Genomic DNA, 57,277 nt, shown 5'->3' on the forward strand with positions numbered 1-57,277 from the left:
ACGAGAGCTCACACCTGACGGAAGCGCCGCCGTCCCGTTCGGGCTTGTGACTGCGGTTGCAAGGTCAGTTCCCTGCTCCGACGGCTTCCCCGCGTTCCTCCTCAAACTGTCGAGCGGTGACTCTCACGGACGAGCATGGGGAACTCGAGAAAGCATTCTGTGAGACTTGTGCCCCGCATTTAGCACGGCTCTAAACCCGTCACCGTTCGAGGAGTTCACAAGGCGTCTAAACGAACGGTAGCGCAACCCCTTTTCGGTGCAACACCGTAGGTATCGTATGGATCGTTCTGACTCCTATCGGCGCGAGGTCACTGCGATGGTCGAATCCGGATGGAAGATCGAGGAGGAGACCCAGGACCGAGTCACGCTCGTTCGACGAGAGTTCGGTAATCCGGGTATCCACCTCATCATTGCTATCTTGACGATCTGGTGGGCGATGGGCGTGCCGAACCTGCTGTACGCCGCATACCGGTACTTCACCGGCAGCGAGCGCACCATCGTCTGGAAGGACCGAACCGAAGCCGGCGTGGACGGACTCGCGACGGACACGGAGTAATACGGTACCGAGCTACCGGAACTCGCGTTCTAGGCAGCGAAGTAGTACCGGTTGGCGTTCCTCCATCTCGTCGCTGCAGACGCGCCTCGTATCTCGTAGACGCAACGAACGCCGTCTGACTCTGGTAGGAATCGGTCGGTCGGCCAGGTCGATGGGGTTCCGAACCGCGTCGCCGTCGGTCACTTGACGGCGGCCGCCAGTTCCGGCGGAAGGTCCGGGACCTCCGCCTTCCGTTCTTCGGAGAGGTACATCGTCCACTCGACCGTCCGCAGCAAGTCCGCTCTGGAGAACTCGTCGGATTCCCGATCGTAATCGTCGAGCAGTAGATGCGCGTTGTTTCCGAATCGTATTCTGGCGACGTCGCTCGCTACGTCGGCAACGTAAAACGCGAATTTGGCGGTCCCCGAGGCGGGGATGGTCGGCTGTTTGACCTGCCAGTCCCCCGGGAAATAGCCGTTCCGCGAGAACCGCATCGCTTGGGTGTACGACCGGCCGCGGTCGTCGTATACGGTGAAGTCCTCCCACGGGTGCAGGGAGAGATCGTATTCGACGAGGTTCGTGAATTCGAACGCGAAGAACGGACCGTCGAATTCGGTCGGCTTTTCGACGGCCGGATCCGACGACGTGACCCACTCGTATCCGACGAGGTCCGCCCTGAAAAGTTCACATTCGGCGGTGATAGTCGTCCGAGACGGCGCTTCGAATGCGGTAATGCTCTCGGTGTACGGACTATTCTGGATTTCGGTCCCGTCCGCATAGGTCGCGACCAGATCCTCGGCGGACATCTCGCCGACTAATCGCCGTAGCGTTTGCCCGTCTATCAGTTTGATGTTAAAGTCGTCGGCGATGACTTCGGCCTGGTTCGTAAATCCGCTCGTCGTGATGACGACGACTTCGTCGACGTTCTCCCGCTGCTTCAGCGAGGCGTACGTCTGCAACTCGGGGCCGGAGACGGTGTTCGTATCGCGGTATCGCTTCGTCTGGATGAGCACCTTCTTCGGATACGGGAACGCTTTCGTGGCGACCACGTCGATTCCTTTGTCGCTCGATTTGGACGTAACGTCGGTGTTCCACCCGCGACGATCCCAGAGGTCGGCGATGAAGTGCTCGAACTCGTGGCCGTCTAACTGCTGGAGAAGGTGACGGATAGAAGCCGCCGGTCCTCCCGTATCCATGACGCTGTGAGCATCGTCGCCACGGTGGCAAAAGATTTCGTATCCCGGCTTCGAGACCGGCGGTCATCGAACCAAGCGTTTGACCGTCCTAATCGCGTCTCCCGTTCCGTTGGGGATCGGAAGACCTCCGCCGTCCTCGAGGCGCTCAATCGTCGCTCGGACGCGGCATTTCTTCGACCGCCCTGATCTCGGCTGTTGGCACCGCGCTCGAGTCCATCGTTACGCCGTTTTCATCTTCGCCCCTCGACGGACGGCGTTCACCGCCGCCCCGAGCAGCAGTACGATGCCGGCAAAGTACAGCCACGTGACGAACAGCAGGATGGCACCGATCAGGCCGTACGCCGCGTATCGGCTCGCGTTGGACGCGTAAATTCGGAATCCGATCTGCAGCACGACCCAGCCGACCGCGGCGACGACCGTCCCTGGCACCACCTCCCGCAGCGAGACGTCCACCGGCGGGAGCACGTAGTATATCGGGAGAAACGCGACCGCGAGTACGACGATCAGCGCCAGCGTTCCGAAAACGTTGGCGAACGGCAGTTGCAACGGAAAGACCGACAGGACGACGCCGACGGCGACGACGAGCGCGACGGCCAGCGCGATTCCGACGACCACGACGAGGGCGTCACGGATCTGCTCGAGCAGCGAGGCGTCGACCTCGTCCGCGTACACCTCGTCGAACGCCTGATCGAGGCCGCGAAAGAGCTTCAGGGCGCTCCACGTCAGCGCGAGAAACCCGATCACGGACGCGGCCGCCCGGCCGGTGGTGTTCGTGAGCGCCTGCGTCACGATCCGCTGCCCGGACGACGACAACTGCTGACTGAGCATGTTCGTCACGCGATCGGCCAGCGCCTGTCCTCCGACGAAGGACGCGACCGCCACGGCGAGCAGTACCAGCGGAATCAGCGACACGAACCCATAGTACGCGATACTCGCCGCCAGGAACGTGATATTGCGATCCTTCGCTAGGGTGAGTACGGACCGAACGTTCACGGAGGGTCGGTACGACGGCCATCGTGTTGAACCGGCGGGTGGCAGTAGAATGGCTCCGTCGGTCGAGCGGCACTGATCGCCGCAGTCTGTACGGAACGGGGAACCGGACACCAGTCTTGAGATATTTGCACAATTGAACGAAGCGATGGTTGCGCGTACAGCGGGGCATTCCGACACGTCGGCTAGTGGTAAGTATCCTTCCAGTGGATCGGTGAACCGGTCGACTCGAGCGGATCCGAGTTCCGTGGAGTTCCGCAGGCTGAGCGTCAGGTAAGAGAGGGAGCAGGCCCGGAAACACCCCGCGCCAACCATCACCGAATTCCGCGTTGGTCCTCGCGAAGCGACGGTGACAGGGAACTCGTCGAACCGCACGACATCGCTGGACGCGTCGGTGCCGTGACGCACGAGTTCGTCCGCAGTAGCATCCTTACAGACATCGTCCACCCCTCTAGAGCGGAACTCACCGCTTCCATTCAATCGCGAATGAATTGTGCCACCGATAAACAACCCTTATGCGCACCGAGTGAGTTCCCTGAGACAGGATGGTACGCGAAAGTTGGGCGAGTCGGACAGGATTCATCCTGGCCGCGGTCGGAAGCGCCGTCGGCCTGGGGAACATCTGGCGATTCCCGTGGATGACCGCGGAGAACGGCGGAAGCGCCTTTCTATTATTGTACTTACTCATCGTCCTCGGCGTCGGGGTGCCGGGACTGCTGGCGACGTTCGTGATCGGGCGACGGTCGAACCGGAACCCGGTCGGGGCGTTCAAATCGCTCGGCGGATCGCGTTTCTGGACGGTGCTGGGCGCGCTCTGTGTCGCCACCTCGATCATCCTGATGTCGTTCTACAGCGTCGTCGGCGGGTGGATCCTTCGGTACTTCCTCGAGAGCGCGACGGGCGCCTATTTCGCGGCTCCCGAGACCCACTTTGCGGCGATCAGCTACGGTGCCGAAGCGTTCGGGTTCCAGCTCGCCGTCCTCGCGATCACGTCCCTGATCGTCGCGACGGGGATCCGACGCGGCATCGAGGCGACGACGAAGGTGATGATGCCCGGCGTCGTCGTGTTACTCATCGGACTCGCGATCTGGGCGGCCCGCCAGCCCGGCGCCGTGCAGGGGTACGAGTTCTACCTCAGATTCGACGGCGCCTACCTCGCGGAGAACTTCCTGTCGATACTCGGGTCCGCCGCCGGCCAGGCGCTGTTCACCCTCTCGATCGGCAGCGGAACGATGATCACCTACGCCTCCTACATTAACGACGACCGCTCGCTGCCCCTCGACGCCTCGGCCATCGCCGTGTTCAATCTCAGCATCGGTATCCTGGCCGGACTCGTCGTATTTCCGTTGCTGTTCTCGTTCGCCTCGGGACCGACCGAGGGTGGCCCCGGCGCCCTGTTCGTCGGGATCGCCAGCGCGTTCGCGAGCCTGCCTGGCGGCCGACTCCTCGGCGCGGTCTTCTTCCTCGTCGTGCTGCTCGCCGCCCTCACGAGTCTGGTCAGCATGCTCGAGATTCCGGTCTCGTTCCTCGTCGACGAGTTCGACCTCGAGCGGTCGACGGCGACGTGGGGACTATTTGCGCTGATCACGCTTACCGGCGGCGTGAACGCGTTCAGCCCCGCCGTGTTTACGCTGTTCGCCGACCAGCTCGTCAATCTACTGTTGGTGCTGGGCCTGACAGGGTTCATGGTGTACACGGCCTGGGTGCTCGGTCCGGCAGCGATTGCGGAGTACCTCAAAGGCGCGGGACCGGTTTCGCGCCCGCTGGTCGTCCCGTGGCGATACGCGATCGGGACCCTCTTCCCGGCGTTCCTCCTCTTTACGTTCTACGCCGACGTCGCGACCCTCGTCGGGTTCTCCGCAGGACGGGGGCTGTTGGTGGGGGCGGCGCTGCTGACGTTGCTGCTGCTCGTCGGAGTGGCCCGCCGCTCCGTCTCCGAAACTCGGCCGCAGGCGAATGAGAGCGCGGACTGACCAGTAGCAGTCGCTCGGACCACCCCGAATATTGCGCTCTCGTTCGGAAGACGGTATGCGGCTCCCGTGACCGAGCGAATCCCTGCTTCTCGAAACCATTGAAATCGCAGAATTCGCACGATGGCAAGAGACGCGACGCGTGTTCCGAATGTATGCGCAACAGCGTCGGAGCTTCGAAAACTCTCGAGACGAAGCGTCTCGCTCGACGGTTGCGACTGCCGAGAGAGTCTCGAGTGGGTCTCGGCGAAACCCCATCGTGGAGGCCGACGCTGCGAAGGGATTGGCACGATTCCAAATTGACGAACGAGGCGACTGTCGGTCGCCTTGCTGACGGTAGTAATGTACAGACCATGCATATCAACTACAGACGTTCGTTTGACTTCCCAACATGAATTATAGAAGACCTTGATGCATTTCCTGGCTTACAAAGCCGCTTCCGTCGATAATTTGGACATATAGCGACCAAGTTATTCAGTCTTGGTCGGGTGAGACACTCCTATTCATAACCCACTAATTGAAAAATTGATCGCTAATTGATTGCAGTTTTCTGATCATCTATAGAATTACGCCATCACTATCACCTCTCCGCGTTCTAAATGATATGATCGTTGTGTTCCGGTTTTGCAGTAGATAGAATTTTTGTATTCTCACAATACTATCGGCGTCGATGGTGAGAGGAGTTTCGTCAACAGCGATTTGTGACGGTGACGCCGTTGGGAAGTAACCGCTGTCAACCAGCCACAGTGCCTCGTCCAGACCGCCCCGTGAGACTGGTCAACGCCGATGCGGCGAGAATTATTGTCGGTTCTCGAGGCGAAAGTCCGTCTGTACTCGAAGCGATGACCGTCCACAACGTCGATTCGATTATCGCTCTCGTGCTCTCTCCTGCGGGATAACGATTACCGGCCGGTCGGCATGGAGGAGAACGGACTGGGTAACGCTGCCGAGCAGAGCCTTCCCGACGGGGCTTCGCTGTCGACCGGAAATCACGATCGCGTCGACGTCGTGCTCGCCGGCGATCCGAACGATTTCCGCTGACGGGTCTCCGTGCTCCCGCCGAACGTCGACCTCGTAGCCGCGATCGGAGAGATCCGCCGCCGCTTTCGCGACGGGTTGCGGGATCTCGGTTTCTTCATAGAACTCGTCGGACGTGATCGTTAGCCACGCTTTGCTGTCCACCTCGAACTCCTCGAAGACGGTGAGGAGTGTGAGTTTCGTCGCTCCGGGATCGAAGTGAAGCTCGCCAATTCCCTCGACGATCCGACGCGCCGCCACCCCGTCCTCATCGATCGGGACAACCAGCTCTAGCATGGCTTTCGATGCTTCGGATATCGCCTTACTTCCACCGGTAGGTCAGGGGGCACGGAGAGAAACGACCGGGAAGATCGATCTCCCCGCCCGCGTCAGTCGGTATGACGACGCTAGTTTTAAGCTGTGAGAGTGAATGATACACATATGGCGAACGAGAGCCATCTCTCGAGAGCTGAACGTGTCGGCAACCCCCCAGCTTCGATCGCTGGCGTCGGAATGACGGCGTTTGTGAACGCCGACGATCGCTCGCTCTTACAGCTACTGGCGACGGCCGCCGACCGGGCGATGTCCGACGCCGCGATCGAACAGGAAGACGTCGATACGCTCCACATCGGCAACATGGCCGCCGAAGCGTTCAACGACCGATCCGGACTCGGAAACGCGCTGGCCGGACGACTCGGGCTGTCGGTCCGCTCCGCGACGCGCATCGAAAACACGAGTGCGAGCGGTGCCAGCGCATTCCGCGACGCTATCGACGCAATCCGCGCCGGCCGATCCGAGACGGCCTTAGTCGTCGGCGGGGAGCTGATGTCGGCGACCGATACGGCGACGTCGACGGAGATCATCGGCCGAATCGTCCACGACGCCGAGTACGATCAGGGTGTAACGCTTCCGTCGTTCGCCGGCCTCGCCGCACGGCGATACCTGGACGTCACCGACGCGACGCGGGAGACGCTCGCCCGCATCGCAGTGAAGAACCATTCGAACGCCGCTCGGAACCCGTACGCCCAGTTTGACGACGACGTATCGATCGGTGACGTCCTGGACTCGACCGCCGTCGCTGAACCGCTTCGGCTGTTCGACTGCTGTCCGACCAGTGACGGTGCGGCCGCCGTCGTCCTCACGGCCGACGACGATCGCGTCCGCGTCGCCGCCTGTACGAGTTCCGTCGGTACTCACCCCGTCGCCGATCGACCCGATCCGCTGGCAATCGAGAGCGTTCGTGAGGCCGGTGAGACGGCCTTCGAACGCGCCGGTTGCGATCCGGAGGACGTCGACGTGGCCTGTATCCACGACGCGTTTACGATCCTCGAGTGGCTCGAGATGGAGGAACTCGGATTCGCCGAGCGAGGGCAGGCGTGGCAGCTGACGGTCGAGGGAGAGACCGACGTCGACGGTACCATCCCGGTCAACCCCGGCGGCGGGCTGAAGGCACGCGGCCATCCCCTCGGCGCCTCCGGGATCGCCCAGATCGTCGAACTGGTCTGGCAGCTCAGGGGCGACGCCCCGACGACCGACGGACCCGACGGCGACCGTGTCGTCGACGGCGCCGAACGCGGCCTCGCGATCAACGTCGCCGGGTTCGGTAATCACAGCGTCTGCACCGTTCTGGAGGGGGAGACCGCATGAGGGATGTCTTCGAGTGTTCGACCTGCGGGAAGCGCACCTTCTACCGGAAAGATCGATGTCCGGAGTGTGGCGACGATCGGTTCGGACGATCTGCTCCCGGAGTCGGTGAAGTCGTCTCGTTAACCCGCGTCCACGTCACGCCGCCCGGCGTTCGCGAACCGAACGTGCTCGGGCTGGTGGAATTCGACGGGGGAGCCAACGTTATCGTCCAATTGGAGGGGGACCTCGAGGTCGGAGACGAAGTGCGGCTCACCGACGATCGAGTGCTCAGGGCGGATGGAGACGACACGATCACCGGCTCGAGGGCCGTTCCGGCCGACGAGTAATTACTCTCGGTCGGCGAGGAGTTCCGTATAGGTTTTCACTTGCTCGACCGGGTGTCGCCCCTCCGGCGGCCAGCCGATCGCGACGAGCCGACACGGGTCGTCGAACGGGTTGTGAACGAGATGGACTCCTTCTTCGCCCGCGTCGAACTGAACGATCTCTCCCTGCTTTGCAACGAATCGATCGTCGGTGACCTCGACCCGACACCGACCCTCGACGATATAGACGAGTTCCGCCTGGTCGCGGTGGTAATGGAAGTGGTTCTGGGAAAGTCGCTCGTCGGGCTCGAGAACGGCGACGTTCAGATTGAACGCGTCGATGCCGAGTTCCGGTGAGAGTTCCCATCGGCGACCCGGTTTGTCACTTCGCGGTTCGATCGCTTCGGGACGGAGTCGCTGCCATCCGTCGGACATACCGGTATATCGTCCGTTACCGTAATAAAATCTGCTACCGACGGGAAGGAGACGAATCGAAAGTCAGCTTTCGGTCGTGCTGACCGGACCGATATCGACGGACGGCAAGAAGTAGGCGATTCCGGCGACGATCGCGAGGCTCACGGCGACCTGGGCGACCACCGACGGCAGGAAGATGGCGCCCAGACCGAATGCGAGGAAGACCGGCCGTGCCATCAGCGGAAGCGGGCCCCCCATTCGGCCGGTGAGCGCGATACTGATCCCGACGAAGCCGGCCAGTACCAGAAGGAACGCAACGATCGTCATCGGCCCGACGTACAGCAGGGCGTCGTTGTAGAAGAACGCGAACGGAAGGAGGAACATCGGGAACCCGAGCCGCAGCGACTCCATGGCGGTCTCCCAGAAGTCGGAGCCGGCGATCCCCTGGCCGATAATAACTGAGAGCGCGATCGGAGGGGTGATGTTCGAGACGATAGCGAAGTAGAAGACGAACATGTGTGCGGTGAACTCGGGAACGCCGATGCTGACCAGCGACGGCGCGACCAGCACGGCGACGATCATGTACGCCGCCGTCGTCGACATCCCCATCCCGAAGGCGATCGCTGCGATCATCGCCAGCAGGAGCATCGTGATGACGACGCCGCCGGACAGCGTAACCAGATACGACGAGAGCTGCTGGGCGAAGCCGGTGACGATGAGCGCGCGAATGACGATCCCGAGGCTCGCGAGCAGGATCGTGATATCGAGGGTCGCCTCGGCACCGCGGCGGAGCCCTTCGACGGTCTCCCGGAGGAAGCGTTTCAGTTGCGCGCCCGTCTCGGCATCGCCGCGGACGATCCCGTCGAGTTCACGGACGAGCCGCAGCCCGATCAACGTGACAATGCTGTAGAAGCCCGCGACCATCGGGTCGGCGCCGATCCCGATCAACCACCAGAGCAGGACGGCGAACATCCCGAGGTACTCGTAGTGGCGGACGATATCGAACACCCGCTGGGCGCCGCTGCGGGGGTCAGGTGACGTCTCGATGCTCTTGGTAACCGTGTGGCGCGTACTCAGCGAGATCGACACCGCTACTGTCAGGAAGAACAGCAACGCCGGTGCAGCCGCGCCGGCGATGATGTCGGAGTAGTTTGGCTCGATGAGTTCGGCCATGAGGAACGCGCCCGCGCCCATGATCGGCGGCAGCACCTGTCCGCCACAGGAGGCGACCGCTTCGATCGCGGCCGCGATCTTCGGCCGATAGCCGTTCTCCTTCATAAGCGGAATCGTGAACGCGCCCGTCGTCGCCGTGTTTGCGGCCGTCGATCCGTTGATCGATCCCATGAACATGCTCGCCGCGACCGCGACCTGGCCGATCTCGACGTACTTGCGGCGGGCAGCCAGACGGGTCATTCCCTTGATGAACGTCGCCATCCCGCCGTACTTCTCCATCAGCCCGGCCAACAGCAGGAAGATGACGACCCAGGTCGCCGAGATCTGGAGCAACGTTCCGAACAGCCCCTCCATCTCGACGGTGTTCATAGTGATGATCCGTCGCGGCGTGAGGCCGCGATGGGCGAGGATCCCGGGCATCAGCGGGCCGTAGTAGGAGTAGATCAGCCCGAGCAGTGCGATGCCCGAGATCAGCCGGGAAATATGAAGCAGGGCGACGAACACCAGTGCGATAATCAACAACCCGAGATACGTGTACTGGTCTTCGTAGACACCGGCGGCCAGCACGATACTGTCGTAGTTCGACTGGATGATGTACAACGGTACGACCGAGACGACGCTGTAGAGGCCGTACCCGACCGTTTCGAGCTTACCCCGCAGCGTCGAGCGATCAGTGCCGGTCATCTGGAAGAGTCCCCACAGGGCGAGGACCATCGCCAAGTGGATGATCCCGTGGCGAGCCCGCGGAATTGCGAAGCTGTACGCGTACCAGAGGTGGTACGCAAAGAAGATGACCGCGATCCCGTAGATGAGACCCTCGATCAGCCCCTTCTGCCAGATGGACTCCGTATAGCTATCACGGAACTTCTCGTCGATCGTCCGTTCGATCTCCGCCAGCGTCCGACTGTCGTTGGGATCGGGTTCGCTAGACATTACCTAATCCAGTGGTATGATTTTTTGTTAAGCTTCCGGTGGTGCGGTGAGGTCGTAATCGTCCCAGAGGCCGGCCTCGGTGTAGTATCGGTAGGCGCCTTCGTGGACCGGCACGTCGGGATGCAGGGTGCCGAGGAACTGATCCGGGTTCGGGAAGAAGCCCATCACCTCGTCTTCCTCGAGTAAGTCCTCGCCGTGCTCGTGGGTCATCTTCGCTATCTGGTAGACGTGATCCGGATCCCGGTCGGCCTTGACGACGTACAGGTACGTCAGCGTGAACGAGTCGATCGTGCCCTGGTAGTTCTCGGCGAACTCCGTAACGGTGTCCTCGCCGAGTTCCACGTAGGTGGAGTAAGACAGGTCGTTGTCGAGCGCGTTGATCGTGGAGTCGGAGAACGACAGCGGTTCCCAGTTGACCGTCGCATCGATCTCCTGGAACCATCCCTGCGGAATGGTCTCGTTGACCGTCCACGTGAACGCCGCGTCCACCTGGCCGGATCGGAGGGCGCTGGGGATGTCCGCAAAGGCCATGTACCGATTATCGATGTTGTCGAGACCGATCTCCTGCTCGACGAGCCACTCGACCGGTGGTCGCGTCCCGGAGCCGGCCGAGGAGATGGCGACCGGTCGCCCCTCGAGGTCGTCCCAGCCGCTAACCGCGTCGGCGTTGTACACGCCGAAGTTGTAGAAGCCCATGTAGCCTCTGACCTGTCGGACGGAGTCGAAGTCGGATAGCGGTTGCTCCTCGAACGCTCCCTGGTCCGGCGAGTCGTCGAGCAGTTGCGTGGTGGTGCCGCTGATCTCGAACTGATCTCGATCGAACCGACGGTAGGACGCACTCGTCCCCTCCGTAATCACCGCCTCGACCGACAGGCCGTCAAGGAGATCGTTCTGTTCGGCGTATTGAGACCACGTCGATCCGATACGGAACGAGGACGATCCTTCCGATGACGTTCCGAGCTGCCACGTCGACGCTCCGCCGCCACCGCCGCCGTTGCCGCTACTGCTGTTACCGCCGCCACCGTTACCGCCACCGCTGGTACCGCCACCGGCGCTCTGGTCGAGACAGCCAGCGAGACCGATGATTCCTGCCGCCGATGCGCCTTTCAAGAACGTACGTCGATCTGTCGTGGTATTCCTGCGCATAGTGTCTCCGTGCTCGGACTGTCGTGGTCCGAACCTATTGCCAACAAATGGCATAGGTAGACTTAAATTTTTATGATGAATGAAAACGCGAGGACAAATCGCGGAGAGTGGCCCCAGTTCCCGCAGAATATCCGGTATACGGTTCGAGAGACGACTCACGGATTGCTCCCCGTCAAAATTTTAGTACCAGTATCCGAATGTTCGGGTATGCGTGCTGTTCGCTACCACGAATACGGAGACGAAAGCGTGCTGACCGTCGAAGACGACATCGAACGACCAACCCCGGACGCGGACGAGGCGCTGGTTCGAATTAAGGCTGCCAGCGTCAACCCCATCGACACCTACCTCAGGGAGGGGAATCTGGAACCGGTAGCCGGACTGCCCCACGTCGGCGGTTCGGACATGGCCGGGGTCGTCGAAGCGGTCGGGGACGAGGTCGATACCGTCGAGGTCGGCGACCGGGTGTTCGCGACCGGGCTCGGCATCTTCTCGCCCGGGACCTATGCCGAGTACACGGTCGCACCAGCAGAGATGCTCGCCCCGCTCCCACAGTCCGTCTCCTTCCGCGACGGAGCGGCCGCGGCGATGGCCTTTACCACGTCGTGGCGAGCGCTCGTCGACCGCGGCGACCTCTCGCTCGGCGACGTCTGTCTGGTCCACGGTGCGTCCGGCGGTGTCGGTCATGCGGCGGTCCAAATCGCGGCAGAAGCAGGCAGTTACGTGATCGGAACCGCCAGGGAGGGCGAGCCAGCCTCCCTCGTCCGGGCGCTCGGTGCAGACGCAGTCGTCGACTATCGAGTCGACGACCTCCCCGCCGAACTGGCCGCAGCCGCCGACGGACGAGCGATCGACGTCGTGCTCGAGCCGCACGCCGACGCGAACCTCGAGGCCGATCTCGAGCGTCTCGCCGCGAACGGTCGCGTAGTCGTCATCGGAGAAGAGTCGACCATCGAAATCCCGTCGGGTCCCTCGATGACGGCGAAACAGGCCGACGCTGACCTGCGGTTCATGTCGATCGCAGCCTCGCCTGCAGTCCAGGCTCCGATTCTCCGTCGAGTCGGTCCGCGGCTCGCCGACGGCCGGTTCACCGTCAATATCGACTCCGTGTTCGATCTTCGGGAGGTGTCGGCAGCGCACAAACGGCTCGCGGAATCGGGAGTCCTCGGAAAGGTCGTGATCGATGTAGACGCGTAACGGACGCCCGTACCGTCGGTATCGATGTCATGTTTTCTCGGGGTCGGGAATAACGCCGTTCTCACGAAGTCGACCGAGTTCGTCCTCGCTGTATCCGAGTTCCAGCAGGACCGCTTCGGTGTCCTCGCCGAGTAGCGGCGGCGGTCCGTCGAAGCCGGCTTCGCTGTACTCGTAGTTCAGCGGATGCTCGATGACCGGGATCTCGTTGCCCGCCGGGTGCTCCATCTCGGTGACGACCTCGCGGGCGTTCACCTGTTCGTTCGTGAGCGCCTCTTCGACGTCGAACACGGGCCCGACGGGCAGGCCGTGCTCCTCCGCGAGCAGGTCTACCCACTCGTCGGTCGTCCTCGAGCGGAACGTTTCGCTCAGCTCTACTTCCAGTTCGTCCATGTGCTCCACTCGAGCCGCGTTCGTGGCGAACCGCTCGTCACGCTTGAGTTCCTCGCGGCCGATCGCGTCACAGAGTTGTTCCCAGAGCCGCTGGTTTCCGCAGGCGACGTTGAGGTGACCGTCGGCCGTCGGGAAGGCCTGATATGGGGCGAGTACTGGATCCTTCGTCCCCATTCGCTCGGGTTCCTCGTCGGCGAAGACCTTGCCGGCTTGTTTCGTCAGCCAAGGGAGGGCGGCGTCAAGCATCCCGAGTTCGACTCGTTCACCTTCGCCCGTCCGTTCGCGTCTGAGCAGCGCGTTGACGATCCCGAACGCCGCCCACATTCCCGTGATGAGATCGGTCTGCGGAAGGCCGACCTTGACTGGCTGGCCGTCCGGTTCGCCGGTCACGCTCATAATTCCGCTCAGTCCCTGAATGAGCAGGTCGTAGCCGGGTCGCTGGCTCCACGGCCCGGTCTCGCCGAACGCGGAGATCGAGCAGTAGACGACGTCGTCGTTGTACTCCCTGATCGTGTCGTAGTCGACCGCGAGTCGTTCGGCAGTCCCGGGCCGGAAGTTCTCGACGAACACGTCGGCCTCACGTACCAGGTCGTATAGCGCCTCCTTTCCCTGCTCGGATTTCAGGTCGAGTTCGACGCTTCGCTTCCCGTAGTTAATCGTCCAGAAGTACGGTGACTCTCCCTCCTCGGCCGCGGATCGACCGGGACCGTCGTGCTCGCCGACATCGACAAATGGCGGTCCGGAGTACCGGTTATCGTCGCCGACGCCGGGCCGTTCGATCTTGATTACCTCAGCACCCTGATTCGCGAGCATCAACGTGGCGAATCCACCCGTAACGAAGGTAGTGAGGTCGAGGACGGTACAGTCGTCGAGTATCCTAGTCGACTCTCTGCTATCGAGTCGCATGGTGGCAACATATGCAGACGCCAAAATAAATCTTTGCTAGAGAGTACCCAGGACGAGGACGCAGACACACCCAGCGAGGGCGATCGCTGCCAGCACCGAGAAGAGGATCGGCGTCGTCGCGAACGTCAGCACTGTCCCGGCGACGCTGGCACCGAGTGCGCCGATTCCGAACATCGCCAGGTAGGTGAAGCCGTACGAGAGTCCGTGGACATCGTCGTCGGCTTGCTCGGCGATGATGACCTGATAGATCGGAGCGGTCCCGTACACGAAGAATCCCAGCGCGAGGGTCACGATAACGAGCGGAATCGGTCCCGTTCCCCACGCGACGACGAACGCGATAGCCAAGACCGTGAGACCGACGAGAGCACCGAAGAAGGCCGTCAGGCTCGGCACGCGATCCGTTACCTTCCCGCCGGCATACTGCCCGGCGATGCCGACGGTCAACATCGCGCTGTAGACGTACTCGGCCGGATCGACCGTCTGCCCGACCAGTTGGACTCGAGTCACCCACCGCGATTGATCGAGGATATCCGGAAGGAACGTTAGCAGCCCTCGATAGTACGTGCCATACAGCAACACCGCGACGAACGCGACCGAAAAACTGAGCGTGAACAGCCGACGAGAGTCCCACAGCGCGCTCCGAAACGCGTCGGAGATGGTGGTCCCGCCGTCCGCCTCAGTTCGTTTGACCGATGGGAGATTGATGCGGAAGCCGACAACGGCCGCGACGGCAGCCGGGACGAACAGAAGTACCGCCGTCGTCCGCCAGCCGGTCACTGAGAGCAAGAGTACGGTACAGAGCGGGCCGACCGCGGTCCCGACGTTACCGCCGGCGCCGTGGTACGCAAAGACCGTTCCCCGTTCGGTTGCACCGCGGCTAATCAGCGACAACCCCGCCGGATGATAGATGCTTGCGAACGCCCCCCATAGTAGGATCGCCAGCGCCAGGCTCACGATCCCTCTCGCGACGCTCAGCAGCGCGAACCCGACGCCCATGCCGACGATCGAAAGTACGATCAGATCGTGCGACCCGAATCGGTCGGACAGCACGCCGCTGACCGGAGCGCCGACGCCGACGAGGCCGTATCCCATCGCAACGGCGGTCCCGACGACCGCGGCGGAGAGGCCGAATTCCTGCATCCAGTGCCCGACGAAGATCGGAACGGAGAGTTCGTACGTGTGAAACATAGCGTGGCCGAGCACCGTGAATCCGACTATCCGACGATCGGTATCGTGCATTGTTCTCGCGTGTCAACTCCAGCGACTAAAAGGATAAGGCCCGATCAGTCGATCGAATGTTGGATGTGCAACTCGAGTTCGTTGGCGGCGCCGAGAACGCGTTCCGCGAGTTCGTCGCCGAGAACCTCTCGCTTCAATCGATGGGCTGGCCCCGAGACGCTGAGTGCACCGACGACCGTTCCGTCGTCGTCCGTGACGACGGCGCCCACTGCGTGTACTCCCTCCGTCGTCTCCTGTTCGTTCAGCGCGTAGCCCCGGTCTCGGATCGCCTGCAGTTCCTCGAACAGCGCCGCCTCTGTGGTGATCGTATTGCGGCCGGTTCGAGGGAGCCCGTGTTTGTCGACGATCTCTCGGACACGCTCCTCTGGGAGGTGTGCCAGAATGGCCTTTCCAGCGGCACTGGCGTGGATATTACCACGCTTTCCGATGTGTGCCCCGGTCTGGACTGCACTTTCCCCGACCTCGGTGTAGAGATACACGCGTTCGCCCTGTTCCTCGACGATGAACTGCGCCCGTTCGCCCGTCTCGGCCGCCAATCGATCGACCTTCTCCTTGATCTTCGGATAGGCCCGCCAGCAGCGCTGTGCGTAGCCCCCGAGCGTGAGAAACTGCAGGCCGATACGGTAGATGCTGCCCTCTCGTACGACGTAGCTCTCCTCCTGCAGCGTCACCAGATGCCGGTGGACCGTACTCGTCGAGAGTTCTAGATACTCGGATAACTCCTCCAGCGTTGCCCCGTCTAACTCGCGCAGCGCCTCGATGATCGCCAGCGAGGTGCGCGTCGTCTTGGACTTTGTGACCGGTTCTCGTGTCATATGGCGGCATGCAACGTCCTCCGCCATAAATCTTGCATTCTCGGATAATATTATTAGCGTCTCTGCTCCGCTACGGGCCAGAATTCCCCGTAGCCGTGGTCGAGTCCCGCTTCCCGCATATTCGGACCAATTGTCCCGGGAGTAGCGCCAGACCCACCGTGTACCGCGGATCCGTCACTTAGCGCGTATCATCGTAACTCGACTGTTATTACAGTAGTACTGTCGTAAAAATTCAGCAATTCGAGAACGAATCTCTCGAGACGATACTCGCAAGTTTAGGTCCGAGTAAGTAGGATCAGTTCATCTGTCAGCTGTCGGGAGGATCGATCACGTCTTTTCCAGTCCGTCGCGCCCGGATAGGCCATCGTCTGCGGACTCGTCAAACTGCACAGCCGGAGGCGGTATCAAACCTCGATACGAGATAGAATTACGGATGTACTTCTGTAAATGAGGTCGTCTCCTGTCGACGTTGCATAACTGGGCACCTCGAGAAGGAAGTCACTGTCAAGTCGAGTCAGTTTGAGAGGCGAGCAGGTCGTTGCGTGAACTAGTGAGGGTGCTCGAGACCTGCTCAAGGGGAGCCACGAGGCGAATTTAGAAGAATCACGGGAGAATGAGCGACGGCGCCACCGTCCTGGGTCGCTGTCGACGAACCCGCTGTCAAAATCAACGGCGAGTTATCTTGTGTACATACTGCAATATCCACCGACTCAAACTGATTCTCGATGTCGCGTTATTTAATTGACGCGGCACTCACCGCCAGCTGCTGAATTCCACCAGAAACCCCGCGAGAACCCGATCTCCCCGATTCTGAGTTTCTCACCGACAATTCGAGTATTGGACTGTTCTCACTCGAGTCGGACTGCACGGTCGAACCAAATATACTGCGCGAAACCGCCTCGAAAGGTGGTCTTACACCCACGAGATGCGAATTGACCGCTTCTATACTTCGTGGATGGACAGTCCGACGACATCCGAAGGTGACTTGAGGAATCTAAGCATTACTGTGGCCATCAGAGGCCGCACCAAGCACTCGAGGGAAAAACGCCGGTAGCGGAGATGCAGAGCTAGACAGCAAAGAAGGAGGATATCACGATCTTTCCACCAAACGGCAACTATACAGAATGGATTTCAATGGAGGAACGATGCTCGAGGAGCGGCCTGAGCTAGGGTGATCGACCGAATTTGTCAAAGTATACTGTTCCAAATTAGATGAAGATGGGTTCCGTGTTGACTCCCCTCCACCACCTCCGTTTGGTCTAAGCTGGTAGTAGAGCTTCGATATCACATGTGCCACGTCGGGTCTCAGAGTGAACGTTCGTACAGTTCGGGTAGATGAAGCGCGTTGGTCGATATCGACACGGAACTGGCGCCGATCCTGGGAGAACGATGACCACGAGACGTGCGACCTCGAACGAGCGATCTTCGGCCACCTCGTGGTCTGTATGCCTCGTTAGAGTGCCCCCACGAGTACTAGCCGGTGACGGTCACTACCCGATGGCAGGCGAGTTCAGCCAGTCGGTTTGAACACGCGCCACATTTTTCCCGGACGGAGTAGCGTGGACGGTGGTTGTTCCATCGTCAGCACCCGAAAGAACGCGCCAGACAGGGTGCTATCGGTGTGGGCTTTCCGGGTCAGCAAGGAAAGATACCATCGGATGACGTCAGTGCCGCGCGGTTTCGGGCCGGTTGTCTGCGGAAACGCGAAGTCAGAGCCTGCCGCCAACCGCCACGCCACGTCGATCACCTCGTCGGCGTGATCGAAAAACCGGGGCGCGAGGCCCTCGGTGCTACCCGTAGCCAGAGCGTGGTGAAGCACGAGCGCCTCCAGTGCCGCTACTGACATGCCCTGTCCGTAGATCGGGTTGAAGCTCGCGATCGCGTCGCCGATGACGATCAATCCGTCGGGGAACTGACCGAGGTCCGCATAGCGGTACCGTCTATTGGTCGGAAACGGATACTGCTTAATAGCCGCAGAGCCCTGTCGATGGTCGTCGAGGAGGTCCTTTACTACGGGAGTCGGCAGGCTCGCTGCGAAGTCGACGAATCCAGCCGAGTCCGTCGGAGGGTGATCACCGTGGACGCCGTGCACGCTCACCACCCAGCGGTTTCCTTCTACGGGTGCAGCCATGCCGCCGCGCGTGTGCGGTGCGGACGGCGGAACGAGAAACGTGCGTCGGTCGTCGGCAGGTCGCTCGATAAACGTGGTGCTGTAGGCCACGTCGATGTACACCTCCTCTAGCTCGGGCGGCGTGTAGCCGTGGCGTTCGAGCCACGCCGGCGTGCGACTCGTCCGCCCGGTGGCATCCACGACGAGGTCGGCGGCGATTTCCGTTTGGTCGTCACCGTCACGGATGACCACGCCTTCCACGATCGTCCCTGTGTCGTCAAGGAGATAGTCGATGACCCGACAGCCCGAGCGAATACGAACGCCATCGAGATCGGAAACGCGTTGTCTGACGATCTGCTCGATCACGGGTCGAGTTGCGGAGAACGTCTCCATCGGCGTTTGTCCGTGAGCGAGGAAGTCCCCTTCGCTGTAGAAATTCACGTCGCTGGCGAAATCGACGACGACGCCTCCGGCCGAGACGAGATCCTCGCCGTACCCCGGGAACAGGTCTTCCAGCGTTGCCCGCCCGGCTTCGAGGAGCGCGTGAGGATGCGCGCCTTGGGGGACTCCTCGGCGTACAACGGGCTCGGTGGGCAGTCGATCTCGTTCGATGATCGTGACTTCGCGAAATCTATCAGCTAAAATGCGAGCGGCGAGTAGCCCGGCCATACTCGCTCCACTCACCACTGCGTTACCCCGCCTCTTTCCCGGTTGGTTACCGTTGTACCGTGAAACCGTTGCCAAGGTCACGTCGCCTGGTCTCCTGTCGGTTGGCCTCGAGAGCAGCCATCTGGGGGAGTCGTGGTGAGTTCGCATTCACACTGATCGCCTACTGAGTGAGGTCCCGGGCAATCTCTCCTGACCGCTCGTTCGGAAGGCGAGGATACCATCACGGCCTGACCTCGAGTACCAGATTGAACGGTGTTTCAGCCGCCCGCCGGAATCGGGTGAAACCGCCTTCGGTAACCACCTCACGGAGCCGTTCCTCCCCGGCTTGTGCACCGAGTGCAGGATTGCCGCCTTGGTCGAGCGAGTTCGGCGTACAGAACATCGTCGAGAAGCCGTAGAACGTTCGCCCCACTGGGTTTAGATTGTCTTCGACTCGATCGTTGGCGTACGGTTCGACCAGCATCAACGTCCCATCGTCGGAGAGCGTCTCCCGAACGTGGGCCGCCACGCCGACGGGGTCTCCCATGTCGTGGAAGGCGTCGAATATGGTTACCAGATCGTATTCCGTTCCGTTGTACTCCTCAGCCGTCGCCACTTCGAAGTCGACGCGGTCGGCGACACCGGCCTCCTCGGCGCGTTCGCGAGCCATCTCTATCGAGTGGTCGTGATAATCGATGCCAACGAACATCGAATTCGGATACGCCTCGGCCATGAGGATCGTCGTCGCGCCGTAGCCGCAGCCGACGTCAGCCACGCGTGCACCGGTTTTCAGCTTTGTATCTACCCCTTCGAGGGATGGAAGCCACTCGCTCACCAGACTGGCCGCGTAGCCGGGTTTGAAGAACCGCTCCGTGGCCGGAAACAGTTCCGGGTGATGCTCGTGCCACCCCACACCGTCGCCCGTTCGGAACGCCGCTTCGATGTCGTCTTGAACCTCCGCAAGGATGGTGTTCATCCCCTGGAAACCGCCTAGCATGAACGCCGGACTTTGCTCATCGGCTAACACGGCCCTCTGTTCGGGGGAGAGGCCGTAGCGTTCGGTCTCGGGATCGTAGGTCACGTACCCGCCAGCCGCTTGCGCACGGAGCCACTCGCGGACGTAGCGTTCCGCAGTATCCGTCCGTTCGGCCAGCTCGACGGACGTGAGCGGTCCGGCGTCGGCAATCGCGCTGTAGAGGCCGAGCCGGTCGCCGATCTCGGCTAGCGCGGCTTGGACCGCACCCCCGAGGTCGTTTACGGTCGTTCCGACGAGTTCATCTAGTTTCTCTTCATCGATCGATTCTGCTGGCGTGCGAGTCTCCGTTGTCATGGTAAGTCTCTCACGTGCTAGGACGGGACGAATCGAGACATAGGTATCTAGTGCAATTCACCCGGTATCTGGCCGGCTTGCAGCCGATGATAGCGAGTCACCGGCTGCAAGCAGATGAGCGACCGATTCTCTGTCACCGAGTGCTAATCTGGTTCTCTCACCCGTTGAGCGACGTGGTGATCCGTGTCGACCCCCGGCCCCCGACTTTCTAACTCGGTCAAAAACAGCGGTGAGACACGGGAGGAGCCCTCGAAGTCGACCCGGTCATCCCCTCTACATCCGGAGTCCGTGCTCCTCGCAGAGCGTCGGAACGCTCTCGAGGTCGGCCTGGAAGCCGTACCGCTCGCAGATCTCCTCGAAGCGAGCGAGCGCTGCCTCGTCCGCAGGGTCGACCGGGTAAACGCGTGCGATCTCGGCGAAGAACTCCGAGAACTCGCCGGGCGCGATGATCTCGAGGAACCGGAGCGGTTCGTCGGCCGCGTTCCAGAAGGTGTGCCAGACGTTCCGGCCCTTGACGGTCGCCTCGTCCGCAGGGACGGTCCAGATTTCGTCGTCAGCAAGCACGGTCATCTCACCCTCCAGTACGTAAGAGATCTCGTCCTCGCGGCTGTGTCGGTGTAGCGGGGCGGCGAGCGTGTGCGGCGGAAGCGTGTGTTCGACGACGGCGACGTCCGCCTCGTTTTCAGTCCGAGCGATCTCCAGTTTCGCGCCCAGGTTACCGAGATCGACGTTGTACTTCCGATCGGCTGTGGTGTGTTCGCTCATCACACGTATAGACGACTCGCAACGAGATAAAAACAGCCGTGAGGCGACCGAGCGCGACCGCGAGGCGATCGGTCCGAACGAGTGACTGAGGACCTATTACCTATGGCCGTCTACCCATCCTATGACTATTATCGCCGAAATTTCGATTCAAGCCGATCAGTTTCTCCTCGGGCAGATCATCGCCGAACACGACGGCCTCTCGGTCGAACTCGAACGCGTGGTGCCCGCCGAAAAACGGATCATGCCCTACATCTGGGGCTACGGGAGCGACCTCGATACGTTTGCGGGCGCGATGGACGACAGTCCGAACGTAGAGTCGATTTCCGTCCTCGACCGGTACGACGATCGGGCGCTCTACAAGATCGTGTGGGAAGATCCGGCCGAACAGTTGATTACCGGGATCACCGACACCAATGCAACGATACTCGAGGCGCACAGCGACGAGGAGTGGACGTTTCGAATTCGGTTCGAGGATCATTCCGGACTCGCTCAGTTCAACCGCTATTGTGCCGAACACGATATTACGTATCGGCTTAACCGCGTTTCCTCGCTCGCCGAGCGTCCACCCAACGGTCGTGACTTCGATCTGACCGACGCACAGCACGAAGCGCTCGCGCTCGCGGTCGAGCGCGGCTACTTCAAAGTTCCTCGGGAGGTCACGTACGACGAACTCGCCGCGGAACTCGACCTCTCAGTGCAGGCACTCTCCGAACGGGTACGTCGAGGAGCGGACAAAGTCCTTCGCGCCGCGTTGCTTCAATCCGGGAGCGAGAATCCGTGATACCGATACCGATATTCGGGACGAGCAGGACTACGAAGATAAAGGTCATGAGTAGTACGGAGCGAAGGCTTTCGCGGTTCTACTCCATCACAGAGCATGGTCGAACGACTCAGCGTTGACCAACTGGAGAGCCCCGAGTTCCTCGATACGGTCTACGTACTTTTGGCCGACGCGTCCCGTCGAAACGCGCTTCGGTATCTCCTCACTCACCGTGATCGAGTGCCAGTTGTCCGGTTAGCTGCCGAGCTCGCCGCACTCGAACACGGGATTCCGAGCGAAGACGTGACCGCCGACCAGCAATACGAAGCGGTTCTCGAGTTGCAGCACGTTCATCTGCCGATGCTCTCCGACTCGGGGGTCGTCGAATGGGACCGAGACGAGGGGGAGGTTACGTTCACCCCTCTTCTGGAACTCCTCTCCGAATCGTTACCGGACCCGACCGAGCTCTTTGGCGCGTCGGCGTCGTCAGAAGCGGTCGAAAACCGCCATAACTAGGGAGAATGCCGCGAGACGAGTCCGCTGAAAAGCCGCCGAGTGTCGCCGTCGTCGAGGCGGTCGCGGCGAAAAACGGTGTCGACCCGGCCGACCTCGAGTGTCTGTTAGCGGACGTGATCGATCCGATCGCGTTGGACAGATTGTTCGAACCGACGTCGACGCACGAGCGGCGATCGGGGGTCGTCGAATTCGAGTACTGCGGGCGGATCGTCACAGTCCGGGCAGACGGGAGGATCGATGTTAGATAGTTCGACGGGAAGACGTTCTTCTCGACTCGTTCCGCGGGCCGCTCAGAGGTTTGAAATCCGTGGTTTGCCCTCGAGCGCCACAGGCTGAAAATCAGAGTCAGTAGTCGGAACACTGTCCGACGGTCGATGCGGCGAACTCGGGATACTACTCCGTGATCGTGAGGATCCCGTTTTTGATCGATATACCGCCCGCGTCGGGAGGAAGGTCGAACTCGAACTGTCGATCACCGATCACCATGATGGCTGTCTTTCCGACAAGATCCGTCTCGATATCGCTTGTCTGCCCGAGATCGGCGACGATAATGCTCTCGTCGTCGTAGTCGTACGCTCGGACGACGGCTTCGCCTTGATCGGCCTTTTTGAGGAATCCAGGGACTTTCATACGAGAGAATACGGGTTCGACGGAGGTAAGCATCGCGCTAACACACCTCAATAGATACAGAATTGGTGTTTTTCCATAATACACCGGATTCCATTCGAACAAATGAATGCAGTGCGGGTCGCTGGTGGCTCTTGCTGTAGGTTTCGGGTTCGTCGCTGCAAACCGAACCGCAGATCACTCCACGCCCATCCGGTGCTCCATCGTCGTTCCACCGGGACGCGGTAGCACCCTCACGTCGACGGTTGACGAGCAGTCACGCGAGCAAGGCGAACGGGTCCGGCGACGACCGTAACGCCGGTCGCGACGACGGCGACGACACTCGAGGCGAGCAGCAGGGGTTCGTACCCGATTCCGGTGGAGATCGCCAGACCGGCGAACACGATTGGACCGGCGGTCCGACCGAGGAAGGTGGTGCTGTTGCGCAGACTCATCGCCCCGGCCAGATACTCGGCGGAGACCCGATCGCTCACGGCGGCGTCGACGACCGGCAGTAGGAGTCCGACGCCGACGCCAATGATCACGACCGCTCCCATCGTATCGACGAGTCCGGTCGCAGCCCACGCGGCCGCGAAGCCGATAGCGTAGCAGGCGAATCCAGTCGCGATCAGCCACTCGTTCGAGAGGGACCGCGCCAAGCGGCCACTCGAGAGCGCGACCAACATCGAGGCCGTCTCGGAGACCAAGATCACGACCCCGATTAGTACGGGGGTAAAGGTCGTCGCGAGGACGAACGGCATCGCCGTGAAGATCACGCCGAATAGCAGGAACTCCGTGAGGAACGCGACGGCGAACAGCGTCGCGAGCGCCGGCGTGAGAACCGCTCGTGCGGCGTTGACGAGGTACGAAACTCCGTCTCCGTCGTCGACGCGATGCGGTTCCTCCAGCGCGACCTGCGCGAACGCAGCGATCGGAATCGCCACCAGGTACGCGAGAAACGGCGCGTTCCACGCGATTCCGGCGAGGAATCCGCCGAGGACGGGAAACAGCGCGGCGGTAGCCGAGAGGACCGCGACGTTCGCACCCAGGACCGCGTTTCGCTGGACACCGTCGAACGCATCACCCACGATCGTGACGGTCGTGATGAAGATCGCCGCCGCTGCGGTCCCTTGTGCGACGCGCAACGCGAGCAGGACTTCGAACGTCGGCGCGACCGCCATCGCACCGCCGAGGACGCCGAACGCCAGCAGTCCCCAGACCAGGACCCGCTTTCGGCCGATTCGATCGGCGAGGACGCCGATGAACGGTGAGAGGACGATCCCGACGAGGAAGTACGTGCTCACCAGAAGACTCGCCTGCGCGTCGGTGATCCCAAACACGTCGCGAAAGACCGGCAGTGCCGGGCTAATGAGCGGCACGCCCAGCGGTGCAAGTGCCGTGCTCGTCAACACGATCTGGACCGTCCGGGACCCCCACGGCACGGCCTCGCTCAGTTCGCCAGTCGATTCCGTTCGTCCGCCAGATTCGATTCCGTGGTCCATACGCGAATAGACGCGGCCGAGCCTCGTGTAGTCATTTACCGAGTAGGATATCGAATCCGGAGTTCGGTCTCACTGAATTCGACGCGTCTCAGCGCCTGAGACAGCCCTATGTGGGTGTAGCGCGTACCTTCCGTAATCGTCTGCACTGACGTGATCGACATGGGTACCACAGTCCTCGACGAAATCCTGGAGACGACTTACGAGCTGGACTCCAGTTCGGTATCGGCACACGAACTCGGCGAGCGAATGGACACCGATGAACTGCTCGACGTCGTCCGTCACCGGGAGCTCTTAGAGGCACTGGTGGACGAGCCGCTCGACCGGAACAACCTCGAGGCGCGACTGGGCGTCTCCCGAGCGACCAGCCACCGGTTCACCCGATGGCTCTCGGACCACGACCTCGCGCACCGGGTCGACAATCGGTTCGCACTGACGGGGAAAGGGCAGGCGTACGCCGACGCGGTCGGGCATCTCGAGCGGGATCTACGGGCTGCGACGGCGCTCGCACCGTTACTCGAATCGATCTGTGAGGCCCACCGCGAGTTCGTCGTCGCACCGTTTGCTGACGGAACGGTGACGACCGCGACCCCCGAAGACCCGTACGCACCGTTCGCCCGGTTTATTCAGTTGCTGCGCGAGAGCGGCACCTTTCGCGGGTTCAACACGACTCACATGGTCCCGCCGACGCTCGCGGAACCGTCGGACCGGCTGTTCGACGGGCGCGACGTGGAACTCATCTACCTCCCCGAGGTCGTCGAGTCCCTCCTCGAGACCCACCCCGAACGGGTTCGCGAGGCCGTGGACGCGGGTCACCTGACTCTCCGGACGCGCGAGTCGCTCCCGTACGGGCTGGCCATCTTCGACGACCGCGTCGGCGTCGCCGGATACGACGATCAGACCGGGATGATGCGCGTGTTCGTCGACTCCGACTCCGCGATCGCCCGCGGCTGGGCCGAACGCGTTTTCGAGACGTATCGAGACCGCTCCGACCCGATCCGTGACCGAATCGAGCCGTGATCCGACGGTCGGTCCCGCTATTCCGAGAAGCGTGGTCGTCGATTCCGGCTCCCGTTCGTCTCTCGCCTCCTCTGCTCGAGGCTTTCTCGCTGTCGGCGGGGAAATGGCGACGTCACTTTCTAACACGGTCCGTCGGGCCCGATCGCACGTCTTCCAACCCCTCCCGAAAATGACCTCTCAGTAACACATGACTGCGATTATGTACATGGTTTTCCACGAGATTGTTTATCATATATTAGCTCGTAATATACGCCATGAGCTCCGACTCACATCACACCACTGGGAGCCACGCCCATGGACACCACGCGGGAACGGTCGGATACGACACGCCGCAGGCCGCTATCGAACAGTCCGCTCGCGAGCGCATCGCGTACGTCCCGGCCCTCTACGTGGGAACCGATGTCGACGTGCCCGACATGCTGACCGTCGTCGACGTCGACCCCGATTCGCCGACCTACTGCGAGGTCGTCGACCGAATCGAGATGCCGACCAAAGGCGACGAACTGCATCACTTCGGCTGGAACGCCTGCTCGTCGTCCTGCCACGTCGAGGGAGCGGAGCGGCGGTACCTCGTCGTTCCCGGCAACCGCTCGTCGCGCATCCACATCGTCGATACCAAAGACCGGGAGCACCCCGAACTCGTGAAGGTCATCGAACCGGAGGCGGTCTTCGAGCACGACCTCTCCGCCCCCCACACCGTCCACTGCATCCCCGAGGGGAAGATCATGATCAGCATGCTCGGGAACGCCGATGGAGATCTCCCTGGCGGCTTCCTCCTGCTGAACGAGGACTTCGAAATCGACGGGCGCTGGGACGAGCCCGGGGACATCGAGATGAACTACGACTTCTGGTACCAGCCGCGTCGTAACGTGATGGTCTCGAGCGAGTGGGCCGCGCCGAAGACCTACCAACCGGGATTCGATCTCGAAGACGTCGAAGCCGGGAAGTACGGACAGCGCCTCCACGTCTGGAACTGGGACGAGAAGACGGTCGAACAGACGATCGACCTCGGTGAGGAGGGACTGGTGCCGCTCGAGGTGCGGTTCCTCCACACCCCCGAATCCGAACACGCCTACGTCGGTGCCGCGCTCTCGTCGAACATGTTCCACCTGTTCAAGGAGGGCGACGAGTGGCGCGCGATGAAAGTCATCGACGTCGAGCCGCGCGACCACGAGGACTGGGACATGCCAGTCCCGGGGCTGATCACTGACCTGCTGGTCTCGATGGACGATCGGTACCTGTTCTTCGCGAACTGGCTCCACGGGGAGGTCCGCATGTACGACATCTCCGATCCGTCGAACCCGCGACTGACCGATACGATCTCGGTGGGCGGCCTCTTCGGTGACGTCCGCGAGGTGAATGGCCGGGAGATCACCGCCGGGCCGCAGATGCTCCAGCTCTCGCTGGACGGCGAGCGCCTCTACTGGACCACCTCGCTGTACTCCTCGTGGGACGACCAGTTCTTCCCCGAGGAGGGCGAGCGGGGGTCGGTCATGCTCAAGGCCGACGTGAACCCGCGCGAGGGGACGATGACCCTCGACGAGGAGTTCCTCGTCGACTTCGGAACGCTCCCTGAGGGCCCGGCCCGCGCCCACGAGATCCGGTGGCCCGACGGCGACTGCACCAGCGACGTCTGGATGTAGGTGACACGAGCATCGCCACCGTCGATCGGCCGTCACCGACGGACTGATCGACGGCGGCCGACACCGTCGAAACAAATCGACAGAAACACTGGAATTAAAATCGCATGAATCTCGCTTCTCGAGTCGGTGAGATATGATACAGGCAAGCCGCGTGACGGTCGCGGTTCTGCCGACGCTACTCGGTGCGCTCTTCGCGTGGCCGGTAGTCGCTAGTGCCCACGGCACCGCTGGGGATGCCGGCGCCCACGCGTTACCGGTTCCGTTCGTCGTAGCGGTCGGCTTCTCGGCGCTGGTCAGCGCTGCGATCGGTCTCTACGCGGTCGTGCGCTGGGGACCGACTCGCACCGTCGAACGCGGTCACGGCCTACTGACTCCCATCGTAGTGATAGCGGTAGGACTCGTCGCACTCGCGTCAGCCGGTACTCAGCTGTGGGCTCTTACAGTCGTCGGTGGTGTGGTCGGTGGGGCGATCGCCTGGACTAGCCGTGCTCGCGGCGTCTCGCCACATGACGGGTGTGCAGACGCAGCGTTCGGGGCAATACTCGTTCACCGAGCCACTGAAGGAGCGATCATCGCAAGCGTCTACGGGGCGAGCGCAGCGCTCGGCCTGGTCGGGTTGGCCATCCTCACGGGACACGCGATCGCGGAGACAGTCGCCGTCGGCGCCCTGTACGCTCCGGTCAGCCGAGGGTGGGGTACTGCGAGCGTTATCGTAACGCAGCTCGGCTTTATCGCGGGAGCACTGTTCGGTAGCTCCCTCGTAAGCAGTCTCTCTACGGCGAGCGCAGCAGCAGTTCTCGCAAGTGTCGGTGGCATCCTCCTCGTCACGGGGGTAACCGAGCTACTTGGGTACAGAGAGAACCGATCCGGTAGACGGCTAGAACCCCTTCCGGAGCACTAGGTAGCTCCGTGTCTTTCCACACGTCGTGCGTACTCTACCGACGGTCGCCCTTTCTAGCTCTGCAGCGTTCTTCGCTTTTGTCTCGTTGGGTTACCGGATAGGCTTATCATCGCGTTTCTCGTACGATCATCGCTATGCCGTACAGCCAGTGCAACGGGGCGGACCTCTACTACGAGGACCACGGCGAGGGGCCACCGATCGTCTTTCTACACGGCGTCATGGCGAGCCACCGGTTCTTCGAACCTCAACTGACGGGTCTCTCGAAGGAGTATCGAACGATTGCCGTCGATTTCAGGGGGCACGGTCGGTCAGCGAAGACGGAACTGGGACACACGGTCGCGCAGTACGCCCGCGACCTTCGGGCCTTTCTCAGCCAGCGCGACCTCGACAACATCGTCCTGGTCGGCTGGTCGATGGGCGCACTCGTCTCGTGGGAGTACGTCGATCAGTTCGGGACTGAAGAAGTCCGAGGGCTGGTGGACATCGATATGGAAGCGTCCCGATTTCAGTGGGCCGACTACGACTATGGACTCACCGATTTGGACGGCCTTCAAACAACGCTCGCGTTGGCCCAGCAGGATCGGACGAGTCTCATCGAACGGATCACAGAACAGGTGTTCAAGGACCCTCCCTCAGCCGAAACGAGGGCAATGGTGTTCGACGAACTCTCCCGGGTGCCAGCGTCGATCAAGAGCGCAATCCTCTTCGACGCGCTCACACGCGATTATCGAGACGTCCTCTCCGAGATTGACGTGCCGATGGTAGTCTGTGCTGGTGCGGACGAAAAGCGCGGAACCGTCGTATCAACGAAGCACGTCGCGGAGCTCGTTCCGGAGGGGAGCTTCGAACTCTTCGACGAGAGTGGACACTGTCTGACCCTCGAGGAACCCGACCGATTCAACCGGATCGTGAGTCAGTTCGTCGAGTCCTTGTAATCGATACGCGCTAGGTATGCAGCCGGGCCCATCCTCGAGCCAGCAGGTGTTTGGTCCGGTAGCGTGTGCCCGTCACCGCCATATCGACCCGTAATACACCTGCCTGCCACTACCGGTGCACCCACCGCCTCAACGGCGTTGCCGAGACCCATTAGAACGCGACGCGTTCTGCGGACGGCATCGCCGTTGCGGGTCGCGGTCGACGAACCCGCTGTCAAGATCAACGGTGATCAGTATTGCCAGTATCCTTCAATAGACATCGAAACGAAGTTGATCCTTGACGTTGCGCTGTTTAGTCGACATGGCACTAATCCGGCAGCTGCGTTTCCGCAGTAACTCCGCGAGAAACGCGATCTCCTCGGGTCCGGATTTCTCATCGATCAATTCGGTATCGGACTACCCGCTCTCGAGTCGGACCGAGCGGTCGGGTTCACGGTACCGACCGAAACCACATCTGAAAGTGGTCTTACACCTCAAAATTCACATCGATCGCTTCCATACTTCGTGGGTAGGTAGTCTGGCGAGCGTTCCCGGATGTCTTGACTGAGTCGTGCATTGCTACAACCACCAACGGCTGCATCGCACGCTCGACGGAAACGGTCAGTCGAGGAGATGCCGGCCCTATTTCACTGGGCTAAAAAAGCAGTAACCTAACACAAAGGACTCGAGTTTGGGGAATACAGTTAAGCGGTAGTACATAGAACGGTCGGTTGACAGGTGATCTCATAGATGTCCCTGGCTACCGATCCTCGCCCGCCACTCCCCGAGTGGGTGTTGGACGCGTACGACGTGCTCACTGACGCTATCGCCGAGCACGGACGTACTGAGCCTGACCGCCAGGTTCCCGCCATCCATCGCGATGACGCGATCGAGGTCCTACTGTCCACCGAGGAACTACAACTCGATCAGAGAGACGTCGACCACGCAGTGACGCGACTGCTCGAGCGCGGATACCTCTACGAGGTCGGCGACGAACTTCGCGTAACCACTCCACCTGACGCGTCACACTGAATCTCGTTGAAACGGGCGAAGCGGACCGCCGGACTAAGTGTGCTCGGTACTACGCCGTGGGATCCGCGAGCGTGAAGCCCGGCGCAACTGGGAAGACCAGTACGTGGCCGACCCGCGTTCGGAATGACGGCACGGTCCATTCTGGCCGAATAGACCGCACAGCGCCAGGGAAAACTGTGCAGAGACTACGGAATACCCCATGGCTGGACTCCGTTACGTTCGTTGCTACTCCAAATTATGTTGGGGATATCAATACGTTGCTCGAGTCTCTTCTCACTGATGCGGAGATTCCAGATAGCGATTCTCTGGACTCGCCGCACACGACTGGCCGCCGTCCACGCGGTCACTCGTGGACATCATCCCTTCGGAGAGCGCCACGGTAGTGTCGGTCGCCGGCAGTCATACCCCTAGTATTGATACCGTCCTCCATGGGGAGTGTATACATGCCTCTGATAATCTTTTTACCTCGCTTCGTTGCCCGCTTCGATGGATGATGTCCACGAGCGAATATCACCTGCTGATTCCGGACGAAGTGACCTCGTCAAAGGCCAAACTCGTCTACGTAACCCTCCGTACCGTCGAGAAAGCGACGCTGACCGAACTCCACCACCAGCTCGGACTCTCTAAACTCACACTGCTTTCGATCCTCGACTCACTCCGCCAACGCGATCTCATCACCCGGACGGAGGACGGCTATGCCTGCCGGTGACGCCTCCAACTGGCCGCCAGCGTGTGCCGATTACGACGGGGAGCTCCGGATCGAAGCCTACGTGCGAGGCGCCGTCCCCGCCCCGGTGCAGAACCGAATCACCGCGGTCACTGAACGCCTTCAACGCCTCTGTGAGGGCGGCCAGATCGACGACTATCGCGTTTCACAGTGGCCAGCACCGCACCAGACCGTCGCCGACCCAGCCGGGCTGACGCGACAGGAACTCGTCGAGACGTTTGAGCAGTGGGCTGACAAGCAGGGTTACTCCCTCGAGCCTGCATTCCGACGGGACACGGTCCCGACGACCCCCGTTGCTCGTGAGGAAGGCGACCGCATCGGACGGCTTCGCGTTCCGGTGATCGCGCTCGCGCTCTACGAGGACGCGAAGCCGCGGACAGACCCGGAATCGCTCCGGAGCGTCGTTCCATGTACGGCGTCCACCCCAGAAGGCGACCAGCAGCCACAGACGGTCGACACCTTGCTGGCTGCACTCGAGCCGGCGGACGGTGCTGGGCTCGCGCCCGACGCAGATGACGATCGAGTACCGGTACTGGAGGGGGGCCGATGACCGCGAAACGACTCGCGGAGACGGGCGACCTCGACCGGCCACCGCGCCAGCCGCTCGCCGGCCGCACCTGCGTAGTGACGGGCGCGTCGCGCGGGATTGGCCGCGGCATCGCCACGGAACTCGGCCGGTACGGCGCGACCGTGATCGTCAACTACCGATCGTCGGAGTCGGCCGCCCACGCCGTCGCCGACACGATCACGGACGCAGACACCGAAGGGATCGCCTATCCGATCCAGGCCGACGTGACGGATCGCGACGAGATCGATGCAATGCGGGACACGGTCACCGACGCCGTCGGGTCGATCGACGTGCTCGTGAACAACGCGGGGATCACCTGCGATCGCACGTTCGCGAAGATGACGTCCGAAGACTGGCGCCGGGTGCTCGACGTCTCGCTACACGGGACGTTCAACTGCACCAAAGCGTTCTACGACGATCTCGAGGCCGCCGACAACGGCCGGATCATCACCATCTCGAGCGTCATCGGGAAACAGGGGAACGTTGGCCAGGCAAACTACGCAGCGGCGAAAAGCGGTCTGTTCGGCTTCACGCGGTCGCTCGCACTCGAGTTGGCGGACTCGGGCACGACCGCGAACTGTATCGCCCCCGGCTTTACCCGCACGGAGATGGTCGAGGCCATTCCCGACCATATCCAGGACGAACTGCGAGCCGAGATTCCCCTCGAGCGATTCGCGACCATCGACGAGATCGCGAGCCTCGTGCGGTACCTTGCCAGCGAGGAAGCGAGCTACATCACCGGTGAAGTGATCGACGTCAACGGCGGGGTCGACCTGTGACGGTGTCGTCTCAAACGTCGGTCGGGGAATCCGAGCGCGTGGCGGTTATCGGGGCCTCGATGACGCAGTTCGGCCAGCGGGAGGACTGGATCCTCGACCTGCTCGCAGAGGCTGGGAGCGCGTGTCTCGCGGACGCGGGCGTCGACGCCGCCGAGGTCGACCACCTCTACGTCTCGAACATGGCCAGCGGCGAGTTCGAGGGCATGACGGGCGTGATGAACGCGCTAGCGCACGATCTCAACGCGCTTCCGGCATACACACAGCGGGTCGACCAGACCAGTTCCAGCGGCGGCGCCGGCATCTACGCCGCCTGGCAGTCGATTACGAGCGGTGCCAGCGACATGACGCTGCTCGTCGGCGGCGAGAAGATGACTCACAAGACGACCGGCGAGGCGACCGACGTCATCGCGTCGATCGGGCACCCGGTCGAGTACACCCACGGGGTCACGCTGCCGTCCTTTGCCGGGTTGACCGCGCGTCACTATCTGGAGCGGTTCGACGTGCCCCGCGAGAGCTTAGCGAAGGTCGCCGTCAAAAACCACGAGAACGGCGTCGACAACCCCAAGGCGCAGTTCCGGAAGGAAGTCGATCTCGAGACGGTGTTGGAATCGCCGATCATCGCTGATCCGCTCCGGCTCTATGACTTCTGTCCGGTCACCGACGGCTCGGCCGCGATGCTGTTCTGTCCGGAATCGATCGCTCGGGAGTACACGGACGACTACGTCGTGATTGCGGGCGTCGACGGCGCGACGGACACCCACGTCGTTCACGAGCGCGAGGATCCGACCGTGATGCGCGGCGTCGTCGAGAGCGGCGAGGGCGCCTACGAGATGAGCGGCTACGGGCCCGACGACGTCGACGTCGCCGAACTCCACGACATGTTCACCATCCTCGAGTTCCTCCAGATGGAGGGGTTGGGCTTCGCCGAGCAGGGCGAGGCCTGGCAGCTCGTCGAGGAGGGGTACACCGAGCGCGACGCCGGCGAACTGCCGATCAACACCTCCGGGGGGCTCAAGTCCAAGGGTCACCCGCTGGGCGCCAGCGGCGTCGCCCAGGGCGTCGAGATCTACGAACAACTGATGGGCGAAGCCGGCCCGCGACAGGTCGAGGCCGATGTCGGCCTGACCTGCAACGTCGGCGGTTTCGGTAACTGCGTGATCACCACCATCATGGAGGCGGCACGATGACGATGGAAGCCACGCGTTACGAGGACGGTTCGATCAGCTACCCCGGCCACCCGCGCGGCCCCGGCGGCGCGGAGCCGGCGGAAACGATCGACCTCAGCGGGTACACTGCTGAGGTCATCACGTGGACGACCAGTACCGCGACGCCACCGGGTGTCCGCGAACCGAACACGCTCGCGATCGTTGAATTCGATGTCGACGGTCAGGCGGTCCGGGCGATCGGCCAGGTGACGACCGACACAGTCGAGACCGGCGACGAAGTGCGGCCGGTCCATGTCGACGAACTCCGCGAGCGCGGTGCAGGTATCCGCGAGCCAGACAGCCAGGCCTGGGACGGCTACCGGTTCGAACCCCTGTAAGCGCTCGGTCGGCCGCCGACATCGGAGAGTCACCAGTCGGCGCGTGCTGCAATTCCGGCAGTGAGGAACGGCCTCCGAGTATCAGGCAACGCCTATAATTTGACACAGTGACGTCCGCCTCCCCGTGAACGCAGCGGTATCTCGAGCAGTAGGAGGGTCACCGACTTTCCTGTTTTTCGGTCTGCGCCAGATGACGCCCCCCTCTCACTAAGGGCTCAGAGAGCGAAGCTACAATCGGATTATGGTCGACCGTACGTTCGAATTCCTCCACCACAATGAGCGCGAGGAGAAACCCAGAGAGAAGGGGATCACGGAGATCCGCGGGCCGTACTACGATCCGATGGGCCCGCGCGAGCTGCGTGACCTTCTAGAGACGATGGGGCAGTACGTCGACATCTACAAGTTCAGCGGTGGGTCCTTCGCGCTGATGCCCGAGGAGGCGGTGACGGAGTTGATCGACATCTGCCACGAGTACGACGTTAAAGTCTCGACTGGCGGCTACGTCGAGAACGTCCTGATCCGCGACAACGACAAGGTCGAGCAGTACTTCGAGGAGGCCGAGCGGCTCGGGTTCGACATCGTAGAGCTCTCTAGTGGGTTTCTGGCCATCGGGACGGATGACATGGTGCGGATGACGGAGATCGTCGCGGAGGACTACGAGATCGATCCGAAGCCCGAGATCAACGTCCAGTTCGGCGCCGGCGGCGCGACGGACCCGGATGTCCTCGAGGAACAGGGCCAGCAGGACCCCGAACAAGCTATCGAGGAGGGGAAACGCCATCTGGAGGCGGGCGCGGACCTTTTGATGGTCGAGGCGGAGGGCATCACCGAGGAGGTCAACGAGTGGCGGACGGACGTCGCCTACCAGATTGCGAACGGGCTTGGAATCGAGAACCTCGTCTTCGAGGCGCCTGGACCGGAGATGTTCGAGTGGTACGTCAAGAACTTCGGTCCGGAGGTAAACCTCTTCGTCGATAATTCACAGATCGTCGAACTGGAGTGCATGCGGTCCGGCCTCTGGGGGAAGGCGACGACGTGGGGTCGGACCGTCACCTGGAAGGGTGACGAAGAATAGCTCTACGACTGGTAATATCACTGTCTCTTAGAAACTGTCCTGTCGGGAGGGGTATGTACAGGAAACGCTCGTTCATCGATAGTTCCCGGAAGGGCGAACTGCTCGAGACCAATCGAACGACGGAGGGAGGGGATACACATCGCTCACTGACCGGAGACTCCGCCCGTAGATGTACCAGCACGTGAACTTCGCTACTGGACTCGACGCGAACAGCGGCGTGTCGGACGGACGGTCTCGAGTTAGTACGGAGGAGGACGTAATTTGACCGATCGGGAGCGGCTTAGCAACAGACCTCCCTTACCATCCGAAATAACTATAAGAAACGAGAATGCAGTTGATATCGGTGCGGTGATCTCCCCCACCCACCAAATCCCCCACCCCCACTTTCGTCTCGCTTTCAGGAGTTTGAGCGCAACCAACGCTGGTGGTACCTTCAAGTGACATCAGCGCCGCAGCGATCACCTCGTCGCCGTCGCGTTGAGCGAGTGTTCCGGGCAGTACGAGCCAGCTGATCCCAAACTCGCTACCACGTGTGGCAACTGGCGGTTGCCCCTCAAGCGCAGTACTGGTCCCAGAGCGGCGCTCAGTAAATATCGAGCGTTAGAGATTGGCCATTAGAACTATAGTTCTGTCTAACCAACTGTTAAGTGACGAGGGGGGTGGGGGACGTACTGTCGCCTTTGGCCCGAAGACAGACCCTCCTCGTCATCGTTCCAACGTTCCGATCGTTGGGGGCAATCGCGAATCACCCACGACCGCCGGTGGATCCACCGGCGGTCTCAATAGCCATCGCGGCCACCCTTCCGTCCCTTTCACCATCTACAGCCCGTGACGCTAGTAGTGGAGGGAACGAGGGGAGACGTTCCCGCTCGCTGTCTCGAGGGTGGAGAGGTGGACGCTCGAGGGCAGTGCCTCTTAGGCGTAACCGACGGAGGACTCGAACTCGGCCGGTTGTTGGTTACGGCATAGGGCGGTGCTCTAACTCGCGCGCGTTTGCTGATTACGGTCGTTGGCCACCGATCATGTTATCGTATACCACACCATAGTAGCCGTATGAAGTGTACACGATGTAGCGAGAGCGAGGCCGAGCGAATGCTGGTCTACTACGAAGGCGATGCCGCGGTGGTGGTGTACCTCTGTCAGGAGTGTGCCGAGTTGGCCCTTCGCGATACGGAGGTCACCGACTTGGTTCCTGCCCCGGATTGGTGACGAGTCGCTCAACTGGGTTATCGTTGTGGAATACGAGCGGGACTAATTCTTCTTGATAAGGATCTGTCCAGTGCTCTGCACGAGAACGGTATAGCCGTAGTAGGAGAAGGTGAGACACCCGGCCTTACCGGCGCTCCCGTCGACGGATTCGAACGCCGTATCAAGCGCCTCGGGATTGATACTGTTGCTCAGCGGTGGGAGGTCCTCCGGATGCTCGTTTTCGTACTCCGCAATCGCCTGCACGATACGATCACTCGCCCACTCCTCCCCGGTCCAGTCGTGGTGTAAGTGATGCGTCGGTCGGTCGGCCGCCGAGTCTACGGCACTACTCATAGGTTAGTGATTGACAAACACTAAGATGACAGTTAGTGAGGAATATTCCTCCCGTTTAAATACCCTGCATACGACGGAGTTCGTTTCGGATACCGTCGTATGACGGTGATTCGTAAGTCGCTCGGGTTCGACCGACTCAGTAATTGATGAGTAAGATTATACGCTGGCTCAGCGATCATTGGCTATTAGGAGGATGATATAGGAACTACGTATGTGTTTTATATTTTCGGTAATTTAGGCCATCTAACCCCCATTAGGAGTACATTTATTCCCACTAGCTACTAAGAAACTCTACTATAGTTTTTCTACAACAGAATCCGTTTCTGGAGAATCGACGATACGTGAACAGTATTAGGCCGTCAGTCGGTATCGTTCTCCATCAACGCCGCAGAGATCAGGTTCCGCATCCCGCGTCGAAGTCGGCCGCTCATGGCGGTCGAGGAGACGCCGACCTCGTCGGCAACGCCGCTGAGGGCCGTGTCGCGCGGTTCGTTGAAGTACCCGCACTCGTATGCTGTTCGCAGTGCTTCGATCTGCTCGTCCGTCAGTCCAAACGAGATGTCCTCTTTGGCCCCCGTACTCCCGTGTATTTCGATGATCTCGAGCTTCATCCCGCATCCTTCGGCGAACTCCCAGATCGTATTGAGCGCCTCCCGGTCCGGGAGCTGTAACTGGACGAACCATCCGCGACGTCTGGTTTCCGTCCGTAACATGAATCCGTTCACTTCCGTGAGGATCGGACTCAGTAATATGGTCTCGTCCGAATGTTCGATGTAGTAGATGAACATCTCGTCGTTCGCGTCGACGAGTTCGTAACTGTCGACGGTCGGATCGGAATCGAGGTGACGCTCCAGCTCGTCGCGGTCGTCGTACTTGATGAGAAACGGAAAAACGTCCGAATCCGGATCGGTGTTCGCCTGCGTTATCACTTCGATTTCGATACCATCTACGCTCCGTAACGTCGGGATTAGAGCGAGTTCATCGTGTTCCGCGTAGGCTTTTACGGTAATAGGCATCTCTTCGACAGTGTCTCCGTTTATACGCGACTCTATCTTTAGGCACCATCATAAGAGTATCCTCGAGTCAGTCGGATAACGGTTAGAGCGGTGGCACAGCGGAAGAAGATAAATGCAGTCCCGCGCACGCTATGTATACGATGGCGAACGACACCGAGGGCTGTAAGATCGATCGGATCGCCCGGAAGCGGGAACTCGACGACTTCGATCAGCGACTCCTCGAGCGTCGGAACGCGGGCGCCAGTCTCCGCGACCTCGAAACGTATCACAACCGGCAGGTGCTCGAAGCGGCGGTGAACGAAGCGGACATGGAGACACTGGAGGGTGAAATCGAGAACCTCTACCGCCTGCTTACCGACGATGACGTGAGCGCCGGAACGCGCGTCGAAGCTCAGTCTCGGCTCGAACGGAACGGAATCGATCCGGACGCGGTCACGGACGACTTCGTCAGTTACCAGACCGTCCGGACGCATCTCAACGACTGCCTCGACGTCGACACTACTCGAACCACGCAAATCGATCGGACCAGCGCGAAGAACGTCGTCTTCAAATTACTGTCCCGAACCGAGTCAATCACCGTGCGAACGATTGACCGACTCCGCTCGAGCGATCACCTGACGATCGGCGAGCCGGAGGTCACGCTTAGTTTGCGCGTCGCATGTACGGAATGCGGCGAGGAGTACACGTTTTCCCGCCTCGTGGATCGGGGACGGTGTTCGTGTCGAGCGGACGATCGAACCGCTGCTCGAGACGATGAGACCGAAGCGTGATCGACGGGCGCGCCACGAGTACGGAGCGGGGTTCGAAGTCGACAGTCGGCCGACGATAGCGAACGACCGTATTCACGCTTCTCCTCTATCGTGAAAGTATTATTCGGCCAAACGATTATATGGGACACGGCCATCATCTACCGTTGCGCGGTTTGATCAATCCGCTGTACGCTACCGATGTACCGGTCGTTCGCCCATCCATGTTTGTAAACAGCCCTGAATCGGAACCTGAAAGCGGGTTCGAGGAACTACACGTTACCGTCCAGAACGTCGGTGGAATCACCGACGGCGAACTGACGCTCTCACCTGGAGTGACGCTGCTCTCTGGGGAGAACGCATCAAACAAGTCGTCGTTCCTTCGCGGACTGGCCGGCGTACTCGGTGGCCCCACACCGCCGATAAAGAGCGACGCCGATCGCGGGCGGGTGACGCTTCGAACGGACGAGAACGAATACTTCCTGGAGTTGTCGAACGAAAACGGCGATCCAACCGTCACCGACGCGGAGCGACTCTCCGATCGGACCGACCTCTGTGAACTGTTCGCCACACTCGGAGAAACGAATCCGATCAGACAGTGTCTTCTCGCGGACGGGGACGTGTACGAACTACTGATGCGGCCGGTCGATACCACGGAAATCGAGGCCGAGATCGAGCGGCTGAAAGCACGAAGGGATCGGCTCGACGAGCGACTTGCGGAGCTGGATCGATCCGAGGACCGACTCCCGACGCTGCGGACGCGAGCGACGACCTTGCGGGAGGACCGCGAGGAGATCGAGGCGGCGCTCCGCGAGAAGCGCGAGGAGATCGGCGAACGGGAAGCGGAGACCGAGAGCAACGACGTCCTCGACGATCTCAAAGAGAAGCGATCAGAGCGCGAGTCCGTTCGCAATCGGATCGAAACGCAACGCGAGGCGATCCGCTCGCTGGAGGACGAACTCGAGGCCGTCCGCGATCAGCGCGACGAGTCTGGACCGGCGGAGTCCGCACGGGACGTCGACACGATCGAGAGCGAAATCGAGGGCCTCCACCATCAGAAACAGCAACTGACGAGTACGATCAACGCGCTGAGTCCGATCGTCGAGATGAACGACCAACTGCTGGACGACGAGCGAGAGATCCCCGAGGAGATGAAATCCGACGAGATCGTCGCCGAACTCGATCCCGCGTCGCGGACGATCACCTGTTGGACGTGTGGCTCCACCGTCGAACGAGAAGAGATCGCCGAGCAAGTGCGGGTGGTCCAGGAGATCATCCGAGAAAAGCGCCAGCAGCGCGAAACGATCACCGAGCAGATAGGGTCGCTCGAGGAGGAAAAGCGCCAGATCGAACGCCAGCGCGACGAACGCCAGCGACTCGCCGAGAAAGCGCAGTCGATCGAAACCGAAATCGAACAGCGAGAGGAAACGCTGAGCGAACTCCGAGACGAGAAAGCGGCGCTCGACGACGATATCGAGTCGCTCCAGGCGGATGCCGAAGCGCTCGACGAACAAGACGACCAACTGCTCGAACTCCACAGCGAGGTGAGCGAGCTCGAATACGAACGCGGGCAACTCGAGAACGAACTGAGCGAGATCGAAGCTGAGATCGAGCAACTCGAGGCGGAACTCGAGAAGCGCGACGACCTCGAGGCCGACCGGGAGGCAGTTGCGGCGGAGCTACGGAGCCAGCGAGAGCGGATCGAAACGCTCGAGCGCGATCTCGTCACGACGTTCAACGAATCGATGCAGCAGGTCCTCGACGTGCTAGACTACGAGAACGTCGAGCGCGTCTGGATCGAACGGGTCGTGGGAGACGGCGACGCACCGTCGGCGACCGGCTTCGAGCTGCACGTCGTTCGCTCGAGCGAGAGCGGCGCCGCGTACGAGGACACGGTTGACAGCCTGAGCAAGAGCGAGCGTGAGGTGATCGGTCTCGTCGTCGCCTTCGCGGGCTATCTCGTTCACGACGTCGCGAGCGAACTGCCGTTCATCGTCATCGACGCCGTCGAAATGCTCGACGCGGATCGGATTCGCGGCCTGCTCGACTACTTCGAGGATCACACCGGGTACGTCGTCGCCGCCGTCCTCCCCGAGGAGGCGAGCGAACTCGAGGAGACGTATCCGACGGTATCGACCGCTTCGTTCGCCGCTCGTTCGTAACCGTAGTCGGTTCGTTTCCGCTTCCGTTCCGGTTCCAGCTGCAAGGGTCAGTATCAGTATCGCGAGTCCGCCGTGCGGACCGCCCGAACCGCAGCGACGTTTTCGGGGACGTCGTGAACTCTGATGACGTCGGCGCCGCGTTCGGCCGCCATGGTCGTCACCGCGAGCGTCGGCGGTAATCGCGTGCCGGGTTCGCAACCGACGCGCTCGAACATCGACTTCCGGGAGTGACCGATCATGACGGGACACCCCAGCGCGTGTAACTCGCCGATCCTGGCCGCCAGTTCGAAGCTCTCGGCCGGATCCTTTCCGAATCCGAGTCCGGGGTCGACGACGATCTGGTCGCGATCCAGTCCCGCACGTTCCGCGAGCAACACCGTCTCCGAGAGGTCGTGGAGGACGTCTTCGACGACGTCATCGTAGGTGGCGGTCCGGTCGGGGTTAACGGGCGTCTCGAGGCTGTGCATGACGACGAGCGACGCGTCGTGGTCGGCCGCGACGAAGCGCATCTCCGGGTCTTCGAGTCCGGAAACGTCGTTGACGATGTCGGCGCCCGCCTCGAGCGCGGCGTCGGCGACCGCCGCTTTCCGCGTGTCGACCGAAATCGGGACGTCCAGGTCCGCGATGCGTTCGATAACCGGGACGACGCGATCGATCTCCTCGGCGACTGAAACCGGCTCGGCGCCGGGGCGGGTGCTCTCGCCGCCGACGTCGATGATATTCGCGCCGGCGGCGACCATCTCGCGGGCTCGGCGGACCGCGTCCGGTACGCGGTCGTACTCGCCCCCGTCGTAGAAGCTGTCCGGCGTCACGTTCAGGATACCCATGACTGCGGGGGTCTGATTCCACGGGTACCGATCGCAATCGGTTCGGTCGGCGATGTGATCGTCGTCGATCGTTCGCCGGAGCTGGTCGGCGACGTGCGCGAGGCCGTGATCGGCGTCGGCCAGTTCCTCGAGTAGGTCCCGGAACTGCGATGACGTCCCGGAGAGGACCGTCGCGACGCGCCGGCCGGCCGTCTCAGCGTCCGAACGAACACAGGTTCCGCCGATCGCCTCGAAGGCCTGTTCGACGCGCTCGACCTGTGGGCCGCGCAGATAGGTTTTGATCGTTCGATGGATCGTCTCGTCCGTGACGGATTCGGCGGTCTCCGCGTCGACGGCCGCGCTCGTGAGGACGTTCCGGGCCTGCTCGGTCGCGGCCGTCCGCTTCGGGATCTGGAGTCGCGTCCATCGGTCGCGCGCTTCGGCGACCGCGTACAGCGAGCCGGTGACGAGGACGCAGTCGTCTTCGTCGGCCGCCGACAGCGCCCGTTCGGTCGCCTCGAGAACGGAGCCGGCGTGGTCGACCGTCGCCGCGCGATCGTCGAACGCGGCCGCGAGGGCGGCCGTGTTCTCGGCGCGGGGCACGTCCGGCTCACAGAGGTAGAGCGCATCGGGGGACGGCAACGCCGTCGCCATGCCCCGGTGGTCCTTCTCCCGCATCGCGCCGAAGACGAGGTGCAGATCGTCGAACGAGTAGCGACCGATAAGCGAGGCGAGCGTCTCGCAGGCGCCCGGATTGTGCGCGCCGTCGAGGATCGCGAGCGGCGCCGTCGACACGACTTCGAACCGGCCCGGCCAGTGGGCGTCGCGGAGACCGCGCGCGATCGATTCCGGCTCGACGCCGGCGACCTGATCGGCCAGCGTCGCCGCGACGCCGGCGTTGGTCGCCTGATGGGGACCCACGAGCGGCAGTCTCGTCTCGAGCGACCATTTCGGCCCTGCGATCGAAATCTCGCTCTCGATCGGCGATGCCAGCCCGTGCTCGCGGGCGACAACGTCCGCGTCGTCGCTGCCGACGGTAATCACGTCCGTCTCCGAGCGGATCGCCTCGAGGGCCGCCCCCGACGCGCCGGTCACCAGCGGCGCACCGGCCGGCGCGACCTGTGCCTTGTCGCGGGCGATCTCCTCGATCGTGTCGCCGAGGATGTCGGTGTGCTCCAGCGAGACGCTGGTCACGGCGCTTGCGACGGGATCGACGGCGCTCGTCGCGTCGTATCGGCCGCCGATGCCGACCTCGAGGACGGCCACGTCGACGTCCTCGGCGGCGAAGTGGTGGAGCGCGAGCGCCGTGAGGACCTCGAAGTAGGTCGGCGTATCGTCCGCCTCGCGGAGCCGTCCGATGCAGTCGTCGATTTCGGCGACGAACTCGCGGACTCGCTGTTTCGGAATTTTCCGGCCGTTGACCTGGATCCGCTCGCGCAGATCGTTTAAATCAGGCGACGTATAGAGGCCGACGTCGAGTCCGGCGTCGCGAAGAATTCGCTCGAGCATACATGCGGTGCTTCCCTTCCCGTTCGACCCGGCGATCTGGACGCAGTCGAGGGCTTCGTGCGGGCGATCGAGATGCGTGAGCAACGCGGCGGTCGTTTGCGTTCCGAGCTTGGGTCGACGCCGCTGTAGCGACTCGAGGTAGTCGACCGACTCGTGATACTCCATACCACACGTGCTACTGGCGGCTTCATTAATGTGTCGCCGCACCGGACCCTCCGTACGGTTTATAACGGTGTGTGCCGACAGTCGGCACGATGGCTTCCGAATCGAGAGACAATCGCGCACCGGACGAACCGTACGTGACGGAGTTCGAGGCGACGGTGCGGTCCGTCGACGGGACCGACGTTCGGCTCGAGGAGACGTACTTCTACGCCGAAGGCGGCGGCCAACCGGCCGATCGCGGGACGCTGGACGGGATCGACGTCGTCGACGTACAAACCCGCGACGGCGAGACCGTTCACACGCTGGGGACGGCGCCGGACTTCGAGGCGGGCGACGACGTGACCGGCTCGATCGACGACGAGTTTCGGACCTACTGTATGCGAGCCCACACCGCCAGTCACGTCCTGTACGGCGCCGCTCGCGAACTGTTCGACGACCACGGCTACGGCGGGTTCGACATCGACGCGGAGAAGGGCCGCATCGACTTCGAGATCGACCGCGATCCGGACGAGGTGAACGCGCTCACCCTCCAGCGGATGGTCAACGAGGTCGTCTGGGAGTCGAGAGACGTCTCCTGGCAGGAGATGGACGCGGCGCAGGCCAGGGACCGCGACGAGATCGTCTTCAACGAGACCGGCGCGGCCGAGACGACCGGGACCGTCCGCGTCGTCGAGATCGACGACTGGGACATCGCCGCCTGCGGCGGGACGCACGTCGAAAACACGGTCGAGATCGGGCCCGTCGAGGTCCTCGAGGTGTCGAATCCGGGTGCGGGCCTCGTACGCGTCGAGTACACGGTCGGCCCGACCGCCGTTCGCGCACGGATCGAGGAGACGCGGGCCGCGACTCGCGCCGCCCGAACGCTGGAGACGAGCGTCGAGGAACTCCCGGAGCGAGCGGCCAGCGTCGTCGAAGAGAACGCGGCCCTCGAGGCGGAGATCGACGCCCTGCGCGATCGGCTTCTCGAGCAACGCCTTGAGTCGCTGGGCGACGACACCGTCTCGAAGAACGGCGAGGAGTGGGTCGTCGGCGAGCTCGATATCGACGGCATCGGTCCCAACGACGTGTCGGAGCGCGTGCGGGCGCTCGCGGGCGATATCGGCGACGTGATCGCGCTGACCGGCGTGAACGGAAGCGCGTTCGTGGTCGTCGGCACGACCGGTGAGACGGATGCCAGCGAACTCGTCGACGACGTCACGGAGACGTTCGGCGGCGGTGGCGGCGGCGGACCGACGTTCGCACAGGGCGGCGGTCTCGAGGACGAGCCGACCGCCGTCGTCGACTACCTCCGAACGGAGGTCTGAGCTCGCTCGGCTCGGAGAGGTCGCCGACCGATCCGATCGCTGCTTTTCAAAGTGTCGTTTTCCTTACCATAAGAGCCGGTCGGCAAACACGTCGTATCCTCCCGATATCAGGAGAGCCAAGGTTCATTAACGGCGATCGGGAACGGAAGAGTGGATGTCATTAGCACAGTATGCGTCGTTCGCCGCGGCGACAGACCGGGTAGATCGATCAGTACGCGCCACCGGGATCGACCGAGCGCAGCCGACCGAGACCGAGGACGCGTCCCGGAGGTGGGAGCGATGACCCGCGAGCGGACCGAGATTACGATCATCGGCGACGACGACTCGGGGATCATCGCCGACGTGACGTCGCTGCTGTTCGAACGCGACGTCGACATCGTCGACCTGGATCAGGCCGTCCGGGAGGGCACGTTCCGGATGACCATGCAAGTCGACGCGTCCGAGATGACAGTCCCACAGGAACAACTCCGGGAGGACCTCGACGCGCTCGGCGACGAGTTCGGCGTCGACGTCCAAGTGCGATTCCCGTCCAGTTGCGAGGACCAGTCCATCGCCGTGCTGGTCACCAAGGAGAGCCACTGCCTGGAGACCCTACTCGAGCGCTGGTCGAACGACGAACTCGGAGCCGACATCGCGGTCGTCATCGGAAACCATGACACGCTCCGTCCGCTCGCGGCGGAATACGACGTTCCCTTCCACGACATCGGCGACGAGAACGGAACGCCAGACGAGGACGAGCTCGTCGACCTCCTCGCGGAGTACGAAATCGATCTCATCGCGTTGGCCCGCTACATTCGGATCCTCTCGCCGGAAGTCGTCTTCCGCTACGAGGATCGCATCATCAACGTCCACCCCTCGCTGCTGCCGGCGTTCCCCGGTGCCGCTGCCTACCGGCAGGCCCTCGAGGAGGGCGTCCGGATCGCCGGCGTCACCGCTCACTACGTGACGACGGACCTCGATCAGGGACCGATCATCACGCAACGGGCGTTCAACGTCCCCGCCGACGCGACCGAAGCGGACCTCAAGGAGCGCGGCCAGCCGCTCGAGGCAGACGCGCTCGTGGAGGCCATCCAGTTGCACCTCGAGGACGAGATCACCGTCGAGGGCGGACAGACGAGAGTCGTCGATCCGAACGCGACCGACGCCCAACTCGGTGCCCCGACAGAACTGGATCAGGTGAATCCGAGCGAACCGGTCGACAGTCGCGAGGAACTCACCGCCGAAGACGGTGACACGGCGGCCGTTGCGGACGACTGATGGGTTTCGGCCCCCGATAACGTTCTCTTTGATTCCGTCGACCTCGCGTGACCCGCGTGATCGAATTCGGTGTATTCGAGACGCCCCAGCGTCGGATACCGTTTCGACGGTGACTACCCTCGAGACGTGCTCGACGGTCAGCCGATAACACTGATATCGCTGTGAGCCTCAGGAACGATGTGCGTATGATTTGCGCACCAACGCGTTGAGAACGCCGTTCGCGGCGGACAGCGGACGAGCCGTCCGTCTGCAGCGAACGAAAATCGGAACGCGTTCGCGGAGCGGCAGTGAGCGTCGCAGTACCGATACCGGCGACCCGCGCGTTTCGGATGCTACGGAGTACCCGGTGACGCGGTCCCATCGATACCGTGGCCGGACAGTCGGCCAGTGCGATCACCACGGCCGGGTGCGTCGCGAACGCGGTCTTCGGCGGGACAGGTCATGGATCCACGCGTGTATCCCCATCGGTGGACCGGTGGCCGGCATAGTGGCGGACCGAGGATCGTACCGCCGTCCGTGAGGACTCGACAGTCAGTAGACGGGGAAGTCCCGGCGAACGATCCCGCCGACAGGAGACATTTCGAGCGTCGTATTCCCCGTTCTCGCGGAGCGTACCGTGTTCGACGGAACGAAAAGGTGGGACAGACGGATCGATTTCGGACCGGTGCTCGCCGCGGTCGTCTATTCGACGGCCGCGATCGCTTCGATCTCGATCGCCGCACCCTTGGGGACGCGGCCGACTTCGACCGCACTCCGAGCGGGCGGCTCCTCGTCGAAGAACTCGCTGTAGACCTCGTTGAACTCCTCGAAGTCGTCGATGTCGTCGAGGAAGACGGTCGTCTTGAGGACGTCGTCCATCGACAGGCCTTCCGCCTCGAGGATCGCCGCGACGTTTTCCAGGCACTGTCTCGTCTGGTCGCCGACCGATTCGTCGTCCAGTAGCTCGCCGTCCGCCGTCAGCGGGAGCTGGCCAGCGGTGATGAGGACGTCGTCGGTTCTGGTCGCCTGACTGTACGCGCCAACGGCTGCCGGTGCGTCGTCGGTGCTAACGGTTCGCATCACACTAGGGTACCGGGTCGGGTCTCTTAAATGTCGGTTCCGTCCCACATTCAGTTGGCGGGACGACATTTTGTGAATGGTGGAGACAGACAGATCGGCGCGGGCCGTCGGAGTATCTCTGCGAATTCGAGTCCAACTGTATCGGCGAGCTCGCCGACGACGTCGACGCCTCCCACCTCGTGGCCACCGCTTACGTGACCGGTCTCACTGCGGCCGGCGTTCACTCGTCGCCAATCGGCAATAAGCACGCCGTCCCCGGCGAGACGCCACCGACGGTGACCAGCAGGATTCGCGTCGGCATCCCAGCGCTCGCGACTCGCGGCCTCGAGGAGGCCGAGATGGAGGCCGAGACGGAGACCGTCACGCGACAGTCGCAGGTTCGTTCGAACCGTTTTTGATTACGCCCACGACTGAAGTCGTGGGCCGCCGCCTCGAATCTCCCTCACGTTTCACACTGTTCGAGGAGCGTTCGCGGGCGGTCGATTCGATCCCCGTGTCCGTTACTATCGACTTCGAGAGTGCGGCGGTAGCGGATCGGCTGCGGTCACAGAGCGGAGGAAGAAGGAGGTCGACTGTCCGCCAGTCCGGCTCGGACAGCTACCGACGCCCCGAGGCGGACGCTCCAGACCGAACCAGGAGCCGACTGCGAGGGAAACAGTGACCGCGACCGCGGGGACGATCAGTCATCGGACGGATCGGCAGCCTCTCGCTCGGTCGGCTCGAGTTCGGGGTTCGGAAGCGAGACATCGTCCTCCTCGCGGAGGAACAGCGGCCGGCGATCGCCGAAGGAGACGATCATCGCGACGACGGCCAGGATGGCGATGACCGAGAACGGGCCGCCGGTGATGATCGCGGCCTGCTGGAGCGCGTCGACGCCGCCGGTGACCATCAGCAGCGACGCGAGCGCGCCGATGAGGAACCCCCAAATGACGCGGTTGATCGTCGACGGACTCTCGGCGCCGCCGGTCGTCAGCATGCCCAGCGCCAGCGTCGAGGAGTCGGCGGACGTGACGAGGAACGTCGTCACGAGGACGAGGAACAACACCGTCAGCAGGCCCCCGAGCGGCAGCGCCTCGAACAGCGGGTAGCCGGACCCGGCCTCGCCGAGTTCGCTGATGACGGTGAGAATGTCGGCTCGGCCGGTCTCCTGGAGGAAGATGGCGGTGCCACCCATCGTCGCGAACCAGGGGATGGTGACCCCGGTCGAGGCGATCACGCCCGTGACAGCGACCTGTCTGACCGTCCGGCCGCGGGAGATGCGGGCGATGAACAGGCCGACGAACGGCGTCCAGGAGAACCACCACGCCCAGTAGAAGACGGTCCAGCTGCCGACCCAGTCGGCGACGCCGCCGCTGATGGCGGTCCCGGCGCCGGTGTAGAAGCTCATCGTGACGAACTGGTTCGCGTACGTACCGAGCGCTTCGGTCCCGACCGACATGATGTACGCCGTGGGGCCGAGGACGAACGTCGCGACGGTCACCACGCCGAACAGGATCATGTTGAAGTACGAGAGCCGACGGATGCCCTTCTTGACGCCGAGTGCGACCGAGACCGTGAACGCGACGGTCAGTCCGGTGATCACGATCACCGTCCCGAAGTCGCCGACGCTCACGCCGGTCATCCACTCGACGCCGACGAGGAACTGGCTCCCGACCAGCCCCAACGTCGTTGCGACGCCGCCGATCGTCGCGAACACCGCGAGGATGTCGATGACCTTTGCGATCGGACTATCGAGGTTGTCGAACCCGATCCACGGAGCGATCACCGTCGAAATGCGTAGCGGTGCATCGCACGTGTACGCGAAGTACGCGATCGGCAGCGCCATCACGACGTACGCGGTCCACGCGGAGAGTCCCCAGTGAAAGAACGTGTACTGGATCGCGCCGACGGCCGCTTGCGACGACTGGGCCTCCGCGCCGACGAACGGCGAGACGGCGTCGTAGTGGAAGATCGCCTCGGCCGGTCCCCAGAACACGATCCCGGCGGCGATCCCCGCGGAGTACAGCATCGCGAAGTACGCGGGGAACGAGAACTCCGGCTTCTCGTCCGGGTCGCCCAGTTTGATGTTCCCCCAGGGGCCGAATACCAGGAATAGGACGAACGAGACGAGCAGGAACATCGCGACCAGGTACCACCAGCCCGCCGCGTTCCACAGGAAGTCGTTCACGCTGCTCATGTACTCCGTCGTGGTGTCCGGACTGACGAGGAACGCGAGCACCGCCGCCACCGCGGCGACGAAGCCGACCGCGAACACCGGCGTATCGAGCTCGTCGACGAACTTCCCGAACGGTCCCGTCTGATCTGATTGTGCCATTCTCGATCACCCCGTTACTGACAGTTGCTGCTGTTCGGCCACCCGTGCGGGCGTCTCCAGTTCGAAACCGAGCGAATCGCTTCTCGGCTCCGGGCTCTCGGTACGTCTCGGATTCGTCTGCTCCCTAGTTCCGTCCATCGTTTGTCACTGTCTCGCATGAGTTGTCTACATCGTTCGTTATAAACCTGGGCTTCGATCTGTTGGCGAACATGTCGGGTTCCGGTAAACCACCGCCTGGGCTGGGCTGGGGCATGAGCTGTCTGTCGTTTGATTACTTGCGGTTGACGTCCTCGACAACGTATCCTTCGTCTTCGATCGCCTCGATGATTGTCGCAGCGTGTTCGGCACCGCTGGTCTCGATCTGGAACACCAGGTATGCTTCGCCGACGGTGAGGTCCTCGACCGCCCGGTCGTGCCGAACCGTCTGGATGTTCGCCCCGTGGTCGGCGATGACTCCCGAGATCTCGTCCATCTTTCCGGGCATGTCGTCGATCCGGACGCGAAGCCGCAGGATCTGTCCCCGCTCGGTAAGCGCGTGGATGAGAACCGTCTGCAGCATCGTCATGTCGAGGTTCCCGCCGCCGAGGACGGGCATGACGGTCTCACCGCTGACGTCCAACTGGTCGCTCAGGACGGCCGCGACCGACGCGGCGGCCGCACCTTCGACGACCTGTTTCGCGCGCTCGAGCAACAGCAGGATCGCGTTGGCGATCTCCGCGTCGGAGACGGTGACGACCTCGTCGACGTGCTCCTCGATGAGTCGCAGCGTCAGGTCGGAGATCCCGCCGGTCGCGATCCCGTCGGCAATGGTATCGACTTCGTCGAGCGTGACCGGGATTCCCTTGTCGAGACTCTCGTGGACGGTCGCGGCCCCTTCGGCCTGAACGCCGACGACGCGCGTCTCGGGAGAGAGGTGTTCGAGAGCGGTGGCGATGCCGCTGATGAGGCCACCGCCACCGATGGGGACGACGACGGTGTCGACGTCGGGGCAGTCCTCGTAGATCTCGATGCCGAGTGTCCCCTGGCCGGCGACGATGTGCGGATCGTCGTACGCGTGAACGAACTCGACGTCGTTGTCGGCGGCGTACTCCTGGGCGTACGTCATCGCCTCCTGGAAGTCCTGCCCGACCAGTTCGACCGTCGCGCCGTAGCTCCGCGTCGCATCGATCTTCGCCTGCGGGGCGTGGGTCGGCATCACGATCGTCGAGTCCGCGCCGCACTTCGTCGCCGCGAGGGCGACGCCCTGTGCGTGGTTACCGGCGCTGGCAGCGACGAACTCGTCGGCTCCGTCGGCGACCGCCTGACTGATCTTGTTGTACGCCCCGCGGGTCTTGAACGAGCCAGTCCACTGGAGGTGTTCCATCTTCAGGTACACCTCCGCGTCGACCATCTCGCCCAGCGACGTGCTCCGCTCGACCGGCGTCCGCTTGACGACCGTCTCGTCGTCGAGGCGATCGCGTGCTCGTTCGATGTCCGCATACTGAACTAACGGTTCTCGTTCCTGAGATTCGCTCATAATTGAATTTGTGGTTGGTGGTCGTCGAACGCTACCGGATGATTTTGTCGCGGCCGGGATCGAACAGCGGCTCGTCGCGGACCGTCGCGTCGTAGGTCTCCCCTTCGCACTCGATCTGCACCGACGTCCCGGCGTCGGCGTACTCGCTCGGCAGGTAGGTGTAGGCGATCGATTCGCCGACGCTGTAGCCGTAGTCGCCGGCCTGAACGTAGCCGACGGCCTCGCCGTCAGCGAGCACCGGCCGTCCGCCGAGCATCGCGTCGGTCGAATCGTCCAGCGTCAGGCAGGCGACCTCGGTATCGATGCCCTCCTCTTTGGCCTCGACGAGTGCCTCCTTCCCGATGAACTCGGTGTCGAGGTCGACGGCGAAGGGAAGGCCGGCCTCGAGCGGGTTGACGTCCGTGTCGACGTCAGTCCCCCACAGGCGGAACCCTTTCTCGAGGCGCATCGATTCGAGCGCGCCGCCGCCCATGGGCCTGACGTCGAGATCCTGGCCGGCCTCCCAGAGCGTGTTCCAAAGCTTCCGGCCGTACTCGGAGGGAGCCCACAGCTCCCAGCCGAGTTCGCCGACGTACGAGACCCGCAGCGCGATCACGGGAACGTCGCCGACGTAGAGCCGCTGACAACTGAAGTAGGGGAACTCGTCGTTAGAGACGTCGGCATCGGTGACTCGCTGGAGCAGCAATCGAGACTTCGGTCCCCACAGTCCGACGGTGCACTTCGCGGATTCCTCGACCGTCACGGAGACGGTGTCGGGCGCGTGGTCCTCGATCCAGGAGCCGTGGATACCCGGCGAGTTGCCGCCGCCGGTCGTCACCATGTACTCGTCCTCGTCGAGGCGGGCGACGGTGAGGTCGGCGATGATCGTGCCGCCCTCGTTCAGCATCGTCGTGTACCGGACCGTTCCGACGTCGATGTCCATGTCGTTGCTGCAGATCCGCTGGAGGAACTCGCCGGCATCGTCGCCCTCCACCATGATCGAACTGAACGTCGTCATGTCGAACATGGACACGTTCTCGCGGGTGTGGAGGTGCTCGGCGCCCTCGATCGGGGAGCGGTTGACCCCCTGCCAGCCGTCCTGTTCGGGGATCTGATCCTCGTATTTCTCGACGAGGTCCGCGTTGGACTCGTACCACTGGGGTGTCTCCCACCCGCCGCTCTGATAGAACTCGGCACCGAGTTCCTGCTGTTGCCCGTAGAACGGACTCACGCGAAGGCCGCGGTGGTCGTCGGGTTGCCACCGCGGTTCGACGATGCTGTACACCTGCTCGTAGCGCTTTCCGCCGCGGTCCGTGAAGTAGTCCTTGCTTCCGGCATGGGGTTCGAATCGGTTGACGTGGATACCGCTCGTGTCGACGGGGCCGGACGGGAGCCGCGGGACGCCGTTTTCCATCCACTCGGCGAGAATCTTCCCGTAGCCGCCGGAGTGGGTCCACCAGATCGCCAGCCCGGTCCAGAGCCCGTCGACCGCCGCCGTCTCGCCGAGCACTGGCATCCCGTCAGGCGTGTAGACGAAGATGCCGTTCTCCGTGACGCGGAAGTCTTTGCCCTCGGTCGCGGGCAGCAGTTCGTCGAACGCCTGCTGGGGCGACTTCTCGCGGTCCGGGTGCGTCGCCTTCGTCCAGTGCTTCTCGGTGAAGCTGTGGACCGACGCCTGGCTATCCTCGTCGTTTTTCCCCATCTCGTCCGGGTCGACGACCAACGGCTCGTGGTTGTACGAACCCAGCCCGTAGCCGTCACCGTGCGTTCGGAAGTACAGCGAGTTGTCCTGGTCTCGACCGACCGGTCGGTCCGGCGGCTGGGCCATGAACTCCGTGATCTGGCGATCACCGGGGACCTCGAGGCCGGCGGTGGCGTCGCCGATCGCGTCGCCGGAACCGTCGGCGAGTTCCGCGAGCGGCTCCGTGACGACGTACTGGTGCTCGACGGGAGCGATCGGCAGGTCGAGACCCGCCATCTGACCGGTCTGGTACGCCCAGTTGTTCGTCGCGAGGACGCACCGGTCGCACTCGATGCGGCCGTTGTCGGTGACGACCGCCTGGATCTCGCCGCCACCGGTCTCGATGTCCGTCACCTCGGTGTCGCCGAAGAACCGGGCCGACGACGTCTCGATGTACCACTGCAACGCGTCGGTTCCGGCGACCTGACCGTCGGTCGGCGAGTAGTAGCCGCCGAGGATCTCGTCCTCGTCGACGAGCGGGAGGTGCTCAGTGACTTCCTCGGGCTCGAGGAGCTGCGGCTCCGGCAGCCCGTACGAGGTGGCCCACTCGACGCGCCGCTGGAGGAAGTCCATTCGTTCCTCGGAGCGGGCGAGTTCGATGCCGCCGACCTCGGTGTAGACGCCCGCGTCCTTCAGCAGTCGGCTCGTGTAGTGGGCCGTTTTGGTCTGGATCTTCGACGGCGACGTCTGGAACATGATTCCCGGCGCGTGCGTCGAGGAACCCCCGGTCACCGGAAGCGGCCCCTGATCGACAACGACCACGTCGTCTGCGCCGAGTTCCGTCAGGTGGTAGGCGATACTACACCCGACGGCCCCGGCGCCGATGATCACCGTCTCGGCTCTCGAAGGCAAGCTCTCTGTGCTCATGTGATACTCACACATGCTACAGTCCCTCTCATAAATATACCGTTGACTTAAATGGAGCGGGCGAGCGAGGCCGTTTCGCGGAGCGAATCGCGAATCCCACAACAGGACAGAGGGTTGATACGTATTTGCGAACGCGGCACTGCCGCCGACTCGACCGGGTCTCCGTCACCGGTTACGGGAGCGATACGTCGACGTCAGCCTGCAGACTCGCCGCCTTGATCGTATTGTAGAGCAGCATCGTGATCGTCAGCGGTCCGACGCCGCCGGGAACCGGCGTGATCGCGTCGGCCTTCTCCTTCGCGCTCTCGAACTCGACGTCGCCGACGAGTTCGTACCCCCGTTCGGTGTCCGCGCTCACGCGGTTGACACCGACGTCAACCACGGTCGTTTCCGGCGAGAGCATCGATCCGTCGATCAGTTCTGGAACGCCAGCGGCTGCGACGACGACGTCCGCGTCTCGCGTCTTCGCCGCGAGGTCGTCCGTGCGCGAGTGACAGACCGTCACCGTCGCGTTCCCGGTGTCGGACTTCTGGACGAGAAGATTCGCCATCGGTTTCCCGACGATATTCGACCGGCCGACGACGACGACGTCCGCACCCTCCGTCTCGACGCCCTCCGCCTCGAGTAGTTTCTGGATACCGTGGGGCGTACACGGCTTGAACCGGGGCGACCCGGTGACCAACCGACCGACGTTTTCCGGGTGAAACCCGTCGACGTCCTTCCGCGGATCGATCCGCTCGAGGACGGCTTGCCGGTCGACGTGATCCGGGAGCGGTAGCTGCACGAGTATACCGTGAACCGCCGGATCGTCGTTCAGTTCGTCGATCCGATCGAACAGCGCGTCGGCGGGCGCCTCCGGATCGAGTTCGTGGTGGATGCTCTCGATCCCGAGGTCGTTACAGGCCTGTCGTTTCATCGAGACGTACGTCTCGCTCGCGCCGTCGTCGCTCATCAGGATCGTCGCCAGTCCCGGCGTCACGCCGGCGTCCGCGAGCGTCTCGAGGCACGGTTCCAGTTCCGAGGTGATACGATCCGCGATCTCGTTCCCGTCGATGATCCGTGTCATGGCTGATCTCGTTTCGATCGCTACGGGCCGCGTCCGCTCGAGCCGACCGAGCGCCGGAACCGACTCTCGCTCGAGTGTCGGTGCTATCGCTCGTCGAAACGGACCACACTGACCCGCAGTGACGGCGACTGAACGGTTTCCGGGGAGGATAATTAATCCACGTGTTGATCGCTACGTCGTTCCCCCTTTCGGATCGCTGGCTACAATCCGTATCACGGTCGGATTCGGCGAACTGATTTGTACACCAGTAATATTTGCGGTGGAAACTTATCCGTCTCTCGGCACTCTCTCCGAACGGCACCTGACGGGGGTGCCAAAGCCGGAACGGCGGAGTCCGCAACCGTGACCAGAACCACCGTCCCGTCTCCTGGACTCCACCCCGGCTCTCGGGTCCTCACCCTTCCTCGATCCTGTCTTCGCTCGTACTTCGGCCAGCGGACGGTAACAGCGTCACCTCGGGCTGTCAGGAGTAGCCAACACTGAGGACGAGTAGATCGATCGCTATCGAGGTCCGCTCGGCTACGCGAGCGAGAACGAGTAAAAAGCGGTAACGAGGCAAGAGAACGCGTCCGCACAGTGTGGCGGAGCCCCCAAGCGGCCGCCGACGGTACGACAGCACGCGTTCGCGCTCGGGGTCGTACAGCGGTTCCCCGTCACCGTCCCCGTCCTCGAACGCCGAGTACGCTCGCGACCGTACATGCCGGTCGTCGGTAGGGGTCGCTGCCCAACGACGACCACGTCGTTGCGTCCGCGCGGAGTCAGGTGGTAGGCGGCGTTGTACCCGACGGCCCCGGCGCCGACGGTCACCGATCGGCAACGAACAGTTAGGAATGTAACTGGTGGAGTTTCGCGACCGACGCCGGTGAGCCACGAGCGCTCAACGAGATAACAGCGATATCAGTGTGAAGGGCCGGACGCTCAAGCCGACGCCGCCGACGGACGACCTCTCGTCGAGAGTCGGGGATCAGCCGGGCCGTCGCGGGGTCCAGTCACCGGTGGGCGGGACGGTCGATATCCCGGTCAGCAACGGTCTTCAGCAACGCGATTAGCGCGTCGGCCGCCGCGTCGAGCAGCTCTTCGCCCAGTTCTGCGCTCCCCTCGCGAGGATCGCCGACGACACCGTTCTCGGTGAACTCCGCCGAATCGAACGCGAGATTGACCCGGCCCTGCCAGTCGCCCCAGCGGCCGCTCCCGTTCTCGGCGGCTTCCTCGAGGCGGTCCTCGCGGACGGCGCCAGGATTCGCGTGCCGTACCAGCGCCGTCTCGAGCGGCCCGCCGTGGCCCATGCGGGAGCTGTGTTCGCCGACCTCGTCGAACCACGTGAACGGCACGGCGTAGGCGTCGTCGCAGCGCGTGATCCGGCCGGCGACCTCCCGGAGGGCGCTCGTATTCCCGCCGTGTCCGTTGACGAGAACGACTCGATCGAACCCGTGATGAGCGAGGCTACCGACGATATCGCGGACGTACGCCTTGAACGTCGACTCCGAGGTCCAGAGGGTCCCGGTGAACTGCCGGTGTTCCGCCGCGATGCCGACGGGAACCGCGGGTGCGACTGCGACCGACCCCTCATACCGCTCCGCGGCGGCGTCCGCGACTGCCTCGGCGTTGAGTGTGTCCGTTCCCAGCGGCGCATGCGGACCGTGTTGCTCCGTGCTCCCGACCGGGAGCAGTGCGAGATCCGTTTCGACTGCGTCTATCTCCGTCCACGTCGCTCGCTCGAGATGCATACAGCCGCTCGCTGAACGCGTAGTAGCATAAAACAACCTCCTCGAGAGACGTGCAAACTTACAAGTCCGAACGAAGGGTTGAACGAGTATGGGGTACGAGACTGTCACCCACACGACCACCGAGCACCGTCTCGCTCGCTTGCCGTCCGGGACGGACGTCGCGGTAACCGTCCACCGGTACGAGGGCGGATCCGGACCGACCGCCTACGTGCAGGCCGCACAGCACGGCATCGAACTCAACGGAACGGCCGCGCTGCGTCGATTGCACCGTCACCTGCTGACCGCGGACCTTGCCGGGACGGTGATCGCCGTGCCGGTCGTCAATTCGCTCGCGTTCGATCACGGCTCGTACGTTACGCCGCAGGCGGTCGACGCGGTCAACCCCAATTGTAACCGTGTCTGGCCGGGGGACGACGCGGGAACTCTGCAGGAACGGATCGTCGCCCAACTGTGGACGGTGATCGAGCCGACCGACGTCGTGATCGATCTGCACACCGGAACCCCGGACATGCTCGAGCACGTGAGATTCCAGCACGGGAATCAGAAATCCCGGACCCTCGCGGCGACGTTCGGGGCAGACTATCTCCTGACCGACGCCCCGTCCGGCGGCGAACCGGAAGACGACACAGCGGACGACGACGAGTCGTTTCAGGGCAAACTCCGAACGGCCGCCGCGCGGGCCGGTATTCCGGCGATCGTCCCGGAGCTCTCGAACAGCCGCCAGATCGACCACGACGCGGCACACCGTGGGGTCCGCGGGATCCGGAACGTCCTCGCGGAACTCGGGATGCTCCGCGAGGAACCGGCGCCGACCCCGTCACAGACGATCCTCCGAGACGACGAGGGACGGATCGGGACCGACGCTTCGGGGCTCTTCGAACCGAATCAGGACGTCACCGTCGGTGATCCCGTGTCCGCGGGAACCGAACTGGGGACGGTATACTGTCCCTCGACGTTCGAGGAACGCCAGCGCGTGACGACGAGCGACGCCGGGGTGATCTACTCGCTCACCCGCGAGTCCGTCGTGACCGCCGGCGAGAAGGTCGCCTGTATCGCGGAGCGAGCGTGACCGGCCGTCGATCGTCCGATTCAGCCGTGGGCGATCGCGGTACAGAAATTCTCGACGATGCGTTTCCCCGACTCGGTGAGGATGCTTTCCGGGTGAAACTGGACGCCGATGTGGGGCAACTCGGCGTGGCGAACGCCCATGACGGTCCCCCGATCGTCGTCGGTGTAGGCGGTCTCGATCAGTTCCGCCGGCAGGTCGTCGCGCTCGACCGCCAGCGAGTGATAGCGACCGACCTCGAAGGGATTCGGCACGCCGTCGTACAGCCCCGTTCCGTCGTGGGTCACCGCAGACGTCTTCCCGTGGACGACGTCGGGCGCGCGTCCGACGGACACCCCGTGGGCGGCACAGAGGGCCTGGTGACCGAGACAGACGCCCAACGTCGGGTACTCGGTCTCGGCGAAGATGTCGACGGAGACGCCCGCCTCGGCGGGCGTCCCGGGGCCCGGGGAGACGACGATCCCGTCAGGGTCGAGGTCCCGGACGCCTTCGAGGTCGATCTCGTCGTTGCGTCGGACGATCACGCCGTCGAACTCGCCGACGTCCCGCGGCGTCGCCGCGGGGTCTGCCGGAGCGAGCGCTTCGGCGACGTACTGCACGAGGTTGTACGCGAACGAATCGTAGTTGTCGACGACCAGAATCATCCCGCATCACCGACCGCGTCGGTCGCGGTCTCGAGGGCGAACGACGCCCGGTCGCCAAGGGCCTCGTCGACCGCCGTCACGAGCGCCCGAGCCTTATCGAGCGTCTCGTCGTACTCCCGGTCGGGAACGGAATCGTGGACGACGCCGGCGCCGACGCGCAGATGGTACTCATCGGCGTAGCGGACCAACGTCCGGATGACGATGTTCAGCGTCGCCCGGTCGTCGAAGCCGAAGATCCCGATGCTCCCGGTATAGGGGCCGCGACGGGTCGTCTCTAGTTCGTCGATGAGTTCCATCGTCCGCGGCTTCGGCGCGCCTGTGATCGTTCCGCCGGGAAACACCGCCGCGACGGCGTCGGCGATGCTCGCATCGTCTCGGAGGGTCCCCTCGACGAGGGAGACGAGGTGCATGACTTCCGAGTACTGGTCCACGCGGCGATAGTCCGTCACTGACACGGAACCGGGCGTGCTGACCTTCCCGAGGTCGTTGCG

At 62.7% G+C, this 57,277-nt stretch carries 51 protein-coding genes and 1 pseudogene (1 of these 52 cut by a window edge); 27 read left to right on the forward strand and 25 right to left on the reverse strand.

The annotated features are described in order from the left end of the window. Window positions 1-277: 277 nt before the first annotated feature. A complete protein-coding gene (locus tag ACYQ26_RS05360) occupies window positions 278-556 on the forward strand; it encodes a DUF8108 domain-containing protein (protein ID WP_459807773.1) in 279 nt (92 codons plus the stop codon). Window positions 557-735: 179 nt separating this feature from the next. On the opposite strand, the gene ACYQ26_RS05365 is transcribed toward ACYQ26_RS05360, so the two are convergent. After that, entirely contained in the window at window positions 736-1,731 is a 996-nt protein-coding gene (locus ACYQ26_RS05365; protein ID WP_459807775.1) for a restriction endonuclease, read from the reverse strand. 219 nt (window positions 1,732-1,950) lie between these two features. Continuing rightward, on the reverse strand, window positions 1,951-2,724 hold the full coding sequence (locus ACYQ26_RS05370) for a YihY/virulence factor BrkB family protein (RefSeq protein ID WP_459807777.1): 774 nt from the start codon (window positions 2,722-2,724) through the stop codon (window positions 1,951-1,953). A gap of 542 nt (window positions 2,725-3,266) precedes the next feature. On the opposite strand from ACYQ26_RS05370, the gene ACYQ26_RS05375 reads away from it, so the two are divergent. Further along, window positions 3,267-4,694 carry a sodium-dependent transporter gene (locus ACYQ26_RS05375; protein ID WP_459807779.1) on the forward strand — a complete coding sequence of 476 codons (1,428 nt, stop codon included), beginning with the start codon at window positions 3,267-3,269 and terminating at the stop codon, window positions 4,692-4,694. An 864-nt stretch (window positions 4,695-5,558) separates the two neighbouring features. Here ACYQ26_RS05375 and ACYQ26_RS05380 read toward each other — a convergent pair. Beyond that, a complete protein-coding gene (locus ACYQ26_RS05380; RefSeq protein WP_459807781.1) occupies window positions 5,559-6,005 on the reverse strand; it encodes a universal stress protein in 447 nt (148 codons plus the stop codon). A 144-nt stretch (window positions 6,006-6,149) separates the two neighbouring features. On the opposite strand from ACYQ26_RS05380, the gene ACYQ26_RS05385 reads away from it, so the two are divergent. Both ACYQ26_RS05385 and ACYQ26_RS05390 read left to right on the forward strand, forming a co-directional pair. After that, window positions 6,150-7,355: a thiolase C-terminal domain-containing protein gene (locus ACYQ26_RS05385; RefSeq protein ID WP_459807782.1), complete on the forward strand. Its 1,206-nt coding sequence runs from the start codon at window positions 6,150-6,152 to the stop codon at window positions 7,353-7,355. Further along, window positions 7,352-7,681 (forward strand): Zn-ribbon domain-containing OB-fold protein, encoded by a 330-nt coding sequence (locus tag ACYQ26_RS05390; RefSeq protein ID WP_459807784.1) that lies wholly within the window; start codon window positions 7,352-7,354, stop codon window positions 7,679-7,681. Before ACYQ26_RS05385 ends, ACYQ26_RS05390 begins: the two co-directional genes overlap by 4 nt. On the opposite strand, the gene ACYQ26_RS05395 is transcribed toward ACYQ26_RS05390, so the two are convergent. The 3 genes from ACYQ26_RS05395 to ACYQ26_RS05405 all read right to left on the reverse strand — a co-directional run bounded on the left by ACYQ26_RS05395 (window position 7,682) and on the right by ACYQ26_RS05405 (window position 11,323). After that, window positions 7,682-8,092, reverse strand: a complete 411-nt coding sequence (locus ACYQ26_RS05395) for a cupin domain-containing protein (RefSeq protein ID WP_459807786.1) — start codon at window positions 8,090-8,092, stop codon at window positions 7,682-7,684. A 63-nt stretch (window positions 8,093-8,155) separates the two neighbouring features. Next, entirely contained in the window at window positions 8,156-10,177 is a 2,022-nt protein-coding gene (locus tag ACYQ26_RS05400) for a TRAP transporter permease (protein WP_459807788.1), read from the reverse strand. Window positions 10,178-10,204: 27 nt separating this feature from the next. After that, the gene (locus tag ACYQ26_RS05405; protein ID WP_459807790.1) at window positions 10,205-11,323 is read right to left on the reverse strand and encodes a TAXI family TRAP transporter solute-binding subunit; all 1,119 of its coding nucleotides are present in this window, start codon (window positions 11,321-11,323) and stop codon (window positions 10,205-10,207) included. A gap of 207 nt (window positions 11,324-11,530) precedes the next feature. Here ACYQ26_RS05405 and ACYQ26_RS05410 point away from each other — a divergent pair, with 207 nt between their 5' ends. Then, window positions 11,531-12,517: an NADPH:quinone reductase gene (locus ACYQ26_RS05410; protein ID WP_459807792.1), complete on the forward strand. Its 987-nt coding sequence runs from the start codon at window positions 11,531-11,533 to the stop codon at window positions 12,515-12,517. 27 nt (window positions 12,518-12,544) lie between these two features. Here ACYQ26_RS05410 and ACYQ26_RS05415 read toward each other — a convergent pair whose 3' ends face one another. The 6 genes from ACYQ26_RS05415 to ACYQ26_RS05440 all read right to left on the reverse strand — a co-directional run bounded on the left by ACYQ26_RS05415 (window position 12,545) and on the right by ACYQ26_RS05440 (window position 20,720). Beyond that, window positions 12,545-13,813: a CaiB/BaiF CoA transferase family protein gene (locus tag ACYQ26_RS05415; RefSeq protein ID WP_459807794.1), complete on the reverse strand. Its 1,269-nt coding sequence runs from the start codon at window positions 13,811-13,813 to the stop codon at window positions 12,545-12,547. Window positions 13,814-13,849: 36 nt separating this feature from the next. Further along, a complete protein-coding gene (locus ACYQ26_RS05420) occupies window positions 13,850-15,052 on the reverse strand; it encodes an MFS transporter (RefSeq protein WP_459807796.1) in 1,203 nt (400 codons plus the stop codon). A 44-nt stretch (window positions 15,053-15,096) separates the two neighbouring features. Beyond that, on the reverse strand, window positions 15,097-15,867 hold the full coding sequence (locus ACYQ26_RS05425) for an IclR family transcriptional regulator (protein WP_459807797.1): 771 nt from the start codon (window positions 15,865-15,867) through the stop codon (window positions 15,097-15,099). 1,510 nt (window positions 15,868-17,377) lie between these two features. Beyond that, on the reverse strand, window positions 17,378-18,727 hold the full coding sequence (locus tag ACYQ26_RS05430; RefSeq protein WP_459807799.1) for an FAD-dependent oxidoreductase: 1,350 nt from the start codon (window positions 18,725-18,727) through the stop codon (window positions 17,378-17,380). Between the two features lie 139 nt (window positions 18,728-18,866). Further along, window positions 18,867-19,955, reverse strand: a complete 1,089-nt coding sequence (locus tag ACYQ26_RS05435) for a class I SAM-dependent methyltransferase (RefSeq protein WP_459807801.1) — start codon at window positions 19,953-19,955, stop codon at window positions 18,867-18,869. Between the two features lie 273 nt (window positions 19,956-20,228). Next, window positions 20,229-20,720, reverse strand: a complete 492-nt coding sequence (locus ACYQ26_RS05440; RefSeq protein WP_459807802.1) for a cupin domain-containing protein — start codon at window positions 20,718-20,720, stop codon at window positions 20,229-20,231. Window positions 20,721-20,841: 121 nt separating this feature from the next. Between ACYQ26_RS05440 and ACYQ26_RS05445 the strand changes: the two genes are divergently transcribed. The 3 genes from ACYQ26_RS05445 to ddfA (ACYQ26_RS05455) all read left to right on the forward strand — a co-directional run bounded on the left by ACYQ26_RS05445 (window position 20,842) and on the right by ddfA (ACYQ26_RS05455) (window position 22,244). Next, on the forward strand, window positions 20,842-21,501 hold the full coding sequence (locus ACYQ26_RS05445; protein WP_459807804.1) for a helix-turn-helix domain-containing protein: 660 nt from the start codon (window positions 20,842-20,844) through the stop codon (window positions 21,499-21,501). A gap of 96 nt (window positions 21,502-21,597) precedes the next feature. Next, window positions 21,598-21,996: a DUF7344 domain-containing protein gene (locus tag ACYQ26_RS05450; protein WP_459807806.1), complete on the forward strand. Its 399-nt coding sequence runs from the start codon at window positions 21,598-21,600 to the stop codon at window positions 21,994-21,996. A 5-nt stretch (window positions 21,997-22,001) separates the two neighbouring features. Beyond that, the gene (ddfA, locus tag ACYQ26_RS05455) at window positions 22,002-22,244 is read left to right on the forward strand and encodes a DdfA family disk-determining factor (protein ID WP_459807808.1); all 243 of its coding nucleotides are present in this window, start codon (window positions 22,002-22,004) and stop codon (window positions 22,242-22,244) included. 145 nt (window positions 22,245-22,389) lie between these two features. Here the strand turns inward: ddfA (ACYQ26_RS05455) and ACYQ26_RS05460 are convergent, their stop codons facing one another. Further along, window positions 22,390-22,626 carry a DUF7127 family protein gene (locus tag ACYQ26_RS05460; protein ID WP_459807810.1) on the reverse strand — a complete coding sequence of 79 codons (237 nt, stop codon included), beginning with the start codon at window positions 22,624-22,626 and terminating at the stop codon, window positions 22,390-22,392. A 230-nt stretch (window positions 22,627-22,856) separates the two neighbouring features. Then, on the reverse strand, window positions 22,857-24,104 hold the full coding sequence (locus tag ACYQ26_RS05465; RefSeq protein ID WP_459807811.1) for an MFS transporter: 1,248 nt from the start codon (window positions 24,102-24,104) through the stop codon (window positions 22,857-22,859). A 159-nt stretch (window positions 24,105-24,263) separates the two neighbouring features. Here ACYQ26_RS05465 and ACYQ26_RS05470 point away from each other — a divergent pair, with 159 nt between their 5' ends. The 13 genes and pseudogenes from ACYQ26_RS05470 to ACYQ26_RS05530 all read left to right on the forward strand — a co-directional run bounded on the left by ACYQ26_RS05470 (window position 24,264) and on the right by ACYQ26_RS05530 (window position 35,512). Next, complete coding sequence (locus ACYQ26_RS05470) at window positions 24,264-25,121, forward strand: helix-turn-helix transcriptional regulator (RefSeq protein ID WP_459807813.1); 858 nt, start codon at window positions 24,264-24,266, stop codon at window positions 25,119-25,121. Between the two features lie 254 nt (window positions 25,122-25,375). Then, a complete protein-coding gene (locus ACYQ26_RS05475; protein WP_459807815.1) occupies window positions 25,376-26,764 on the forward strand; it encodes a selenium-binding protein SBP56-related protein in 1,389 nt (462 codons plus the stop codon). A 133-nt stretch (window positions 26,765-26,897) separates the two neighbouring features. Then, complete coding sequence (locus ACYQ26_RS05480) at window positions 26,898-27,665, forward strand: hypothetical protein (protein WP_459807816.1); 768 nt, start codon at window positions 26,898-26,900, stop codon at window positions 27,663-27,665. Between the two features lie 134 nt (window positions 27,666-27,799). Beyond that, entirely contained in the window at window positions 27,800-28,600 is an 801-nt protein-coding gene (locus ACYQ26_RS05485; protein ID WP_459807818.1) for an alpha/beta fold hydrolase, read from the forward strand. Between the two features lie 174 nt (window positions 28,601-28,774). After that, window positions 28,775-29,147: pseudogene (locus ACYQ26_RS05490) on the forward strand (transposase domain-containing protein); the annotation flags it as partial. Window positions 29,148-29,329: 182 nt separating this feature from the next. After that, on the forward strand, window positions 29,330-29,611 hold the full coding sequence (locus ACYQ26_RS05495; protein WP_459807819.1) for a hypothetical protein: 282 nt from the start codon (window positions 29,330-29,332) through the stop codon (window positions 29,609-29,611). A gap of 493 nt (window positions 29,612-30,104) precedes the next feature. Beyond that, window positions 30,105-30,320: a MarR family transcriptional regulator gene (locus tag ACYQ26_RS05500; protein WP_459807821.1), complete on the forward strand. Its 216-nt coding sequence runs from the start codon at window positions 30,105-30,107 to the stop codon at window positions 30,318-30,320. Next, window positions 30,307-30,888: an HTH domain-containing protein gene (locus ACYQ26_RS05505; RefSeq protein ID WP_459807823.1), complete on the forward strand. Its 582-nt coding sequence runs from the start codon at window positions 30,307-30,309 to the stop codon at window positions 30,886-30,888. The genes ACYQ26_RS05500 and ACYQ26_RS05505 overlap by 14 nt, the downstream gene beginning before the upstream one ends. Continuing rightward, the gene (locus tag ACYQ26_RS05510; RefSeq protein ID WP_459807825.1) at window positions 30,885-31,685 is read left to right on the forward strand and encodes a beta-ketoacyl-ACP reductase; all 801 of its coding nucleotides are present in this window, start codon (window positions 30,885-30,887) and stop codon (window positions 31,683-31,685) included. Before ACYQ26_RS05505 ends, ACYQ26_RS05510 begins: the two co-directional genes overlap by 4 nt. A gap of 2 nt (window positions 31,686-31,687) precedes the next feature. After that, complete coding sequence (locus ACYQ26_RS05515; RefSeq protein ID WP_459807827.1) at window positions 31,688-32,872, forward strand: thiolase family protein; 1,185 nt, start codon at window positions 31,688-31,690, stop codon at window positions 32,870-32,872. Further along, window positions 32,869-33,228: an OB-fold domain-containing protein gene (locus tag ACYQ26_RS05520; protein ID WP_459807829.1), complete on the forward strand. Its 360-nt coding sequence runs from the start codon at window positions 32,869-32,871 to the stop codon at window positions 33,226-33,228. The genes ACYQ26_RS05515 and ACYQ26_RS05520 overlap by 4 nt, the downstream gene beginning before the upstream one ends. Window positions 33,229-33,469: 241 nt before the next feature. After that, window positions 33,470-34,303 carry a phosphosulfolactate synthase gene (locus tag ACYQ26_RS05525; protein WP_459807830.1) on the forward strand — a complete coding sequence of 278 codons (834 nt, stop codon included), beginning with the start codon at window positions 33,470-33,472 and terminating at the stop codon, window positions 34,301-34,303. Window positions 34,304-35,356: 1,053 nt separating this feature from the next. Beyond that, the gene (locus ACYQ26_RS05530) at window positions 35,357-35,512 is read left to right on the forward strand and encodes a hypothetical protein (RefSeq protein ID WP_459807832.1); all 156 of its coding nucleotides are present in this window, start codon (window positions 35,357-35,359) and stop codon (window positions 35,510-35,512) included. Between the two features lie 42 nt (window positions 35,513-35,554). Here the strand turns inward: ACYQ26_RS05530 and ddfA (ACYQ26_RS05535) are convergent, their stop codons facing one another. Continuing rightward, on the reverse strand, window positions 35,555-35,845 hold the full coding sequence (ddfA, locus tag ACYQ26_RS05535; protein WP_459807833.1) for a DdfA family disk-determining factor: 291 nt from the start codon (window positions 35,843-35,845) through the stop codon (window positions 35,555-35,557). Window positions 35,846-36,204: 359 nt separating this feature from the next. Beyond that, window positions 36,205-36,861, reverse strand: coding sequence for a helix-turn-helix domain-containing protein (locus tag ACYQ26_RS05540; RefSeq protein ID WP_459807835.1), 657 nt, complete (start codon window positions 36,859-36,861; stop codon window positions 36,205-36,207). 140 nt (window positions 36,862-37,001) lie between these two features. Between ACYQ26_RS05540 and rdfA the strand changes: the two genes are divergently transcribed. After that, window positions 37,002-37,631: a rod-determining factor RdfA gene (rdfA, locus tag ACYQ26_RS05545; RefSeq protein ID WP_459807836.1), complete on the forward strand. Its 630-nt coding sequence runs from the start codon at window positions 37,002-37,004 to the stop codon at window positions 37,629-37,631. 200 nt (window positions 37,632-37,831) lie between these two features. Continuing rightward, window positions 37,832-39,769, forward strand: coding sequence for an archaea-specific SMC-related protein (locus tag ACYQ26_RS05550; RefSeq protein ID WP_459807838.1), 1,938 nt, complete (start codon window positions 37,832-37,834; stop codon window positions 39,767-39,769). A 53-nt stretch (window positions 39,770-39,822) separates the two neighbouring features. On the opposite strand, the gene folP is transcribed toward ACYQ26_RS05550, so the two are convergent. Further along, window positions 39,823-42,249, reverse strand: a complete 2,427-nt coding sequence (folP, locus tag ACYQ26_RS05555; RefSeq protein WP_459807839.1) for a dihydropteroate synthase — start codon at window positions 42,247-42,249, stop codon at window positions 39,823-39,825. 89 nt (window positions 42,250-42,338) lie between these two features. Between folP and ACYQ26_RS05560 the strand changes: the two genes are divergently transcribed. Together ACYQ26_RS05560 and ACYQ26_RS05565 are read left to right on the forward strand one after the other, a co-directional pair. Next, complete coding sequence (locus ACYQ26_RS05560; RefSeq protein WP_459807840.1) at window positions 42,339-43,550, forward strand: alanine--tRNA ligase-related protein; 1,212 nt, start codon at window positions 42,339-42,341, stop codon at window positions 43,548-43,550. Between the two features lie 279 nt (window positions 43,551-43,829). Further along, window positions 43,830-44,807 carry a formyltetrahydrofolate deformylase gene (locus ACYQ26_RS05565; RefSeq protein ID WP_459807842.1) on the forward strand — a complete coding sequence of 326 codons (978 nt, stop codon included), beginning with the start codon at window positions 43,830-43,832 and terminating at the stop codon, window positions 44,805-44,807. Window positions 44,808-45,488: 681 nt separating this feature from the next. On the opposite strand, the gene ACYQ26_RS05570 is transcribed toward ACYQ26_RS05565, so the two are convergent. Further along, window positions 45,489-45,869 carry a Rid family detoxifying hydrolase gene (locus ACYQ26_RS05570; protein WP_459807844.1) on the reverse strand — a complete coding sequence of 127 codons (381 nt, stop codon included), beginning with the start codon at window positions 45,867-45,869 and terminating at the stop codon, window positions 45,489-45,491. Window positions 45,870-46,060: 191 nt separating this feature from the next. Here ACYQ26_RS05570 and ACYQ26_RS05575 point away from each other — a divergent pair, with 191 nt between their 5' ends. Continuing rightward, window positions 46,061-46,264 carry a hypothetical protein gene (locus ACYQ26_RS05575; protein WP_459807845.1) on the forward strand — a complete coding sequence of 68 codons (204 nt, stop codon included), beginning with the start codon at window positions 46,061-46,063 and terminating at the stop codon, window positions 46,262-46,264. A 281-nt stretch (window positions 46,265-46,545) separates the two neighbouring features. Here the strand turns inward: ACYQ26_RS05575 and ACYQ26_RS05580 are convergent, their stop codons facing one another. The 5 genes from ACYQ26_RS05580 to ACYQ26_RS05600 form a co-directional block, all read right to left on the reverse strand. Next, window positions 46,546-48,180, reverse strand: a complete 1,635-nt coding sequence (locus ACYQ26_RS05580) for a BCCT family transporter (protein WP_459807847.1) — start codon at window positions 48,178-48,180, stop codon at window positions 46,546-46,548. 271 nt (window positions 48,181-48,451) lie between these two features. Then, complete coding sequence (gene ilvA / locus ACYQ26_RS05585; RefSeq protein ID WP_459807848.1) at window positions 48,452-49,696, reverse strand: threonine ammonia-lyase; 1,245 nt, start codon at window positions 49,694-49,696, stop codon at window positions 48,452-48,454. Window positions 49,697-49,727: 31 nt separating this feature from the next. Next, window positions 49,728-52,283, reverse strand: a complete 2,556-nt coding sequence (locus ACYQ26_RS05590; RefSeq protein WP_459807850.1) for a GcvT family protein — start codon at window positions 52,281-52,283, stop codon at window positions 49,728-49,730. 172 nt (window positions 52,284-52,455) lie between these two features. Continuing rightward, a complete protein-coding gene (locus ACYQ26_RS05595; protein ID WP_459807851.1) occupies window positions 52,456-53,349 on the reverse strand; it encodes a bifunctional methylenetetrahydrofolate dehydrogenase/methenyltetrahydrofolate cyclohydrolase in 894 nt (297 codons plus the stop codon). 989 nt (window positions 53,350-54,338) lie between these two features. Next, entirely contained in the window at window positions 54,339-55,076 is a 738-nt protein-coding gene (locus ACYQ26_RS05600; protein WP_459807853.1) for a creatininase family protein, read from the reverse strand. 88 nt (window positions 55,077-55,164) lie between these two features. Between ACYQ26_RS05600 and ACYQ26_RS05605 the strand changes: the two genes are divergently transcribed. Continuing rightward, window positions 55,165-56,145, forward strand: a complete 981-nt coding sequence (locus tag ACYQ26_RS05605) for a succinylglutamate desuccinylase/aspartoacylase family protein (RefSeq protein WP_459807855.1) — start codon at window positions 55,165-55,167, stop codon at window positions 56,143-56,145. A gap of 20 nt (window positions 56,146-56,165) precedes the next feature. Here ACYQ26_RS05605 and ACYQ26_RS05610 read toward each other — a convergent pair whose 3' ends face one another. Together ACYQ26_RS05610 and pabB are read right to left on the reverse strand one after the other, a co-directional pair. Then, window positions 56,166-56,786, reverse strand: a complete 621-nt coding sequence (locus tag ACYQ26_RS05610; RefSeq protein ID WP_459807857.1) for an anthranilate synthase component II — start codon at window positions 56,784-56,786, stop codon at window positions 56,166-56,168. After that, window positions 56,783-57,277, reverse strand: partial view of an aminodeoxychorismate synthase, component I gene (gene pabB / locus ACYQ26_RS05615; RefSeq protein ID WP_459807859.1) — the final stretch only. It continues 1,023 nt past the right edge of the window; 495 of the gene's 1,518 nt are visible here — the last part of the coding sequence; the start codon falls outside the window, past its right edge; the stop codon is at window positions 56,783-56,785. The genes ACYQ26_RS05610 and pabB overlap by 4 nt, the downstream gene beginning before the upstream one ends.

Source organism: Halopiger thermotolerans (assembly GCF_054654555.1).

What these genes read in the sequence shown, in the direction of transcription:
- ACYQ26_RS05360 (WP_459807773.1), top strand. Translation starts at nt 278, where the DNA reads ATGGATCGTTCTGACTCCTATCGGCGCGAGGTCACTGCGATGGTCGAA.
- ACYQ26_RS05365 (WP_459807775.1), bottom strand. Translation starts at nt 1,731, where the DNA reads ATGGATACGGGAGGACCGGCGGCTTCTATCCGTCACCTTCTCCAGCAG.
- ACYQ26_RS05375 (WP_459807779.1), top strand. Translation starts at nt 3,267, where the DNA reads ATGGTACGCGAAAGTTGGGCGAGTCGGACAGGATTCATCCTGGCCGCG.
- ACYQ26_RS05380 (WP_459807781.1), bottom strand. Translation starts at nt 6,005, where the DNA reads ATGCTAGAGCTGGTTGTCCCGATCGATGAGGACGGGGTGGCGGCGCGT.
- ACYQ26_RS05385 (WP_459807782.1), top strand. Translation starts at nt 6,150, where the DNA reads ATGGCGAACGAGAGCCATCTCTCGAGAGCTGAACGTGTCGGCAACCCC.
- ACYQ26_RS05390 (WP_459807784.1), top strand. Translation starts at nt 7,352, where the DNA reads ATGAGGGATGTCTTCGAGTGTTCGACCTGCGGGAAGCGCACCTTCTAC.
- ACYQ26_RS05395 (WP_459807786.1), bottom strand. Translation starts at nt 8,092, where the DNA reads ATGTCCGACGGATGGCAGCGACTCCGTCCCGAAGCGATCGAACCGCGA.
- ACYQ26_RS05400 (WP_459807788.1), bottom strand. Translation starts at nt 10,177, where the DNA reads ATGTCTAGCGAACCCGATCCCAACGACAGTCGGACGCTGGCGGAGATC.
- ACYQ26_RS05405 (WP_459807790.1), bottom strand. Translation starts at nt 11,323, where the DNA reads ATGCGCAGGAATACCACGACAGATCGACGTACGTTCTTGAAAGGCGCA.
- ACYQ26_RS05410 (WP_459807792.1), top strand. Translation starts at nt 11,531, where the DNA reads ATGCGTGCTGTTCGCTACCACGAATACGGAGACGAAAGCGTGCTGACC.
- ACYQ26_RS05415 (WP_459807794.1), bottom strand. Translation starts at nt 13,813, where the DNA reads ATGCGACTCGATAGCAGAGAGTCGACTAGGATACTCGACGACTGTACC.
- ACYQ26_RS05420 (WP_459807796.1), bottom strand. Translation starts at nt 15,052, where the DNA reads ATGCACGATACCGATCGTCGGATAGTCGGATTCACGGTGCTCGGCCAC.
- ACYQ26_RS05425 (WP_459807797.1), bottom strand. Translation starts at nt 15,867, where the DNA reads ATGACACGAGAACCGGTCACAAAGTCCAAGACGACGCGCACCTCGCTG.
- ACYQ26_RS05435 (WP_459807801.1), bottom strand. Translation starts at nt 19,955, where the DNA reads ATGACAACGGAGACTCGCACGCCAGCAGAATCGATCGATGAAGAGAAA.
- ACYQ26_RS05440 (WP_459807802.1), bottom strand. Translation starts at nt 20,720, where the DNA reads ATGAGCGAACACACCACAGCCGATCGGAAGTACAACGTCGATCTCGGT.
- ACYQ26_RS05445 (WP_459807804.1), top strand. Translation starts at nt 20,842, where the DNA reads ATGACTATTATCGCCGAAATTTCGATTCAAGCCGATCAGTTTCTCCTC.
- ACYQ26_RS05450 (WP_459807806.1), top strand. Translation starts at nt 21,598, where the DNA reads ATGGTCGAACGACTCAGCGTTGACCAACTGGAGAGCCCCGAGTTCCTC.
- ddfA (WP_459807808.1), top strand. Translation starts at nt 22,002, where the DNA reads ATGCCGCGAGACGAGTCCGCTGAAAAGCCGCCGAGTGTCGCCGTCGTC.
- ACYQ26_RS05460 (WP_459807810.1), bottom strand. Translation starts at nt 22,626, where the DNA reads ATGAAAGTCCCTGGATTCCTCAAAAAGGCCGATCAAGGCGAAGCCGTC.
- ACYQ26_RS05465 (WP_459807811.1), bottom strand. Translation starts at nt 24,104, where the DNA reads ATGGACCACGGAATCGAATCTGGCGGACGAACGGAATCGACTGGCGAA.
- ACYQ26_RS05470 (WP_459807813.1), top strand. Translation starts at nt 24,264, where the DNA reads ATGGGTACCACAGTCCTCGACGAAATCCTGGAGACGACTTACGAGCTG.
- ACYQ26_RS05475 (WP_459807815.1), top strand. Translation starts at nt 25,376, where the DNA reads ATGAGCTCCGACTCACATCACACCACTGGGAGCCACGCCCATGGACAC.
- ACYQ26_RS05480 (WP_459807816.1), top strand. Translation starts at nt 26,898, where the DNA reads ATGATACAGGCAAGCCGCGTGACGGTCGCGGTTCTGCCGACGCTACTC.
- ACYQ26_RS05485 (WP_459807818.1), top strand. Translation starts at nt 27,800, where the DNA reads ATGCCGTACAGCCAGTGCAACGGGGCGGACCTCTACTACGAGGACCAC.
- ACYQ26_RS05495 (WP_459807819.1), top strand. Translation starts at nt 29,330, where the DNA reads ATGTCCCTGGCTACCGATCCTCGCCCGCCACTCCCCGAGTGGGTGTTG.
- ACYQ26_RS05500 (WP_459807821.1), top strand. Translation starts at nt 30,105, where the DNA reads ATGTCCACGAGCGAATATCACCTGCTGATTCCGGACGAAGTGACCTCG.
- ACYQ26_RS05505 (WP_459807823.1), top strand. Translation starts at nt 30,307, where the DNA reads ATGCCTGCCGGTGACGCCTCCAACTGGCCGCCAGCGTGTGCCGATTAC.
- ACYQ26_RS05510 (WP_459807825.1), top strand. Translation starts at nt 30,885, where the DNA reads ATGACCGCGAAACGACTCGCGGAGACGGGCGACCTCGACCGGCCACCG.
- ACYQ26_RS05520 (WP_459807829.1), top strand. Translation starts at nt 32,869, where the DNA reads ATGACGATGGAAGCCACGCGTTACGAGGACGGTTCGATCAGCTACCCC.
- ACYQ26_RS05525 (WP_459807830.1), top strand. Translation starts at nt 33,470, where the DNA reads ATGGTCGACCGTACGTTCGAATTCCTCCACCACAATGAGCGCGAGGAG.
- ACYQ26_RS05530 (WP_459807832.1), top strand. Translation starts at nt 35,357, where the DNA reads ATGAAGTGTACACGATGTAGCGAGAGCGAGGCCGAGCGAATGCTGGTC.
- ddfA (WP_459807833.1), bottom strand. Translation starts at nt 35,845, where the DNA reads ATGAGTAGTGCCGTAGACTCGGCGGCCGACCGACCGACGCATCACTTA.
- ACYQ26_RS05540 (WP_459807835.1), bottom strand. Translation starts at nt 36,861, where the DNA reads ATGCCTATTACCGTAAAAGCCTACGCGGAACACGATGAACTCGCTCTA.
- rdfA (WP_459807836.1), top strand. Translation starts at nt 37,002, where the DNA reads ATGGCGAACGACACCGAGGGCTGTAAGATCGATCGGATCGCCCGGAAG.
- ACYQ26_RS05550 (WP_459807838.1), top strand. Translation starts at nt 37,832, where the DNA reads ATGTTTGTAAACAGCCCTGAATCGGAACCTGAAAGCGGGTTCGAGGAA.
- folP (WP_459807839.1), bottom strand. Translation starts at nt 42,249, where the DNA reads ATGGAGTATCACGAGTCGGTCGACTACCTCGAGTCGCTACAGCGGCGT.
- ACYQ26_RS05560 (WP_459807840.1), top strand. Translation starts at nt 42,339, where the DNA reads ATGGCTTCCGAATCGAGAGACAATCGCGCACCGGACGAACCGTACGTG.
- ACYQ26_RS05565 (WP_459807842.1), top strand. Translation starts at nt 43,830, where the DNA reads ATGACCCGCGAGCGGACCGAGATTACGATCATCGGCGACGACGACTCG.
- ACYQ26_RS05580 (WP_459807847.1), bottom strand. Translation starts at nt 48,180, where the DNA reads ATGGCACAATCAGATCAGACGGGACCGTTCGGGAAGTTCGTCGACGAG.
- ilvA (WP_459807848.1), bottom strand. Translation starts at nt 49,696, where the DNA reads ATGAGCGAATCTCAGGAACGAGAACCGTTAGTTCAGTATGCGGACATC.
- ACYQ26_RS05590 (WP_459807850.1), bottom strand. Translation starts at nt 52,283, where the DNA reads ATGAGCACAGAGAGCTTGCCTTCGAGAGCCGAGACGGTGATCATCGGC.
- ACYQ26_RS05595 (WP_459807851.1), bottom strand. Translation starts at nt 53,349, where the DNA reads ATGACACGGATCATCGACGGGAACGAGATCGCGGATCGTATCACCTCG.
- ACYQ26_RS05600 (WP_459807853.1), bottom strand. Translation starts at nt 55,076, where the DNA reads ATGCATCTCGAGCGAGCGACGTGGACGGAGATAGACGCAGTCGAAACG.
- ACYQ26_RS05605 (WP_459807855.1), top strand. Translation starts at nt 55,165, where the DNA reads ATGGGGTACGAGACTGTCACCCACACGACCACCGAGCACCGTCTCGCT.
- ACYQ26_RS05610 (WP_459807857.1), bottom strand. Translation starts at nt 56,786, where the DNA reads ATGATTCTGGTCGTCGACAACTACGATTCGTTCGCGTACAACCTCGTG.